Annotated in this window: 55 protein-coding genes and 1 pseudogene (2 of these 56 only partly in view); 33 read left to right on the top strand and 23 right to left on the bottom strand. The window is 58.8% G+C overall.

Translation table 11 applies throughout. The annotated features are described in order from the left end of the window. Positions 1–462: pseudogene (locus tag BM174_RS05995) on the top strand (IS3 family transposase); its annotated part reaches 281 nt to the left of the window's first position; the annotation flags it as partial. A 427-nt stretch (positions 463–889) separates the two neighbouring features. Here the strand turns inward: BM174_RS05995 and BM174_RS05990 are convergent. The 11 genes from BM174_RS05990 to leuC all read right to left on the bottom strand — a co-directional run bounded on the left by BM174_RS05990 (position 890) and on the right by leuC (position 15,245). Next, positions 890–3,181, bottom strand: coding sequence for an arginine/lysine/ornithine decarboxylase (locus tag BM174_RS05990; RefSeq protein ID WP_093922926.1), 2,292 nt, complete (start codon positions 3,179–3,181; stop codon positions 890–892). A 10-nt stretch (positions 3,182–3,191) separates the two neighbouring features. Continuing rightward, positions 3,192–4,457 carry a DUF1513 domain-containing protein gene (locus BM174_RS05985; RefSeq protein ID WP_093922925.1) on the bottom strand — a complete coding sequence of 422 codons (1,266 nt, stop codon included), beginning with the start codon at positions 4,455–4,457 and terminating at the stop codon, positions 3,192–3,194. A 153-nt stretch (positions 4,458–4,610) separates the two neighbouring features. After that, on the bottom strand, positions 4,611–5,450 hold the full coding sequence (locus tag BM174_RS05980; protein ID WP_342742051.1) for an imelysin family protein: 840 nt from the start codon (positions 5,448–5,450) through the stop codon (positions 4,611–4,613). 1 nt (position 5,451) lies between these two features. After that, the gene (locus BM174_RS05975) at positions 5,452–6,999 is read right to left on the bottom strand and encodes a di-heme oxidoreductase family protein (protein WP_093922924.1); all 1,548 of its coding nucleotides are present in this window, start codon (positions 6,997–6,999) and stop codon (positions 5,452–5,454) included. A gap of 81 nt (positions 7,000–7,080) precedes the next feature. Further along, complete coding sequence (locus BM174_RS05970; RefSeq protein WP_093922923.1) at positions 7,081–8,088, bottom strand: hypothetical protein; 1,008 nt, start codon at positions 8,086–8,088, stop codon at positions 7,081–7,083. Between the two features lie 66 nt (positions 8,089–8,154). After that, entirely contained in the window at positions 8,155–9,426 is a 1,272-nt protein-coding gene (locus BM174_RS05965; RefSeq protein WP_093922949.1) for an imelysin family protein, read from the bottom strand. Positions 9,427–9,803: 377 nt separating this feature from the next. Further along, a complete protein-coding gene (leuB, locus tag BM174_RS05960; RefSeq protein ID WP_093922922.1) occupies positions 9,804–10,910 on the bottom strand; it encodes a 3-isopropylmalate dehydrogenase in 1,107 nt (368 codons plus the stop codon). A gap of 66 nt (positions 10,911–10,976) precedes the next feature. Further along, a complete protein-coding gene (locus BM174_RS05955) occupies positions 10,977–11,906 on the bottom strand; it encodes an endonuclease/exonuclease/phosphatase family protein (protein WP_342742052.1) in 930 nt (309 codons plus the stop codon). Between the two features lie 59 nt (positions 11,907–11,965). Then, on the bottom strand, positions 11,966–12,781 hold the full coding sequence (locus tag BM174_RS05950) for a hypothetical protein (protein ID WP_245766274.1): 816 nt from the start codon (positions 12,779–12,781) through the stop codon (positions 11,966–11,968). A gap of 329 nt (positions 12,782–13,110) precedes the next feature. Next, entirely contained in the window at positions 13,111–13,716 is a 606-nt protein-coding gene (gene leuD, locus BM174_RS05945) for a 3-isopropylmalate dehydratase small subunit (protein WP_093922920.1), read from the bottom strand. Positions 13,717–13,838: 122 nt separating this feature from the next. After that, positions 13,839–15,245 (bottom strand): 3-isopropylmalate dehydratase large subunit, encoded by a 1,407-nt coding sequence (leuC, locus tag BM174_RS05940; RefSeq protein ID WP_093922919.1) that lies wholly within the window; start codon positions 15,243–15,245, stop codon positions 13,839–13,841. 273 nt (positions 15,246–15,518) lie between these two features. Here leuC and BM174_RS05935 point away from each other — a divergent pair, with 273 nt between their 5' ends. The 3 genes from BM174_RS05935 (at position 15,519) to rlmH (ending at position 17,993) form a co-directional block, all read left to right on the top strand. Beyond that, entirely contained in the window at positions 15,519–16,937 is a 1,419-nt protein-coding gene (locus BM174_RS05935; protein ID WP_093922947.1) for a mechanosensitive ion channel family protein, read from the top strand. Positions 16,938–17,135: 198 nt separating this feature from the next. After that, positions 17,136–17,504, top strand: a complete 369-nt coding sequence (gene rsfS, locus BM174_RS05930; RefSeq protein ID WP_093922918.1) for a ribosome silencing factor — start codon at positions 17,136–17,138, stop codon at positions 17,502–17,504. 18 nt (positions 17,505–17,522) lie between these two features. After that, the gene (gene rlmH / locus BM174_RS05925; protein ID WP_093922917.1) at positions 17,523–17,993 is read left to right on the top strand and encodes a 23S rRNA (pseudouridine(1915)-N(3))-methyltransferase RlmH; all 471 of its coding nucleotides are present in this window, start codon (positions 17,523–17,525) and stop codon (positions 17,991–17,993) included. Between the two features lie 6 nt (positions 17,994–17,999). Here rlmH and BM174_RS05920 read toward each other — a convergent pair whose 3' ends face one another. Together BM174_RS05920 and BM174_RS05915 are read right to left on the bottom strand one after the other, a co-directional pair. Next, on the bottom strand, positions 18,000–18,353 hold the full coding sequence (locus BM174_RS05920) for a hypothetical protein (protein ID WP_093922916.1): 354 nt from the start codon (positions 18,351–18,353) through the stop codon (positions 18,000–18,002). Positions 18,354–18,392: 39 nt separating this feature from the next. Then, on the bottom strand, positions 18,393–19,091 hold the full coding sequence (locus BM174_RS05915) for a DUF599 domain-containing protein (RefSeq protein ID WP_093922915.1): 699 nt from the start codon (positions 19,089–19,091) through the stop codon (positions 18,393–18,395). Positions 19,092–19,170: 79 nt separating this feature from the next. Here BM174_RS05915 and BM174_RS05910 point away from each other — a divergent pair, with 79 nt between their 5' ends. The 5 genes from BM174_RS05910 to BM174_RS05890 all read left to right on the top strand — a co-directional run bounded on the left by BM174_RS05910 (position 19,171) and on the right by BM174_RS05890 (position 24,782). Next, positions 19,171–20,619 carry an FAD-linked oxidase C-terminal domain-containing protein gene (locus BM174_RS05910; RefSeq protein ID WP_093922914.1) on the top strand — a complete coding sequence of 483 codons (1,449 nt, stop codon included), beginning with the start codon at positions 19,171–19,173 and terminating at the stop codon, positions 20,617–20,619. A 78-nt stretch (positions 20,620–20,697) separates the two neighbouring features. After that, entirely contained in the window at positions 20,698–21,819 is a 1,122-nt protein-coding gene (locus BM174_RS05905; RefSeq protein WP_093922946.1) for an FAD-binding protein, read from the top strand. 69 nt (positions 21,820–21,888) lie between these two features. Further along, positions 21,889–23,277 (top strand): glycolate oxidase subunit GlcF, encoded by a 1,389-nt coding sequence (glcF, locus tag BM174_RS05900; protein WP_093922913.1) that lies wholly within the window; start codon positions 21,889–21,891, stop codon positions 23,275–23,277. A gap of 81 nt (positions 23,278–23,358) precedes the next feature. Beyond that, positions 23,359–24,162, top strand: a complete 804-nt coding sequence (locus BM174_RS05895; RefSeq protein WP_425442328.1) for a trypsin-like serine peptidase — start codon at positions 23,359–23,361, stop codon at positions 24,160–24,162. 149 nt (positions 24,163–24,311) lie between these two features. Continuing rightward, entirely contained in the window at positions 24,312–24,782 is a 471-nt protein-coding gene (locus BM174_RS05890) for an Hsp20 family protein (protein WP_093922912.1), read from the top strand. A 126-nt stretch (positions 24,783–24,908) separates the two neighbouring features. Here the strand turns inward: BM174_RS05890 and BM174_RS05885 are convergent, their stop codons facing one another. Then, positions 24,909–26,384, bottom strand: a complete 1,476-nt coding sequence (locus BM174_RS05885) for an NAD-dependent succinate-semialdehyde dehydrogenase (protein ID WP_093922911.1) — start codon at positions 26,382–26,384, stop codon at positions 24,909–24,911. Between the two features lie 93 nt (positions 26,385–26,477). Between BM174_RS05885 and BM174_RS05880 the strand changes: the two genes are divergently transcribed. Continuing rightward, positions 26,478–27,266, top strand: a complete 789-nt coding sequence (locus BM174_RS05880) for an alpha/beta hydrolase (RefSeq protein ID WP_093922910.1) — start codon at positions 26,478–26,480, stop codon at positions 27,264–27,266. A gap of 75 nt (positions 27,267–27,341) precedes the next feature. Here the strand turns inward: BM174_RS05880 and BM174_RS05875 are convergent, their stop codons facing one another. After that, entirely contained in the window at positions 27,342–27,689 is a 348-nt protein-coding gene (locus tag BM174_RS05875; protein ID WP_093922909.1) for a cupin domain-containing protein, read from the bottom strand. Positions 27,690–27,872: 183 nt separating this feature from the next. Here BM174_RS05875 and BM174_RS05870 point away from each other — a divergent pair, with 183 nt between their 5' ends. From BM174_RS05870 to BM174_RS05850, 5 genes are all read left to right on the top strand, one after another. Then, positions 27,873–28,955, top strand: coding sequence for a sensor histidine kinase (locus tag BM174_RS05870; RefSeq protein WP_093922908.1), 1,083 nt, complete (start codon positions 27,873–27,875; stop codon positions 28,953–28,955). Positions 28,956–29,063: 108 nt separating this feature from the next. Next, complete coding sequence (locus tag BM174_RS05865; RefSeq protein WP_093922907.1) at positions 29,064–29,330, top strand: hypothetical protein; 267 nt, start codon at positions 29,064–29,066, stop codon at positions 29,328–29,330. Positions 29,331–29,342: 12 nt separating this feature from the next. After that, positions 29,343–29,972 carry a DUF1523 family protein gene (locus BM174_RS05860; protein ID WP_093922906.1) on the top strand — a complete coding sequence of 210 codons (630 nt, stop codon included), beginning with the start codon at positions 29,343–29,345 and terminating at the stop codon, positions 29,970–29,972. Between the two features lie 131 nt (positions 29,973–30,103). After that, positions 30,104–30,508 carry a CopG family transcriptional regulator gene (locus BM174_RS05855; RefSeq protein ID WP_093922905.1) on the top strand — a complete coding sequence of 135 codons (405 nt, stop codon included), beginning with the start codon at positions 30,104–30,106 and terminating at the stop codon, positions 30,506–30,508. Positions 30,509–30,539: 31 nt separating this feature from the next. Beyond that, positions 30,540–31,598, top strand: a complete 1,059-nt coding sequence (locus BM174_RS05850) for an extracellular catalytic domain type 1 short-chain-length polyhydroxyalkanoate depolymerase (protein ID WP_093922904.1) — start codon at positions 30,540–30,542, stop codon at positions 31,596–31,598. A gap of 47 nt (positions 31,599–31,645) precedes the next feature. Here BM174_RS05850 and BM174_RS05845 read toward each other — a convergent pair whose 3' ends face one another. Further along, positions 31,646–33,223: a DUF5928 domain-containing protein gene (locus BM174_RS05845; RefSeq protein WP_093922903.1), complete on the bottom strand. Its 1,578-nt coding sequence runs from the start codon at positions 33,221–33,223 to the stop codon at positions 31,646–31,648. Positions 33,224–33,369: 146 nt separating this feature from the next. On the opposite strand from BM174_RS05845, the gene BM174_RS05840 reads away from it, so the two are divergent. Continuing rightward, positions 33,370–34,188, top strand: a complete 819-nt coding sequence (locus BM174_RS05840) for a sulfotransferase family protein (RefSeq protein WP_093922902.1) — start codon at positions 33,370–33,372, stop codon at positions 34,186–34,188. Between the two features lie 14 nt (positions 34,189–34,202). Here the strand turns inward: BM174_RS05840 and BM174_RS05835 are convergent, their stop codons facing one another. Next, on the bottom strand, positions 34,203–34,910 hold the full coding sequence (locus BM174_RS05835) for an SGNH/GDSL hydrolase family protein (protein WP_093922901.1): 708 nt from the start codon (positions 34,908–34,910) through the stop codon (positions 34,203–34,205). Positions 34,911–35,091: 181 nt separating this feature from the next. Here BM174_RS05835 and smpB point away from each other — a divergent pair, with 181 nt between their 5' ends. The 4 genes from smpB (at position 35,092) to BM174_RS05815 (ending at position 38,318) form a co-directional block, all read left to right on the top strand. Then, on the top strand, positions 35,092–35,580 hold the full coding sequence (gene smpB / locus BM174_RS05830; RefSeq protein WP_093922900.1) for an SsrA-binding protein SmpB: 489 nt from the start codon (positions 35,092–35,094) through the stop codon (positions 35,578–35,580). After that, entirely contained in the window at positions 35,573–36,214 is a 642-nt protein-coding gene (locus BM174_RS05825; RefSeq protein ID WP_093922899.1) for a glutathione S-transferase family protein, read from the top strand. Before smpB ends, BM174_RS05825 begins: the two co-directional genes overlap by 8 nt. Before the next feature lie 65 nt (positions 36,215–36,279). Further along, a complete protein-coding gene (gene sseA, locus BM174_RS05820; protein WP_093922898.1) occupies positions 36,280–37,134 on the top strand; it encodes a 3-mercaptopyruvate sulfurtransferase in 855 nt (284 codons plus the stop codon). Beyond that, positions 37,134–38,318 (top strand): amino acid aminotransferase, encoded by a 1,185-nt coding sequence (locus tag BM174_RS05815; RefSeq protein WP_093922897.1) that lies wholly within the window; start codon positions 37,134–37,136, stop codon positions 38,316–38,318. The genes sseA and BM174_RS05815 overlap by 1 nt, the downstream gene beginning before the upstream one ends. Positions 38,319–38,410: 92 nt before the next feature. On the opposite strand, the gene BM174_RS05810 is transcribed toward BM174_RS05815, so the two are convergent. Next, the gene (locus BM174_RS05810; protein ID WP_093922896.1) at positions 38,411–39,718 is read right to left on the bottom strand and encodes an ammonium transporter; all 1,308 of its coding nucleotides are present in this window, start codon (positions 39,716–39,718) and stop codon (positions 38,411–38,413) included. 26 nt (positions 39,719–39,744) lie between these two features. After that, positions 39,745–40,083: a P-II family nitrogen regulator gene (locus BM174_RS05805; protein ID WP_093922895.1), complete on the bottom strand. Its 339-nt coding sequence runs from the start codon at positions 40,081–40,083 to the stop codon at positions 39,745–39,747. Positions 40,084–40,340: 257 nt separating this feature from the next. On the opposite strand from BM174_RS05805, the gene BM174_RS05800 reads away from it, so the two are divergent. From BM174_RS05800 to BM174_RS05765, 8 genes are all read left to right on the top strand, one after another. Then, positions 40,341–42,551 (top strand): transglycosylase domain-containing protein, encoded by a 2,211-nt coding sequence (locus BM174_RS05800; protein WP_093922894.1) that lies wholly within the window; start codon positions 40,341–40,343, stop codon positions 42,549–42,551. 163 nt (positions 42,552–42,714) lie between these two features. After that, entirely contained in the window at positions 42,715–44,451 is a 1,737-nt protein-coding gene (locus tag BM174_RS05795) for a type I secretion system permease/ATPase (RefSeq protein ID WP_093922893.1), read from the top strand. Next, complete coding sequence (locus BM174_RS05790) at positions 44,448–45,758, top strand: HlyD family type I secretion periplasmic adaptor subunit (protein ID WP_093922892.1); 1,311 nt, start codon at positions 44,448–44,450, stop codon at positions 45,756–45,758. Before BM174_RS05795 ends, BM174_RS05790 begins: the two co-directional genes overlap by 4 nt. Positions 45,759–45,830: 72 nt before the next feature. Next, entirely contained in the window at positions 45,831–46,289 is a 459-nt protein-coding gene (locus BM174_RS05785) for a RidA family protein (protein WP_093922891.1), read from the top strand. After that, on the top strand, positions 46,286–47,035 hold the full coding sequence (locus BM174_RS05780; RefSeq protein WP_093922890.1) for a glycerophosphodiester phosphodiesterase family protein: 750 nt from the start codon (positions 46,286–46,288) through the stop codon (positions 47,033–47,035). The genes BM174_RS05785 and BM174_RS05780 overlap by 4 nt, the downstream gene beginning before the upstream one ends. A 46-nt stretch (positions 47,036–47,081) precedes the next feature. After that, a complete protein-coding gene (locus BM174_RS05775; RefSeq protein ID WP_093922889.1) occupies positions 47,082–48,269 on the top strand; it encodes a GNAT family N-acetyltransferase in 1,188 nt (395 codons plus the stop codon). Continuing rightward, the gene (locus BM174_RS05770) at positions 48,266–48,574 is read left to right on the top strand and encodes a 4a-hydroxytetrahydrobiopterin dehydratase (RefSeq protein ID WP_093922888.1); all 309 of its coding nucleotides are present in this window, start codon (positions 48,266–48,268) and stop codon (positions 48,572–48,574) included. The genes BM174_RS05775 and BM174_RS05770 overlap by 4 nt, the downstream gene beginning before the upstream one ends. An 11-nt stretch (positions 48,575–48,585) precedes the next feature. After that, entirely contained in the window at positions 48,586–49,434 is an 849-nt protein-coding gene (locus BM174_RS05765; RefSeq protein ID WP_093922887.1) for a mechanosensitive ion channel family protein, read from the top strand. A 57-nt stretch (positions 49,435–49,491) separates the two neighbouring features. Here the strand turns inward: BM174_RS05765 and BM174_RS05760 are convergent, their stop codons facing one another. Continuing rightward, positions 49,492–49,980: a peroxiredoxin gene (locus tag BM174_RS05760; protein ID WP_093922886.1), complete on the bottom strand. Its 489-nt coding sequence runs from the start codon at positions 49,978–49,980 to the stop codon at positions 49,492–49,494. Positions 49,981–50,066: 86 nt separating this feature from the next. Here BM174_RS05760 and BM174_RS05755 point away from each other — a divergent pair, with 86 nt between their 5' ends. Together BM174_RS05755 and rsmD are read left to right on the top strand one after the other, a co-directional pair. Next, positions 50,067–51,275: an NAD(P)/FAD-dependent oxidoreductase gene (locus BM174_RS05755; protein ID WP_093922885.1), complete on the top strand. Its 1,209-nt coding sequence runs from the start codon at positions 50,067–50,069 to the stop codon at positions 51,273–51,275. Then, positions 51,272–51,826 carry a 16S rRNA (guanine(966)-N(2))-methyltransferase RsmD gene (gene rsmD, locus BM174_RS05750; protein WP_093922884.1) on the top strand — a complete coding sequence of 185 codons (555 nt, stop codon included), beginning with the start codon at positions 51,272–51,274 and terminating at the stop codon, positions 51,824–51,826. Before BM174_RS05755 ends, rsmD begins: the two co-directional genes overlap by 4 nt. A 6-nt stretch (positions 51,827–51,832) precedes the next feature. Here rsmD and BM174_RS05745 read toward each other — a convergent pair whose 3' ends face one another. The 3 genes from BM174_RS05745 to sfsA all read right to left on the bottom strand — a co-directional run bounded on the left by BM174_RS05745 (position 51,833) and on the right by sfsA (position 54,970). Beyond that, on the bottom strand, positions 51,833–53,044 hold the full coding sequence (locus tag BM174_RS05745) for an aminotransferase-like domain-containing protein (protein ID WP_093922883.1): 1,212 nt from the start codon (positions 53,042–53,044) through the stop codon (positions 51,833–51,835). Positions 53,045–53,248: 204 nt separating this feature from the next. Then, on the bottom strand, positions 53,249–54,070 hold the full coding sequence (map, locus tag BM174_RS05740; protein ID WP_093922944.1) for a type I methionyl aminopeptidase: 822 nt from the start codon (positions 54,068–54,070) through the stop codon (positions 53,249–53,251). Positions 54,071–54,259: 189 nt separating this feature from the next. After that, the gene (gene sfsA / locus BM174_RS05735; protein ID WP_093922882.1) at positions 54,260–54,970 is read right to left on the bottom strand and encodes a DNA/RNA nuclease SfsA; all 711 of its coding nucleotides are present in this window, start codon (positions 54,968–54,970) and stop codon (positions 54,260–54,262) included. 47 nt (positions 54,971–55,017) lie between these two features. Between sfsA and BM174_RS05730 the strand changes: the two genes are divergently transcribed. The 3 genes in view from BM174_RS05730 to BM174_RS05720 are tightly spaced (at most 11 nt apart) and all read left to right on the top strand, a layout consistent with a single transcriptional unit that may run on beyond the window. Further along, on the top strand, positions 55,018–55,737 hold the full coding sequence (locus tag BM174_RS05730) for a competence/damage-inducible protein A (RefSeq protein WP_093922881.1): 720 nt from the start codon (positions 55,018–55,020) through the stop codon (positions 55,735–55,737). A gap of 8 nt (positions 55,738–55,745) precedes the next feature. Further along, positions 55,746–56,453 carry a GNAT family N-acetyltransferase gene (locus BM174_RS05725; RefSeq protein ID WP_342742050.1) on the top strand — a complete coding sequence of 236 codons (708 nt, stop codon included), beginning with the start codon at positions 55,746–55,748 and terminating at the stop codon, positions 56,451–56,453. An 11-nt stretch (positions 56,454–56,464) separates the two neighbouring features. After that, on the top strand, positions 56,465–56,600 hold the 5' end (the start) of the coding sequence (locus BM174_RS05720) for a peroxidase-related enzyme (protein WP_093922879.1). It continues 434 nt past the right edge of the window; only the first 136 of its 570 coding nucleotides appear in the window; it begins with the start codon at positions 56,465–56,467; its stop codon lies off the right edge, out of view.

The raw sequence follows: 56,600 nt of genomic DNA, 5'->3' as shown, positions 1-56,600 counted from the left end.
TCAATGGACTTCATGGCAGATCGGCTTGAGGACGGTCGTGCCTTCCGGTTGCTGAATGTGCTGGACGACTTCAACCGGGAAGGCTTGGGCATCGAGGTGGACTTTTCTCTACCGGCAGAGCGGGTCATCCGGAGCCTCAACAACATCATCGAATGGCGGGGCAAGCCCAAAACCATACGTGTGGACAACTGCCCGGAATATGTCAGTCAGGCACTGCTGGATTGGGCTGAAGAGCACGGCATCGCCTTGGCACACATCCAGCCCGGTCAACCTCAGCAGAACGCATACATCGAGCGCTAAAACCGCACCGTCCGGCACGAATGGTTAGACCAATACATTATCAACAGCATCGAGGAGGCTCAGCACTTCGCCACCCAGTGGCTATGGACTTATAACAACGACCGCCCGAACATGGGCATCGGCGGCATCACGCCCGCAATGAAGCTGAAAATGGCTGCGTAAGTTCTACGGCGGCACCCCGTTAAATACGGGAGGATTACCATAGAACTTTCCGTGGCGGGCGGACGTGGACCGATACTCACTGCTGGGCATTCGGCGCGACGCACGAAATCATCGAGGCGAACCACGTCCATTCGATCCCAACCTACTGGAACATGCGCTATCTTAGGTCGCTCGGCTTGGCACGTGGTCGGAACGAAATGGAACGAAACATACCAAAAGTGCGCATTAAGGGACAAAATAGATTCAAATAACTATTTTCAAGTTACTGATACTAAGTGCTATTTACTTTACCACTCCTCGCTCCCAAGGGGCAGGTTACTGGTTCGAATCCAGTCGGGGTCACCAACATTCCAGTTAAATGCAGGTTTCCCTTGTTCCACAGTAGAAACCGCCAGCCTTCCTGAGCGGCTGGCAGTTTCCGGTCCTGCTATTGCGCGACGCAATCGGCGTAGTAGTGCACGGCCCCGTCGGGGTCGACCTCTTGCACCAACCCGTGAATATCAGTCTCGAACCCAGGGCAAAGCTGCGCAAACTCGCGGTTGAACTTGAGGTATTCCACGATCTTGCTGTTGAACTGCTCGCCGGGGATCAGCAGTGGAATGCCGGGTGGGTAGGGGGTCACAAGGCTGGTGGTGATCCGGCCAACAAGATCATCAATCGGCACCCGCTGGGTCGTCCGCTGCGCGATATGGGCGAAGGCGTCAGCAGGCTTCATCGCGGGCGTCAGATCACTCAGGTACATTTCGGTCGACAGGATCGCGACATCATATTTCGCATACAGCGAATGCACATGCTGGCACAGATCGCGCAGGCCCATTTTGTCATACCGCGGTTGCTTGGCAATGAACTCTGGCATTACCCGCCACATCGGCTGGTTTTTGTCATAGTCGTCTTTGAACTGCTGCAAGGCCGACAGCATCGTATTCCAGCGACCTTTGGTGATGCCGATAGTGAACATAATAAACAGGCTATAAAGGCCAGTTTTCTCAACCACCACACCATGTTCGGCAAGGTATTTGGTCAGGATCGAGGCGGGAATGCCAGTTTCCTCAAAACGACCGTCCATATTCAGCCCGGGCGTGACCAGCGTCGCCTTGATCGGGTCAAGCATGTTGAAGCCACGGGTCATATCGCCGAAGCCATGCCACGCTTCCGCGCCGTCCGAGGCTTGCACTGCGTCTTCATCGGTGCGCTTCAGGATCCAGTTCTTCGCCTCGCCGATACCATCTTCACCGATGTCGTCTGGCCCCCAGACCTCGAACCACCAGTCGTCATCGCCGTATTCCGCATCGACCTTGCGCATCGCGCGGCGGAAATCGAGCGCCTCGGTGATGCTTTCCTCAACCAGTGCCGTGCCGCCGGGAGGCTCCATCATCGCTGCCGCCACATCGCAACTTGCGATAATACTGTACTGGGGACTGGTGGAGGAATGCATCAGATAGGCTTCGTTAAACAAATGCCGGTCAAGCTTGGTGCTGGTGGAATCCTGGACCAACACATGGCTGGCTTGGCTGATGCCTGCCAGCAATTTGTGGATCGACTGGGTGGCATAGGTCACCGAATGGGCAGGACGCTCGCGCTTGCGGCCCATCGCGTGATAGCTGCCATAAAACGGGTGGAAGGCCGCGTGCGGCAGCCATGCTTCGTCGAAATGCAGATTCTCGACATAGCCATCGAGCATGTCTTTGATGGTTTCGGTGTTATAAAGCACGCCGTCGTAGGTTGACTGCGTGAGCGTCATTATCCGTGGTTTCACCGTGTCGGCGTCGACGTGCGAGAGCAGCGGGTTGGCGCGGATTTTCTCACGGATCGTTTCAATCTCGAACTCGCTCTGATGGATCGGGCCGATGATGCCATAGTGGTTGCGCGTCGGTTTCAGGAAGACCGGAATCGCCCCCGTCATGATGATGCTGTGCAGAATCGACTTGTGGCAGTTACGATCGACCACCACTACATCTCCGGGCGCGACAGTGTGGTGCCAAACCATTTTGTTGCTGGTCGAGGTGCCGTTGGTGACGAAAAAGCAGTGATCCGCGTTGAAAATCCGCGCGGCGTTCCGCTCGGACGCGCCGATGGCACCGTTGTGGTCGAGCAACTGGCCCAGTTCTTCGACCGAGTTGCAGACATCGGCGCGCAACATGTTTTCACCATAGAACTGGTGGTACATCTGGCCGACAGGGCTTTTTAAAAACGCGACACCACCAGAATGACCGGGGCAGTGCCATGAATAGGAGCCATCCTCGGCGTAATCCAGCAACGCCTTGAAGAACGGCGGCTTGATTCCGTCGAGATAGCTTTTCGCCTCACGGATAATGTGGCGCGCAACAAATTCCGGCGTGTCCTCGAACATGTGAATAAAGCCGTGCAGCTCACGCAGGATATCGTTGGGCAGGTGGCGGCTGGTTTTGGTCTCACCGTAGATGTAAATCGGCACATCAGCGTTCTTCCAGCGCACTTCCTCGATGAAATTCCGCAGGTTCACCACTGCCGGATCAAGATCGGGACCGGGGGTAAATTCCTCGTCGTCGATGGAGAGCACAAAGGCGCTGGCCCGCGATTGCTGCTGCGCAAATTGCGCCAGATCGCCATAGCCGGTGACGCCGAGCACCTCAAAGCCTTCCTTCTCGATCGCCTCGGCCATGGCGCGGATGCCAAGGCCCGAGGTATTTTCGGAACGGAAATCTTCGTCGATGATGATGATGGGAAAACGGAACTTCATCAAATCCTCCTCAGGGGGAATATACAGGTGGATCAGGCGAGGCCTGCAGCGCGTCACCGCTCAACATAGGGGAGCCCGCGCTATTTCCATCCCCCTTAGTTTCGCGTGTGTGCCTGCCCGTCAAGGCTTGGCGATGCTTGGCGGCTGGATCATGCGAAAAAGCGGCGAAAGATGGCAGTGGCGGGGGGCAGCCGCGGCGCGTTAGTGGCACCAGATGGTTGTCCCAGCGTACAGGATGCGGCGTGGCGAGCGATGCGGGGTCGGCACCCTCTGGCGCGACGGTGCCCATACCGTTGGTAAGCAGAAATCCCGTGCCCGAGGCCGCAACACCGCAGACATCCGGCATCTGGCGTTGGCGCAGCATCCGTTTCGTAGCAACGCTGAAAACCTGGCAAGCCCCGCCCTGCGGCGAGGTGATCGCGACTTCGCCCCCGACATCGGAAATCGCAATGCTTCCGGCGTAGCCATGCATCGCCTGCCGCTCTGCCGCGCTGGTCTGCAAAATCTCGATCTCACCTTTGGGGGGCATAAGGCCCAGAACAGCTGGGCGTTCGGTAATGTCACCCTGCCATTGCATTGCGACAGCAACGGTTCCATCCGCTGCCATCGCGAGGTGACGCAGCGAGTTCTTGTGCAGCTCGGGGGTGAGGGTAACGCTACGCACCAAGGAGCCTTCAATCCGCAATACGCTTATGTTGGGGCGCATCGTCGGGATGTTGAGTTTGGTGCGGCCCGAGTCCGGATGTGTCTCTATGCCGCCGTTCGCGACGATAAGACGCTGCCCGTCGGGTGTTAGCTTGAAGTCGTGCGGCCCAGTGCCGCCAGAGGGGAATTCGCCGATCCGCTGGTAACCCGATGGCACGTCCCAAACCCCGATCATCCCGCGCGCTGTCTCGAAATCGTTCTCGGTGGTGAAGAGGATGTCACCCTCGCGCGAGAACACACCATGACCATAGAAATGGCGGCCCTGAGGAGCATCAAGTTCAGCCAGTTTGTCACCTGTCACGCAGTCTACGACGATCGCAAAGGTCCCTGGGCGCCGGGCGAAGGTCACGGCAACGGGTTTGGTTGGATGGCCGGCAGCGGCATGGCCGCGTTCGGGCAGATCGATCTGGAAACTGATCCGCCCCTGCGTGTCCAAGCCGCAGAGAACGTATTTACCATCCTGCCGCAATCCTGCTGACAGAAACGCCGGATTGCCCGCATCTGCCCATGTTGGCTTGGGCCACAACCCAGCAGCCAACATCCCTGCCAAAAACGTCCGCCGGTCTGCCATCAGTCGCCATCCAGTGAATTGAAACCCGCTGCAACGCCAAGGCGCGGGCCAAGGTTCGAAGCCAGGATGCCGCGTATTGCATTTATTTTTTGCTGCAACGCTTCGACCCTAACACGGCCCTGTGGGGTTGAAACACCTGCAAAGGCGGGGTCGTCAGAGGGTCTCTGCTGTCGCCAGGGCAGCAGCATATGTCTCGTCGATGTCAGGATCGTGCTGCGACAACATTGCCGCCAACTCTCGAGTAGCCTCCAGCGACAGCACAACATGCCGCAAGGACCGTTCGGAGCGGTAGGCCTCAGCGCGGGTCGGGCGGGGCCGTTCGAAACTCCCCAGCGGGCGACCCAGGCGGGTATCGGCAGTAAATTCCATCCCTGTTGTGAGCGCTGTGAAAATCTGTTGAGCAGCTTCGGCACTGCTCCGGTAAGTGTCGTTGTTCGCCGATATCATCAGCTCCCCATACCCATCCTGCCACTCTGCGCGAATAGCCTGCGCATTGGCCGCGATGTCCTGTGCGACGGCCTGGACCAGCGCGCAGTGATAGTCAGGTGCGTCTGTTCCGCTGAATTGCGGGTCAAACAAGAGATATTCCATCGCATAGAACCCGCGCGCGGCAATCGAGACAGTTTCAAAGCTTTGAGGTGTCTCTACCACAGGGTCTTGGTTGCTCAGCAACGCGCCTAACGCTTTGGGCATGGCGCTGCGCGTGTCAGGCCAGTAGGCCAGCGCAAAGGCACGGTTGTTTTGTTCCGAAGGGCCGAACCGCAGATGGCTCACCCCGACCCATGCGTCAAATGCAGCATGATAGGCCTGTCGTAATGCGGGGCTGTCGGCGCTCCATTCAGTCTTCGCAGTCTCGGAAAGCTGCGCAGAAGTAGTCTCTAACGCGCGATAGCCATCGATAATATGGTTCTCGACAACTGCTGTCAGGTCGGGCGCTTGTGCGGCAAGCGGAAGGGGCAGGTTCAGGATAAGGGCAAGGATCAAGGGGCGCATATCAAAGACTTTCTAAAAAGCGGATCAGGGCCGTGCGATCTTCGGGAGGCATGTCAATCACGGCATCGCGCTGTGATCGTGCCTCGCCACCGTGCCACAAAACAGCCTCTAACAACGACCGCGCGCGGCCATCATGAAGAAAATAGGTATGACCTGATACCTGTTTCGTCAGCCCGATCCCCCAGAGTGGCGGGGTGCGCCATTCGTTGCCGGTGGCGCGGGCTTCGGGACGGTTGTCGGCCAGCACGGCGCCCATATCGTGCAGCAACATATCCGTATAGGGCCAGATCAGCTGAAAGCTTTGTTCGGGCTGATCGACAAGCCGATGGGTCACATACGAAGGCTGATGGCAAGCGGTGCAACCGGTGGCGTAGAACACTTTCTTGCCGCGCAGAATCTGCGGATCGCCAACATCGCGCCGGACGGGCACGCCAAGATTGCGGCTGTAGAAGGTAACAAGGTCCAGGCCTTCAGCATCAATCTCGAATGCACGCACGTCTTTATCGCCATGAGGCGCGGCCATGCAATCGGCTTGCAGATCGGTGCATTCGCCAGCTCCAGCAGGAAACAGCGGGTTCGAGATGCCAATATCCCCGACAAAGGCAGAGGCGGATTGCTCGCGGATGGTCGGGTTGCCCGCCTTATGGCCAAAGCGCCCGAGCATGGGTTGATCGTATTCCACCGACCAGACGATATTGGCACGCCCCGAAATACCATCGCTATCGGCATCATCAGGATCTGCCAAAGCCAGAATATCCTTTGCGGGGATCGCCTCAAGCAAGCCAAGACCGATCATCTGTGGGGCCACCCGTGGGCTGATCATCGCCTGCGGATGCAGGGGGCCGTAACCCAGTTCGGCAGCGGTATAGTCCGGGACCCGCAAGCTGGCAGTTTCGCCGCCTGAAAGAGTAATAGCAGTCTCTGTATAGTCAATTTGCAGCCGGTACTCGGCCTTGTGGCCTGCCACACTGAAATCCTGCAACTGCGAACCATATGCCGGCTCGGGCAGGCTCGCGAGATAGCCTTCGATCTGCGGGATCGCGTCCTCAGGTTTGCCCGGAATAGAGACGCGCAGGAACATCGAGATCGCATTGTCCTCGTGGTTTTCGGGCGGATGCCCACGCCCGTCTTTCAGGTGGCAACGCTGGCAGGACCGCGCGTTATACAGCGGACCCAGTCCATCGGAGGCAAGCGTCGATGAGGGCGATGAGACCCAAAGCTTGCGGAAAAGACCATTGCCAACCTTGAAGGTCAGCTCGTTTTCAAAGCTGATATTGCCCGAGGGTTGTGAAAAGGCATTAGCATCGGGGGCCGCCCGCACGGTCGCAGCACCGCCAGAATTTTCTTCAAACTTCTGGGCGGCATCGAAATCCGTTGTGGGGGCAGTTGCGGTGGCGATGCGGGCCGTTTCGGCTGCGGTGCGGGGAACCGTGTTCAGATGCAAGTCTTGCAACTCGGTTGTCTGAGCGACGACAGCGCTGCTTAGGCACAGAAAGGCCGCGGCAACTTTCCAAGAGATCGTCAGCTTATGGTGCTCTGCACGGATCATGGTGTGCCTTTTCCCGCTCGGGAGGTTCGGTTTCGATGTAAGCGATCCTCAGGCACAAGCAAATGCCCGAGGACTTTAGTTTCAGCCGAGCGGGATAACCGCTGCGATGCCCACGGCAGTCGACGCATCCCCGCCGACGTCAAAGCGCGCCAGACCGAGGTTCAGTTCGACATCATTCGCAAAGGTGTAATCCGCGCCCAAAGCGATCATCGTATCCGCGCCGCCATCCGATAGATCAATGGCTGTGGACGTGGCAGAGAAGGCCCAGCGGTCTACGGTGTTGGTGCCGCCGACAGTTACATAGGTCGCATTGGCAGAGGTGCCCGCCGCGCCGTTGAAATGCGCGAGTTCGACCAAGCCGTCAAAGCCGTTGCCAAAGTCCTGCGCCAGGCCCGCTACGACCCCGTTTTCATCAGAGACATCGCCGACACCGGCTGACAGATGCCGCACACCGGCCCAATACTCCGTCATGCCCGCAGTGCCTGCCCATTGCAGTGCGAAGTTGTCGTGTTTGCCCGTGTTCGCAATGCCCCCCGCCGCGACCGAGTTGCGGCCGCGTTTGTTGCCGACACTGTCGCTCAGGAAGGTGTCATCGGCGTAGAAACTGGCGAAGGACAAGACGCCGCCCGCCAGAGGCGTCTCAACCATGGCACCGATCATCTCGGACAGTTCATAGTCGCCAGCCAGGGACGAGCCGTAAAAGCCGGGCGCATCGTCCCATGCCACACCAAAGACAGGGCTGATTTTGCCGAAGGACACCGTGGTGTCACCGAAAGCCAGCCGCAGGCCGAGCTCGCTTGTGTAGAAGCCAAGGTCGTCGAAATGGCGGGTTTTCGCTGCATCAGAGACTGATTCAAGCGTGAGTGCCCCGAAGATTGTCGCCCGTGCGCCCAAGGCGACCTCAAATCCAAGGTCGAGCGCGCCGTAGGTGTCCGTCAGCTCGGTGGTGGGGTCATCCGCGTGCAAAGTGCTGTCGATACCAATCTCGAAACTGCCATCCCAAGTGAAGCCGGTCTGTTGCGCGGTGGCACCCGATGCGATCAAGCCGGACAAGCCAAGGCTGCCCGCCAGTAGTACTGTCGTATTCATTGTATTTCCAAGTATTAGAGAGGGAAGAGAGATAAGGCCGATCGCCGAGGCCGACCCTAGGGTGGGCTATTCAAACACAGCGCCGGGATTATCGAGGCTGTCGGATCCTTCAAAAGCGGCTGGGTTCGCTCCCAACGTGCTCACAATCCGCTCGATGGTCCGAGTCTGGTCAATCAAACCGTCGACGCCGCCCATTATCAACATCTCGCCACCTGCGTTGCCGCGCTCCAGCATCATATCATAGCTGAAACCCGCTTCGGCGGCGGATTTGATCCGGCCCAAAGCACGCATGGTGGTGCTGAGCTTGGTCTGCATTTCGACGTCCAGCGCTGCATCGGATGAGGCCACCAGATCCGACAGCGACGGACCGGAAACGAGACTGCCGTCCAGACGGACGTATTCGCCCAGATAGACGTTTTGCACGCCCAGACCATCGTAATAGTGACTGTTGTGAGTGTTGTCTGAAAAGCAGTCATGCTCCTCTTCAGGGTCGTTAAGCATCAGGCCGAGGCGCATTCGTTCGCCTGCCTGTTCGCCATAGGAAAGCGATCCCATGCCAGTGAGCATTGTGCTGATCGCGGCATCCTCATCTGCGGTCAGCGGGGCACGGGCGGCACCGCCCTCGACCCATTGGGCGGCCATCCAATCGAGGTCTGAGACCAACAGATCAACCGCAGCCTTAAGATAGTCGCCGCGGCGGTCGCAGTTGTCGTTGCTGCAGACGTCACCTTTGGCAAAGTCGGTCCATGCTCGATTGCCCGCGCCATAAGCGCTCCCGTTCAGGTCTTGCCCCCAGAGGAGAAATTCAATGGCGTGATATCCGGTCGCCACATTCGCCTCGACTCCATCGGCCTCGTGCAGAGATTCCTCCAGCAAAGCGGGCGTGATCTGGATAGCGTCGATTCTCGTACCTGACAGAGTGAAGCTCGGGTTGGCGATAACATTCAGCACGGCGGCTTCGTTTTCATCCGCCGGACCGCCATAGGCCGCATCGACGTAATCAATCAGACCCTCATCCAGCGGCCAAGAGTTCACCCGCCCCTCCCAATCATCGACGATTGCATTGCCGAACCGGAATACCTCGGTCTGCTGGTAGGGCACACGGGCGGCCAGCCATGCAGACTTTGCGGCCTGCAACGCTTCGGCGGAGGGGTTGTCGATCAATGTGCCCACAGCGGCCTGCAACCGTTGCGCAGCAATCAGGCTGTCACCGTAAGCGGCCTCGGCAATATTCGCGTAGTTGGCGACGAGGGCGGTCTTGGCGACGGGGGCATCAGCCAACGCCGTGGTGGTAAGGCTCAGCGCGAACAGGCTTGTGGCAAGGGTCGAATTGGTCATGGGATCGGTGTCCTTATAGCGGAGTTTAGTAAGTGTCGCGGCATGGCACGGCGGGTATTTGGTCAGGATCAATTTGCCAGCATAAGGGGACGCTGGCATGCAGTTAGTCCCTGTGCGGATATCTGAGTGAATTAATAAGGTATATCAATCCGAGAATTTTTTGGTCAGAATTAGATTCTGATTAATATTCTACATCCCGATGGCCCTATCTGCGCGCTAAGACGTCGAAATAAAGGAATTTGAGGGGATTTTAAGCCTCGGTTTCGTAAACCTCGCTCGGCGTATCCTTCAGATACGCTTCCTGCTGCGCCCAAATTCGTGGCGCAACAGGAGGTTGTTTCACGGATCAAACGCTTTGTCTGATCCGTGCTGCCGTATTACAGGCTGGCGTCAAGCGCTGCCAGAATCGCATCGCCCATTTCAGTTGTGCTGATCGGGGTGCCGTCTTCGGGGCCCATCAGATCAGCGGTGCGGGCACCATCGGCCAGAACCTTTTCAACAGCATTTTCCAGCCGGGTCGCTTCATCGCCCTGATCGAAGGAATAGCGCAGCGCCATGGCAAAGCTGAGGATACAGGCGATCGGGTTGGCCTTGCCCTGACCTGCGATATCGGGGGCAGAGCCGTGGACGGGCTCGTAAAGCGCCTTGGGGCGGCCGTCGGGGTTTGGCGCGCCAAGGCTGGCCGATGGCAACATGCCGAGCGAGCCGGTCAGCATCGCCGCACAGTCAGAGAGGATATCGCCGAAAAGGTTATCGGTGACGATCACGTCAAACTGCTTGGGCGCGCGGACCAACTGCATCGCACCGTTGTCGGCATACATGTGGGTGAGTTCGATGTCGGGGTAATCCGTATCGCGCACTTTCTGCACGACTTCGCGCCACAGGATACCGCTTTCCATTACGTTGGCTTTTTCCATCGAGCATACCTTGCCCGACCGACGCCGCGCCAGTTCAAACGCCGAACGTGCAACGCGGTCGATTTCAGACTCGGTATAGCGCTGGGTGTTGATGCCAACGCGCTCGTTGCCTTCCTCGAAGATGCCGCGCGGTTCGCCGAAATAGACGCCGCTGGTCAATTCGCGCACGATCATGATGTCAAGCCCTGCAACGATGTCCTTCTTAAGCGAGGAGAAATCTGCCAGTGCGTCAAAGCATTGCGCCGGACGCAGGTTCGAGAAAAGGTCCATCTCTTTACGCAGACGCAGCAACCCGCGCTCGGGTTTCACGCTGAAATCCAGATCGTCGTACTTTGGGCCACCGACCGCACCCAGTAGGACCGCATCAGCGGCCAGCGCTTTGGCCATCGTGTCGTCGTGCAAAGGTGTGCCGTGCTTGTCATAAGCCGCACCGCCGACCAGATCATGCTCGACGTCAAAGGCCAGATCGCGGTTCTTGCCGTACCAGTCGATGATGCGCGTGACCTGCCCCATGACTTCGGGCCCGATGCCGTCACCGGCGAGGATTAGCAGCGTAGGGTTGGTCATGGGTTGGCTCCTGAGATGAAATGTCCCAAGCGAGGTATCCTGCCCCTGCGGAAGGGTCAAGAATGGCTAGCGTGTGAGGTCGACCCAAACCAGTTGGTGGCGGCTGGCTATCGGGGTGGGCGGGTGCACGGCAGCCCCCGTGATTCGCCAATCCGCCGAGGGCAGTACATAGTCGACCCGCAGATTGCCGACCTGCGCCCAACTGACGGTAGGGATCTCTGGCAGGGGGTCTTGCAGGCGGGGATCGTCCAAAAGTGCGCGGATCGCTTCGCTGCGGCCATCGCCTTTTGCGGGATCAAGGTTGGCGTCCCCCAGCAGCACAAATCCTTTTGGCGGGGCGCGGTCGAACGCGCCATTCAGATAGTGCCGCCAGAACATCACCTCGTCATGGTTCCGCTTGCCGTTGCGATCTTCGGGACCGTCAAACACCGGCGGCGAGGCGTGGAAAGTCATCACTGTGATCTCCCCGAAAACCGGATGCTTGACCGGTAGCGCCCAATGCCCCTTGGAGGATAGGCGTTGCACATCCAGGGCGGCTTGACTGGGGAAGGGACCTGCGGCCGTTTCGGGCAAAAGCGCATCCCGCACATCCTGCCAGAGCAGGGTCGAATAATCGCGCACCCGCGCCTGATCTACGGGATACCGTGACAGAACCGCCATGCTGCCCTGCCCGTAAAATCGGCCATACCCCTGCGCATCGCCCGCGCCGCCAAGCCGCCCGTCACCGTCCAGATCAAGCGTGGTCATCAACCCCGCATTGGGGGTGCCCGTATAGAAGAACGGATAGACGATGCCCCGCTCATTTAGAGCGGCGACCAGCGCAGTCAGCGCCCGCAGGTTGAGGTCATAATCAATCCCCTGCAAGGCGAGGATATCGGCATTTACGTCAGTGAGAATATCAAGCACCGCCAGCACCTGCGGATCATCGCCCTTGAGGATATCGCGCAGCAGCAATCCTGGCCCGTCGCGGCCCAGTTCGGTGTTAAAAGTGGCGATACGCAGGGTGTCTGCCTGGGCCGGAACTGCGGCGCAAACCAGCGCCAGCAGGCAGGCAATCAGGCCGTTTGCAGCCCGTCTTCCGATTGAGCTTCGGCATAGGCGCGGCGCCGTTTGTCTTGAATCATATCGGCGACCTTGGCCATCGCGATGCCGCGCATAATCATGCTGGCAGGAAGAAAGGCCCATGCGCTTATTGTCCAAATCAGAGATTGCGGCGTGTTCAATATCACCGGGTCTATCAGATCGGAGGTTGCGTTGACTACGGCGGGGATGAGGAAAGGCAACAAGAATCCAATGACGATGTTGACCCGTGCATCACGCTGCAACCGTGGCAAGACATCGGGGCCCGCTGTCGGGTCAAACAACGGCAGGTTTACCCATACATTAAAGGCACCCTGACGAGTCGGCCAACCGAGAATTCGCACCAGCACCAGAAAGACGCCCATAGTGAAGACCGAGATGAAATAGGACAGCCCCGCTAGCGTGCGCACCGAGCGGACAGCATCATTATCCGCAGTCTCGGGCAGCATCAGCACCAGCAGGCGCACCGGAGAGTAGGGAAAGTCGATCGCATTGCCGATGATCGTACCCATCGAGGTCAGCCCGCCTGTCATCAGGGTCGGGTTGGACTGGCCCTTCACAATCGCGCTGAGCAAAAACACTGTCAGAAACAGCGAGACAAAGCGGATGCGGTTGAAAGGCGGAGCATCGCGGAATTCGACAATGCTGGGAAAATTGGAGTTGTATTCGATGAAGGTCAGGAAGGCCGCGAGCAACGCGATCAGCACGGTGATCTGTGTTGAATCGACCGCCAGTCCCGGCAGCATCAATGCGGGCGTTGCAATCAGCAACGCGACAAGGAGGGCGCGCATGATCGCGCCGGATATACGTCCTATCAAAACTCTGCCCTTCCAAACTGGCCAGAAGCGATGCGATGCCGCGTTCTTGTTCCAACTTGTGTTCCCCGACGTGTCGAGGTCTGCCTCAATCTTGCCCAAATTGTGCCTTCTTTCGTCCTGCCGCTCAAGGCTATTGGTTAACTAGGCTTAATTGTTGTGGCTTTTTGATGTTGCTGGTGGTGCGTTCTTGCATCAATTTCGCGGCGAAAAGGCGGATCGCCACCAGATTTAGTGGGCGCCAGCAAAACGCCCACTAAACTGTATTTCCGAACGAAAGTGCACGGAGTGGTTGTGTCAGGCGGTTAGACCCAAGGGCGGCTCTGCGCGGCGGTCGATTCGAAGGTATCAATCGCAGCGACCTTCTCCATTGTCAGGCCAATGTCATCCAGACCGTTCATCAGGCAATGCTTTTTGAAAGCATCGACTTCGAATGAGAAGACCTCGCCCTCGGAATTAGTGATTGTTTGCGCCTCAAGGTCGATGGAGATCCGCGCATTGGCGCCTTTCTCGGCATCTTTCATCAGCACGTCGACCTGCTCTTGCGGCAGCACGATGGGCAGAATGCCGTTCTTGAAGCAGTTGTTATAGAAGATGTCGGCGTAGGACGGCGCGATCACGCAGGATATGCCGAAGTCCTTGATCGCCCAAGGCGCATGTTCACGCGAGGACCCGCAGCCGAAGTTTTCGCCGGTGACAAGGATGTTGGCGTCACGGTACTGCGGCTTGTTCAGAACGAAGGTTGGAATTTCGTTGCGGTCGTCATCATAGCGCATTTCGTCAAACAGGTTCACCCCAAGGCCGGTGCGCTTGATGGTTTTCAGAAACTGTTTGGGGATGATCATATCTGTGTCGATATTGATCAGCGGCAACGGGGCGGCAATGCCGGTGAGGGTGTTGAAAGGGTCCATGTCGGTCGTCCTTGCTAAAAGCTTTACGGTTGGGTCCGGCCCATCCTATGGGGCCGGCGTCGCCCGCCCCGCAGCACCTTGCCCGGACGGGCGGCGCAGCTTGGGGACGGGCAGGCCGTGCATCACATCAGTTCGCGCACATCCGTCAGCCTGCCGGTAATCGCGGCGGCGGCGGCCATGGCGGGGCTCATCAAATGGGTGCGTCCACCGCGGCCCTGACGGCCTTCGAAGTTACGGTTGGAGGTCGCGGCACAGCGTTCACCGGGGCTAAGCTGATCGGGGTTCATCGCAAGGCACATCGAACAGCCCGCCAGACGCCATTCAAATCCGGCCTCTTTAAAGATGTCGGCAAGGCCTTCTTCTTCGGCCTGTGCTCGCACTAGGCCCGAGCCTGGTACGATCATCGCGCGCAGCCCGTCTTTGACCTTTTTGCCCTTCAGGATTGCCGCAGCAGCGCGCAGGTCTTCAATGCGGCCATTGGTGCAGGAGCCGATGAACACAGTGTCGATCTCGACTTCGCTCAGCGGTGTGCCCGGTGTCAGGCCCATATACTCAAGCGAGCGTTGCGCCGCATCGACCTTGCCACCCGTGAAATCGCTGGCGGCAGGAACATTGGCGGTGATCGGCAGCACGTCTTCGGGCGAGGTGCCCCAAGTCACGACCGGTGCGATGTCTTCGCCCTTGATGGTGATGACCTTGTCCCAATGGGCGTCATCGTCGGAATAGAGGGTCTTCCACCAGTTCAATGCCGCTTCCCACTGCGCGCCTTTCGGGGCGTGCGGGCGGCCTTTGACATAGTCGAATGTCTTTTCATCCGGTGCGATCAAGCCAGCGCGGGCGCCACCCTCGATCGCCATGTTGCAGACGGTCATCCGACCTTCCATCGACAGGTCGCGGATCGCTTCGCCGCAATATTCGATGACATAGCCGGTGCCACCAGCAGTGCCGGTTTTACCGATGACGGTCAGGGTGATGTCTTTGGCCGTGACTCCCGGTGCAAGCTTGCCGGTAATCTCGACCTTCATGTTTTTACCCTTGCGCTGGATCAGCGTCTGGGTTGCCAGAACATGCTCCACCTCAGAGGTGCCGATGCCATGGGCGAGCGAGCCGAAAGCGCCATGGGTCGCGGTGTGGCTGTCGCCGCAGACCACGGTCATGCCGGGCAGGGTCCAGCCCTGCTCGGGGCCAACGATATGCACGATGCCCTGACGGACATCCGAGACCGGATAGTAGTGGATACCGAAGTCCTTGGCGTTCTTGTCGAGCGCTTCAACCTGGATGCGGCTGTCTTCGGTCATGGTGGTGGCATCTGCACGGTCCAGCGTGGTCGGCACGTTGTGATCCGGCACGGCGATGGTCTTGTCCGGCGCGCGCACGGTGCGGCCCGTCATCCGCAGTCCTTCAAAAGCCTGCGGCGACGTCACCTCATGAACGAGATGGCGGTCGATGTAGAGCAGGCAAGTGCCGTCATCGGCCTCATGGGCCACATGGGCATCCCAGATTTTGTCATAAAGCGTTTTGGGGGACATAGGTCCTCTCCCGATATTTAGGTGAATGAAGTGTCGGTCAGGGTCGTGCATCGACAGCGCTTATAGAGAAGCGCGTACCGTATGGGTCGCCCCGAAGAAGCGTTCGCGCAGGCGCGCGCGGTCGGTCTGATCGAAAACCTGTGTCATAAGGCATGGGATAGCGCGAAGCGGCGCGGCTCGCAAGATGGCAGTGTTCAGCATCGCAGGTGTGCCGCACATTGCGGCAAGCGGGGTGATATGCAAACATCGCTTCATCAAATGGCGAGGACGTTGATGAACCCTGAAGAGCATCTGAGCGCGTTTCTGACCTCTTTTCAGGCGATGTTTTCCGGCGCGATCACATTTCTCCAAAGCATTCTCAGCCCGGGCTGGCGTCAGAATCAAATATTAATCTTGCTTGGTGTGACGGTGTTGGCGTGGCTTTTGCACCGTGTGTCTGGCACGTTGTTGGAACGCTGGGTGCGCTCGCGCGAAGGATGGAAGAAGTGGCAACTGCGCGGTGTGGTCCAGATCAAGCGCCGCTTGGGACTGATGTGGTTCGCCGTGATCGCGGGTGGCATTTATCTGGTGATGCAAAACATCACGTGGCCGTCGCGGTCTTATCTTATCGGGCTTTTTGCAACGCTAGCGGCGGTTTGGGTTGGCATCGCCTTTGCGGCGCGTCTGGTGCGCAATCGCCCACTGCGGCGCATGGTGACATGGGCGCTATGGATCTACGCCACTCTATATTTTCTGCGGGTTTCCGATGAAGTCGGCGTGTTTATGGATGGTCTGGCGCTCAGCATCGGAGACTTCCGGCTGTCGCTGCTCGACCTGATCATCGCCTGTGTGGTGATCGGCGTGTTGATCACGATGGCGCGGTTGATCAGTACCACCACCGCCGCCAGCATCCGCAAGAACGAAGATATCAGTCCGTCGATGCAGGTTCTGGCTGTTAAAGGCGTGCAAATCTTCCTCTACGGCTTTGCGTTCTTTATGGGAGTGAAGGCGGTCGGGATCGACCTCACTGGTCTGGCGGTCCTGTCCGGTGCGATTGGTGTGGGTCTTGGTTTCGGTCTGCAAAAGGTAGTCTCGAACCTTGTATCGGGCGTAATCATCCTGATTGATAAATCCATCAAACCCGGTGATGTTATCAGTCTTGGCGATACCTTTGGCTGGATTGCGACGCTTGGCGCGCGCTATGCCTCGGTGGTGACGCGGGACGGCAAGGAATACCTGATCCCGAACGAAGATCTGATCACCAATCAGGTGGTCAACTGGTCGCATTCCAACGATTTCGTGCGCTTGGATATCTATTTCGGCACGGCCTACGGCGATGATCCGCATGTGGTGCGCAAGCTTGCGATCGAGGCCGCGCAGGGCGTTGACCGCGTGCTGAGCTTTAAGGCGCCGGTTTGCCATATCGTCGGCTTCGGTGACAGTTCGGTTGATTATATCCTGCGGTTCTGGATCAAGGACCCGACCGGCGGTCTGACCAACATTCGCGGCAATGTGTTTCTGGCGCTTTGGGATACATTTAAAAAGCACGACATCTCGATCCCCTTCCCGCAGCGCGAGGTGTTAATGCTGGAGGACAGCAAGCTGTCGCTCGGCCGCCAAAAGGCAGCGAAATATGAGGCCGACATCGCGAAGGCAGATGGCGTATTTCCGACAGACAAGGGCGCACCCGCGGGCCCGCCCGCTCCGGAATAGCGCGCCTGCAAAAGACAATATCATCACAGATCGGCGCTGCTGGCTGATCCTTGCCGCCGTGTCATTGAAATTTCCTGCGCGGCTTGCTATTTTACCCTCATCCCCAGCGCCGGGGGTCTGTCGGCGCGCCTAAAGGAGGACAATGTCCTGTCAATCCAAGCTGACGCAGCCCAAGCTGCGGAGAACGGTGCAACGCTGATGGCTGTTGCTGATAATATGGCCAAAAGTGAACAGCTTTTGGCGACCATTCTGAAATCCCTTGCAGACGACAAAGCCGAAGACATCGTGCAAATTGATTTGCGCGGCAAAACGGCTATTGGCGATTACATGGTGATCTGTTCCGGGCGTTCCACCCGGCAGGTGACTTCGATCGCTGAAAAGCTGGCGCAGACCGTCAAAGACGAGTTCGGTCGCACAGCAAAGACCGAAGGCAAGGATGTCGGCGACTGGGTGCTGATCGACACGGGCGATGTTATCGTTCATGTGTTCCGTCCCGAGGTTCGTGATTTCTACCAACTGGAAAAAATGTGGTTGTCCGGCGAGCAAGCCGCTGCACCCACACACTAATTTTGCGCTAGTCGCAGAATGCGTGTTCATATCTGTGCGGTCGGGCGTTTGCGCGCCGGACCGGAAAAGACCCTGATCGACGACTACTTAACCCGCTTCGACCGGACCGGCCGCAACCTTGGTCTTGGTCCGGCGCGGGTGATCGAGGTCGATGATAGAAAAGGTGGCGGCATGGCGGGCGAAGCCGTTTTGCTGCGCCGCGCTATCCCCGAAAACGCTTTGATCTGTGTGCTTGATGAACGTGGCAAGGTTGAAACCTCGCCGCAGTTTGCCGCGCGTTTGGGCGGCTGGCGCGATGCCGGTCGCGGTGACTTGGCGCTGGTTATCGGCGGTGCCGACGGGATCGATCCCGAGCTGCGCGCGCAGGCCAGTCACGCGCTATCTTTTGGCAAAATGGTCTGGCCGCACATGATGGTGCGGGTCATGCTTGCAGAGCAACTGTACCGCGCTGCATCGATTCTCTCGGGCGGCCCGTATCACCGGACCTGAGCGATATCAGCGCAATTTTATCTTTTTACCGTCCGACGCCCATCCGTTAATCGTATCACGGGGCTGAATGGTCACTTCGGTCACGCTGGCGGGGATTACCACGCCGGACAGCGAGCGCGTGAATGGTTGCTCGTCCGTGTGGGGATGGGCAAGATCGCGCAGGCCAAGCTCTTTGCCGTCGCCATCAAGAATTCGCCAAGCATCGGCGTAATCATCCCAGCCCTTATCGGTATGGGAAATCGTGACATCAAAGCGCCAGAGGTCGCCGGACTTTGTGACGTTCACATTTTCCACGACAGGCGTGTCGGCGAAAGCGGGCGCGCCGAGAATCGCAAGTGCGAGAAGACTGGTTTTAAACATGAGATCACCCAAAGGACTAAGATAGCCTTTATATAGGTGTCACACGTCGTCCTCCAACAAAATTTCACGTGATGCGGAGGCGAATTCACGTCGCCAGATCACGATTAGTGTCAATATTGCACCAGCCACCAATGGTAGGGCCCCCGCCAGCCACGCGACACTGGCCAGCGCAAAGTAGATCGCCCGCAACCCGCGATTGAAACTGCGGGCGGCGGCGATGTTCAGTTCCGCCGCTTTTTGCGCCACCGAAGGGGCTTTGGGGTCGTTCGGGTCGTTGGGCACAGCCGCCATCACGACCGAGCTATAGCCGAACAGTCGGTTGGCCCAGACGAACTTGAGGAATGCATTGGCCAGAAAAAACGCGACCAGCAACAGTTTGATTTCCCAAACAATCTCGGGGGTTTGGTCGAGGGTCAGGTCTTCGGCAACGCCCGCCAGCCGTTCGGCATTGCCGATCAGCGCCAGTACCCCGCCGATGGCGATCATGCTGGTGGAGGCGAAAAACGAGGTGGCCTGCCGCAGCGTGCTGGCGATCTGCGCGTCAAATATCCGTGGCGCGCGGGTGATGAGCTGGCGCATCCACTCGCGACGATACTCGGCCATGATCCTTGACATGGAAGGCTTTGACTCAGAAGATTTTTCTATCCGCCAGCCAACAAACAACCACAGCGCAAAGACCAACCCGACAGCGGCGAGGTCATAGGGGGTAAAAAGGGTCAGGCGGTCGGTCCATGTCATCGCCTCTGTGATACGCAGGCTCGTTGGCGCTTGCCAATGGGGTTAATTGGTAATATTTTTTTACCAAACGGAGGCCGCCATGGAAATGCCGATCCCAGACGCCGGAATTATCGCCCGCAAGGCGCGCATCGTAGCGCGGCTGCTGTCGGTCCTGCCCGAAACCGCCGTGATCCATGACCCCGCCGAGACGCGGGCCTATGAATGTGACGCGCTGACCGCGTACCGCTGCCCGCCGATGATCGCCGTCTTGCCGCAGACCACCGCCGAGGTTTCGGATGTGCTGCGGATTTGCCATGAGGAAGGCGTACCGGTTGTGCCGCGTGGATCGGGCACCTCGCTGGCGGGGGGCGCGTTGCCGACTGCCGATAGCGTGATTTTGGGCGTGGCCCGCATGAATGCAGTGTTGGAAACGGATTATGACAACCGTTTGATTCGCGTCCAGACGGGGCGCACCAATCTGAGTGTCACCGGTGCCGTCGAAGAAGACGGATTTTTCTATGCGCCCGATCCTTCCAGCCAGTTGGCCTGTGCGATCGCGGGCAATATCGCGATGAATTCCGGCGGGGCCCATTGCCTGAAATACGGGGTGACCACCAATAACCTGATGGGTGTCACGATCGTGCTGATGGACGGCGAGATAATCACCATCGGCGGCGGCTATCTTGATGCCGGCACGCTGGACCTGCTGGGGGTGATCTGCGGCTCGGAAGGACAGTTGGGCGTGGTGACCGAGGCCACCTTGCGGATTTTGCCCAAGCCCGAGGGCGCGCGACCTGTGTTGATCGGGTTTGACGACAACGAGGTCGCCGGTGCCTGTGTCTCCGACATCATTCGCGCGGGCGTTTTGCCGGTTGCGATTGAGTTCATGGACCGTCCCTGCATTGAGGCGACCGAGGCCTTTGCCCATGCCGGATATCCGATGTGTGAAGCCTTGCTCATCATCGAGGTCGAAGGTTCGGACGCTGAGATTGATTACCAGCTGGGTCTGATCGTCGAGATCGCCCGCCGGCATAATCCGGTCGAAGTGCGCGAGAGCAAGAGCGCAGATGAAAGTGCGCGGATCTGGCTAGGGCGCAAGTCGGCCTTTGGCGCAATGGGCCAGATCAACGACTATATGTGCCTCGACGGCACCATTCCCGTGTCGTCATTGCCGCATGTGCTGCGCCGGATAGGCGAGATGAGTGCGGAATACGGCCTGAAGGTCGGCAACGTCTTTCATGCGGGCGACGGAAATATGCACCCGCTGATCCTGTTTGATGCCAACAAAGAGGGCGATCTGGAGCTCTGTGAAGCTTTCGGCGCCGACATCCTGCGGCTTTGTGTCGAAGTCGGGGGCTGCCTGACCGGTGAACACGGGGTGGGCATTGAGAAGCGGGATTTGATGGAGGTCCAGTATGGGCCGGATGATCTGGCGGCGCAGATGGCGATCAAGGATGTGTTTGACCCTGCGTGGCTGTTGAACGCCGCCAAGGTTTTCCCGTTGAGGGTGTCCGAGCAATGGCGCGGGGCGGCTGTCGCGGCGGAATGATTTCACCGCGCAGGGGCGCGGCGACCGATCGGGGGCTTTGCCCCCAAACCCCCAAGATATTTAGGGTCAAAAAGAATGATGATGGTGCGTGACGAAGCTGAGCTGGTGGACTGTGTACGGGGTGCGCAGGGCCGCTTGTCGCTCTGCGGGGGCGCGACGCGCGGGCTGGTCGAGGGTGCTGATGCGCTGAGCTTGGGCGGATTGTCAGGCATCACGCTTTATGAGCCGGGGTCTCTGACGATGGTTGCGGGGGCGGGGACGCCGGTTGCAGAGGTTGAAGCGGCCTTGGCAGAACAGAACCAGCGGCTTGCGTTCGAACCGATGGATCACCGAGGGCTGCTGAGGACCAACGGGGAGCCAACCATTGGCGGGGTATTTGCCGCAAATGTAAGCGGGCCGCGCCGCATGGTCGTGGGGGCGGCGCGGGATTTCCTGCTGGGGGTTCGTTTTGTGGACGGGCGCGGTAAGGTTGTCAGTAACGGTGGGCGGGTGATGAAGAACGTCACCGGTTATGATCTGGTGAAACTGATGGCGGGGTCATTCGGGGCGTTGGGCGCGTTGAGCGAGGTTTCGTTCAAGGTGCTGCCCAAGCCCGAGACCGAGGCGACGCTGGTGTTGCATGGGCTTTCAGACCGTGAGGCGATTGCCGCCTTGGCGCTGGCAATGCGTAGCCCTTTCGAGGTTTCGGGGGCCGCGCATGTGCCGCAGGAGGGCATCACGCTTTTGCGGCTTGAAGGTTTTGAAGCCTCGGTTGGTTACCGGTTGTCGAGGCTAAAGGAATTGTTGGCGGCTCAGGCTGGCGAGGTCGAGGTGTTGGGCGCTGCTGGGTCTGCTGCAAGGTGGCAGGCAGTCCGGGATGTAGACGCGTTTCATCGTGCCGGGGGTGATGTGTGGCGGATTGCATGCAAACCGTCGCAAGCGCCAGATCTGGCCGAGGCCGCCAAGGCAGACGCGCATTTGTTTGACTGGGCGGGCGGTTTGCTTTGGTGTCGCGTGGGTGCGGGTGTTGATCTGCGGGCGAGGTTGGGCACTTTTGATGGTCACGCCACAATAACCCGTGCGGCGGCGAAGACACTGAAGCAGCTTGGCAGGTTTCATCCACAGCAGACAGGCGTGGCGCGGCTGACTGCGGGATTGCGCGATCGGTTTGATCCGCGCGGTATATTCCATTCAGAGATCGGTGGCTTGCATGCGGGATAAGGGCGCGCAGCAAATCTTATTCGGACTTGCTTTTCAATCACGACGCGGCAAAGAGGATTAAGGGTAGCCATGCAGACGACATTCACGCCAGAGCAGCTTGAAGATCCGGAAATTGCGCGCAGTAACGCCATTCTGCGGGCCTGTGTGCATTGCGGGTTTTGCACGGCGACCTGCCCGACATATCAGGTTTTGGGTGACGAGTTGGATAGCCCGCGCGGGCGGATTTATCTGATCAAGGATATGCTGGAGAACAACCGCGATCCCGATGCCAAGACAGTAAAGCATATCGATCGTTGCCTATCGTGCCTTGCCTGCATGACGACTTGCCCCTCGGGCGTGCACTATATGCATCTGGTTGATCACGCGCGGTCCTATATCGAGGAGCGCTATAAGCGGCCTTTCAGTGACCGTGCCTTGCGCTGGGTTTTGGCGCAAATCCTACCCTATCCGATGCGGTTCCGGCTGGCTCTGGCCGGGGCCAAATTGGGGCGGCCCTTTGCGCGGTTGATGCCCGACGCACGGCTGCGCGCGATGCTGGAAATGGCGCCCAAGAAGGTCCCGCCGGTAAGCAGGAATGATGACCCGCAGACCTTTCGTGCCCTTCAGCCACGGCGCAAGCGTGTGGTACTGATGACAGGATGTGCGCAGAAGGCGTTGAACACCGATATCAATGACGCGACGATCAGGGTTCTCACACGGCTGGGCTGTGACGTGGTTATCGCCAAGGGGGCGGGGTGTTGCGGTGCCTTAACCCACCATATGGGCAAGACCGACGAGAGCCATGCCGCAGCGGCGCGCAATATCCGCGCTTGGATGGCTGAGATTGAAAGCGAGGGGTTGGATGCCATTGTCATCAATACCTCCGGATGTGGCACCACGATCAAGGATTACGGCCATATGTTCCGCAATGACCCGCTGGCCGCTGATGCGGCGCAGGTATCGGCATTGGCGCGGGATGTGAGCGAGATTCTGGTGGAGTTGCAAAGCGCTGACGATGCCCCGCCCGTACGGCAAGATGCTGCCACGATTATGGGTGTGGGCCCCGAAGGTGAGCCTCAGAGAGCCCATCACGGCATGATCGTTGCCTACCACGCCGCGTGTTCATTGCAGCATGGCCAGCAGATCAAGACGCACCCCAAAGATCTGCTGAAAAAGGCTGGTTTCACCGTGGTCGAGCCTGCAGATTCGCACCTGTGTTGCGGCTCTGCAGGGACCTATAACCTGATGCAGCCGGAAATATCGGGCCAGCTTAAAGAACGTAAAATCAAGACATTGGAAGCCAAGCGGCCAGATGTGATTGCGGCGGGCAACATCGGCTGCATGATGCAGATCGGCTCGGGCTCAGCCGTGCCTGTCGTTCACACTGTTGAACTGCTCGATTGGGCGTGGGGCGGACCAAAACCGCCCGCGCTTGAGGGACGGAAACCTACTGTTTCCGGTCCGCCACGGCTTCGTTAACCAAGACGCCCTATTTTCGCCGCAACTCACCGATATGCGCAAAGGTGTAGCAATATTCGGGAGTAAATCGTGCGGCGTTTGATGGCTCTTTTCTTGATGGCTGTGGCCATCTCCTCGCCTGTGCTGGCGCAGGATGGCGCGTTGAAGCGGTTGGATTCCGGCGTTGATGCCGCTGCTTGGGAGGCTGTCGGACGGTTGGACATTGGCGGCACCGGATTTTGCACCGGCACGCTAATTGCGCCACGCCTCGTCCTGACGGCGGCGCATTGTCTGTTTGACAGCAGCACCCGCGAACGCATTGACCACGGCGAGGTCACTTTCCTTGCCGGATGGCGCAACGGGCGTGCTGGTGCATATCGGAAAATCCGCCGCGCGGTCGTGCATCCCGACTATGTCTTTGACGGCCAAGTCTCCTCGGAGCGGGTGCGCAATGATCTTGCCCTGCTGGAGCTTGAGCGCCCGATCCAGAACACCACCATTCAACCGTTCGGCACAACGGCACGCCCGCGTGCAGGCGACAGCGTTGGCGTTGTCAGCTATGCCCGTGACCGGTCCGAAGCCCCTTCGCTACAGGAAGTCTGCACGGTTCTGGCGCAACAGGAGGGGGTGTTGGTGACCTCCTGTTCAGTTGATTTCGGCTCCAGCGGCGCGCCGATTTTCTCGATCGAGAACGGTGTGGCGCAGATTGTTTCGGTGGTTTCAGCCAAGGCCGAGGTGAACGGCGACGCTGTTTCGCTGGGTACCGCGCTGGGCGCACCGCTTGCGCTGTTGCAGGCCGAACTGGTCGCGGGTAAGGGCGTTTTTCTAGAAGCCAGCCCGACCAGCAGGCGGATCATTGTCGGCCAGACAACAAACCAGACCGGCGCGAAATTCGTCAGACCCTGACCAAGCGGGGGTCTTGAAACCCGCACGTTACATTCCCACATCAAGCGCGTCGAGGTGCCTCAAGCAGGGCCTCGGCACCTAACCAGAGGGCCTGTCCGATGTCGGAAGGTCCGCTTACGTTAAATCGCTCAAAGATGAGGATGACACCTATGCGTACTTTTGATTTAGCACCGCTTTACCGCTCCAGCGTTGGTTTCGACCAGATCGCCAATATGATGGACCGTGTACTAAGCAACGATGGTGCAACCCCCAGCTATCCGCCCTACAATATCGAAAAGCTGGAAGACGATGCTTACCGCATTTCGATTGCCGTTGCAGGTTTTGCTGATTCCGATCTCAGCGTTGAGGTGCGTGAAAAAGCGTTGATCGTTTCGGCCCGCAAGGCGGATGAGGATGAAGCCAAGAAATACCTGCATCGCGGCATTGCTACCCGTGCGTTCGAGCGCCGTTTCCACCTTGCCGACCACGTGCAGGTTACCGGTGCGGTCCATGCCAACGGCATGTTGCACATTGAACTACAGCGGCAGGTTCCCGAAGCGCTGAAACCGCGCCAGATTGAAATCGGGTCCGACCTGAAAGCGATCCAGAAGGATGTGGTTGACGCGAAATCCGTCAACTAATCCAAGCGGCTGTGGATGTGAAAGGTCCGGTGCATTGCGCCGGACCTTTTTTTGTCGGGTGATCCTCGGATGCAGAAAAGGGCGCCCCTTTCGGATCGCCCTTTTCGTAATTCTTATGCAGGCGGATCAGACGCTCATGCAGATGTACTTCATCTCCAGATAATCTTCGATCCCGTGGTGCGACCCTTCGCGGCCCAGACCGGACTGTTTGACGCCGCCGAACGGTGCCACCTCGGTCGAGATGATGCCGGTGTTCACACCAACAATCCCGTACTCCAACGCTTCGGCCACTTTATAAACACGGCTGAGGTCTTTGGCGTAGAAGTAGGATGCAAGGCCAAAGATCGTGTCATTGGCCATGGCAATCACATCGTCTTCGGTGTCGAACTTAAAGAGAGGGGCGAGTGGGCCGAAGGTCTCTTCGGTGGCGACCTTCATGTCCTGCGTGACACCGGTGACGATGGTTGGCGCAAGGAAGTTGCCCTTCATGTTGTCTTTGGCGTTGCCCAGAATGATCTCGGCGCCTTTGCTGAGCGCGTCGGTGATGTGTTCCTGCACCTTGTCGCCGGCGGCCGGATTGATCAGCGGGCCGAGGTCGACACCGTCTTCGAAACCGTCGCCGACTTTCATCTGCTCGACACGGGCCTTCAGCTTTTTGGCGAAGGCGTCGTAAACGCCGGACTGCACGTAAATCCGGTTGGCGCAAACACAGGTCTGGCCGTTGTTGCGGAATTTGCACAGGATCGCGCCTTCGACAGCGGCATCCAGATCGGCGTCATCAAACACGATGAAAGGCGCGTTGCCACCCAGCTCCATCGAGCATTTCATCACCTGATCGGCGGCTTGCTTGAGCAGGATGCGGCCCACCTCGGTCGAGCCGGTGAAGGTCAACTTGCGCACGGCTGGGTTCTCGCAGAATTCCTTGCCGACGGCGGAAGAGGACGACGATGGCACCACGTTAAACACGCCAGCAGGGATGCCCGCACGTTCGGCCAGCACACCCATAACAATCGCGCTGAGCGGCGTTTCGGCGGCAGGGCGCGCGACAAAGGCACAGCCAGCAGCGAGGGCAGGCGCGGCCTTGCGCGTGATCATCGCGTTGGGGAAGTTCCACGGTGTGATTGAGGCGGCAACGCCAATCGGCTGCTTGATCACGGTAATGCGTTTGTCACGCTGGTGGCCGGGAATGGTTTCGCCGTAAATCCGCTTGGCTTCCTCACCGAAGAATTCGATGAAAGATGCACCGTAAGCGATCTCGCCCTTGGCTTCGTTCAGCGGCTTGCCTTGTTCGGCGGTCAGGATCTTGCCCAAGTCTTCTTGGTTTTCCATCATCAGGTCGAACCACTTGCGCATCACGCCCGCGCGTTCCTTGCCGGTCCATGTCGCCCATTCTTTCTGGGCCTTCTCGGCAGCAGCGATGGCTTTGGCGACCTGGGCGCGGCTGAGGTTGGCGACCTTTGCGATCACATCGCCCCGGGCAGGGTTCAATACGTCAAATGTGCCATCATCACCATCGACCCATTTGCCATCGATATAGGCGCGGGTTTCCAGCAGGCTCGGATCTTTGAGCATGGCTTTGAGGTCGGTTTTCACGTCAGTCATTTTCAGTCTCCGCATTTGTTTGTAGAACCCAAAGCAACATTAGTTATGATTGTCCAGTTCCCCTTCCCAAGTACACAGTTTCAGGAGACCCCCATGACCCTTGACGATGCCTATGCCAATGCTGCCTACATCGACGGCGCGGACGCTTTTCCGCCCCGCTGGCAGGAGCAGGCGGCTGCCTTTCGCGACGGTTTGGGCGCGCGGGCGCAAGTGGGGGTCCGCTATGGCCCAAGCGACCGGCAAAAGTTTGATCTGTTCCAGCCCGAGGGTGTGTCACGCGGCACAGTGGTATTTGTGCATGGCGGATACTGGAAAGCCTTTGACAAAAGCTATTGGTCACATTTGGCAGCGGGACCGTTGGCACGTGGATGGGCTGTGGCTATGCCAAGCTATGATCTGTGCCCCGATGTCCGGATTGCAGACATCAGCAAGCAGGTCGCAGCAGCACTGATGGAAATCGCAAACCGGACCCAAGGGACTTTGGCGCTGGCAGGGCATTCGGCGGGCGGGCATCTTGTCTCGCGCATGGCCGACCCATTGCTTCTGGGGGCCGAGGTGCGCGACCGGATCAACGCGATCATGCCGATCTCGCCCGTCGCTGACCTTGCGCCTCTGATGCAGACAGCAATGAACGAAACCTTGCAGATCGACGAGGCCGAGGCCGAAGCTGAAAGCCCCGTAAACATGAGCCCACCGCACGGCGTGAATGTCACGGTCTGGGTCGGTGCCGATGAGCGGCCCGCGTTCCTTGAGCAAGGCGAAGCCTTCGCGCGGGGGTGGGGTGCGAAATACATCGTGGTGCCTGACATGCACCATTTCAACGTGATCGACCCGCTAATGGACCCTGAAAGCGACATGATCAAAGCGCTGTTGGGTAGTTAAGGGCGTGACCTATGGAGCGACGTGGGGCCGTTAAAGGCTTGGCGTCGCCCTTTTTCGCAGGGTTGTCTCGGCAGGTTAAAGGCGGATCACGTAATCCTTGGTGGTGGTTTCAGTAACCTCCCATGTGCCTTCGAAACCGGGGCGGATGATCATGCTGTCACCTGCTTTGACGGTCACGGCTTCGCCTGCGTTTTCGGTGATGACGGAAATGCCCGAGGTGACCCGAAAATACTCCCACTCGGAATAGCTGATCCGCCACTTGCCCGGTGTCGATTGCCAGACGCCGCAGTAAAGCCCGTCACGCTCTTCGATGTTCCATGTGGTGAATTGTGGATCGCCCGACAGCAGTTTCTCCGGCGCAGGCCGTTCTTGCTCGCCGGGCCCTGATACGCCGACCCGCACCAATTTCGTGTTATGTGTCATACTGAACTCCCTGATTGCACCACGCCTAGCTCAATGGATCATATTTGCAACGGGTTGACCTCGGATTTTGCACGTTTATGGTTTCGCGATGCTGAGACCGCCCGAAACGGGCTCGGTGCGCCTTTTGGGGTGACGCCCTGTTCTGTTTCCGTGTGGCTGCACGGCACCAAAGCGAGTACCTGAATGAAAGCTGCACTGATAGACCAAGAAGAAGTGCGTCTGGCACTTTTGCGCGGCTATAATATCCTCGACACGGCCCCCGAAGAAGACTTCGACGAAATTGTCCGCCTCGCGGCCGAAATCTGCGAAGTGCCTGTCGCATTGATCTCGCTGGTGGACGATAATCGTCAGTGGTTCAAGGCGCGCACCGGTCTGGGGATCGAAGAGACCCCGATCGAGATGAGCATGTGTGCCCATGCGATGGTGGCTGACGACTATCTTGAGATCAACGATACCACAGCTGATCCGCGCACCGTTGATAACCCGCTGGTGACAGGCGACGAGAGCTTTCGCTTTTACGCAGGCGCTTTGCTGCGCGGGGATAACGGCTTGCCTGCGGGCACGCTTTGCGTGCTGGACCGCAAACCGCGTGTTTTGACCGACTTCCAGCAGCGCGCGCTGAAGGTTCTGGCCAATCAGGTCATCCGGCAGATCGAACTGCGGCAGGCCGTGGCCGCCGCCGATGTGATGCGCAAGGAGGTTGACCACCGCGTCAAGAACTCCCTGCAATCGTTGGAGGCACTGATCCGAATTCAGGTGCGTACCGAGGCGTCCGAAGCGGCGCGCACAGCACTTGAGGCTGTGCAGGGCCGACTTTCGATGGTTAGCCGCCTTCACGAAGCGCTTTACCTGAATGACGCGGGGGCCTTTGTGGGTCTAAAGCCGTTTTTGCAAAAGGTCGTGCATTCTGCGGCGGCACTGATGCCCTCGGGCGTGCGGGTCGAGCTTGCGATTGATGATCTGGATCTTGAATCGCGATCCGCCTCCTCCGTGGGGATGATCGTGAACGAAGCGATCAAAAATGCCGCCAAATACGCTTATGAGGGCCGCAGCAAAGGCCTCTTTCGGGTCACCGGCACTCTGTCGGGCGAAACGTACGAACTTGCCTGCTCTGACGATGGCGCGGGCGCGGTCTCGGGTGAGGCCAGCGGTACAGGGCTGGGTATGCGTATCATGGAGGCAGCAGCACAGCAGCTGGGCGGCGAGCTTGAGAAGAACGACGGCCCTGACGGGTTCACACTGTCTTTGACATGGCCCGTGGGCTGAGCGCACTCTCGTTCAAAGAGGCGTCGGTATGTGAGGCGGCCAAACCCCGTCTGGTCTAAACGGCGCAGCCGCCACGCCATGAAATGCACAACACGAAGGAGCCCGCCGATGTTCGCACTCGTCCGTTTGCTGGGCTTTGGCTTTGTGGTGCTGACAGTCATCTACATCAGCCTGTCGCTTTATTCTCGCGCGGTGCGCAAAGAGAAGTTGGAGGAAAAGTGGCTAACGGGCCCGCAGGTCGTGGACCGCGACACCTTTATAAAACGCGGGCTAGCGAAATATGATGGTTCGGTCCGTCGCAAACTGATCTTGGGTGTCTATGTTGTGCCTGTGGTGGTGGTTGGCGTAATCATCTATCTGACGAATTTTTCCTGAAAGGGTCCGCACGTGGCGATTATCAAATGGGTTTTCTGGATCACCATCTGGGTGCTGTTCGGGGCGTTTCTGCACTATACTTTGCCACAGACCGACATTGTGCGGATCACTGACACATTCGAGAAGCGGCAGGATTTCGGTGAGAATTCGATCTTCTGGGCGCAGGCCGATGTGGGCACCGATGGCACCATTGCCAACCGCGATGTGTTTTTCATTCAGACCCGCCGCGCCAAGGGCGACGTGATGGTGTACCGCAACGAAGACACCGGTTGGGGCTGGCCGCCCTACTTTAAATTCGACACGTCGAACCTTCAGGCCGAAGCGGCGGACTTCAAGTCGACTGAAGGGGATGCGCGTTGGTATGCGCTCAAGCACTATGGCTGGCGCAACGAATTCATGACGATCTTCCCGAATGCGATATCGCTGCGTCCGGTGGCGGGGCCGGATGCGCCGGAGGGTATTCCTATCTTGAATATCATCTTTCTGACGGTTCTCGCGGCCCTGTTTTATGCCGTCTGGGTCCGGTGGCGGCGGTTTCGCAGGGCGTGGATTGACCCGAGAATGGAGCGGATCGAAGACGATCTGGCCGAACGGCGCGGGCGCATTGGCGTCTGGTGGGCGATCAAGCGCAAAAAGCCCTAAGTTACGGATATTTAGACAAAGCTTAACCCCGCCTCATTAACTGAAGCGGGGTTTTTCCTATTATGGACCTCGCTCTTGTATTGCGGCAGCGGAATGCCATATAACATCCAAGTGGATGGTAAGGAGCCGTTATGCCCAAGCAAGTCAAAGCGGTTGAGACCGAGAAGATCACCGTGAACCTCGGCTATGTGGACCTTGGTCGAATTGATTTGCTGGTCGGGGAGGGGTTTTACACCAATCGTACCGATTTTATCAGGGCCGCCATTCGCGCCCAACTTGGCACCCACACCGCCGATGTGGGCACGCTGATCGAGCGGCGCACGCTCGATATCGGTCTGCGCGACTTCAATCGCGACGATCTGGAAAAAGTGCGTACAGCAGGGGAACTGCTGCACATCAAAGTTGTTGGTCTGGCGCGCCTTGCGCCCGACATCAGTGTCGATCTGGCCTTGGCCACCATTGGCTCCATCACCGTTCTGGGCGCTTTGCAGGCCTCACCCGAAGTAAAGATCGCGCTCAAAGACCGTATCAGCTGAAGGCCGCAGGGCTTTCAATAAAGGAAACAAGATGAAGAATGATTTCGCGACGGCGATGCGCCGCTCGCTTGCCCTGACGCGCGCCGGTAACCTGACCGCGGCAACGCAACAGATACAGGAGGCGCTTGGCGGTGCTGCCGCCGCACCCGCACCGCACCCCGCTGCAGCCAAACGTAAAGGGCTGGCCGAAACCCTGCGCGATCTGCAAAAGCAGTGTGGGTCGAAGGCGGCGACAGCGCACAACGCGGCTAGAGCTGCGCCTGTGCCAGAAGGCGCCCGTTTCGAGACGCGGCAATTTGACGGGCCACAGGGCGCTCGGATGTATCGGCTCTATGTGCCAAGCTGCGGGCAGAGTGAGTTGCGCGGCATGGTGATGATGCTGCACGGCTGCACTCAATCCGCCGCGGATTTCGCCACCGGCACCGCGATGAACGCGCAGGCCGAGGCGCATAACTTTCTCGTCGCCTACCCCGAGCAGACATCGGCGCATAATCCAAATCTATGCTGGAACTGGTTCGAGCCACAGCATCAGACCGCGACGGGGGGTGAACCTGCGATCCTCGCCGAACTCGCGCAGACTCTGGGGGCTGAATTTGCCCTGCCCGAACAAGCGACTTTTGCTGCTGGCCTTTCCGCAGGTGGCGCGATGGCCGCCCTGTTGGGGAGCCTGCGCAGTGATGTGTTCGCAGCCGTTGGAGTTCACTCCGGCCTCGCGCCGCTGGCTGCGCGCGATATGATGTCGGCATTCGCCGCAATGCAGGGGCGGGGCGCGGGGGGTGGCCGCGCGCTGACCTGTCCGGCGATTATCCTGCACGGGCTGGCCGATAATACCGTCGCCCCCGTGAATGCCAGCAGGCTGGCGGGAACGATTACTCTGGCCGAACGATCTAGCTTTTCTAAAGAAGGGCGCAAAGTCCAACTGACCAAAGGCGAAACCGCTGATGGCAACGCCATTGAGCTTTGGTTGCTGGAAGGCGCGGGCCACACTTGGTCGGGTGGATCGCCTGCGGGCAGCCATACGGATGCCGCCGGTCCCGATGCCTCGGCTGAGATGATCCGGTTTTTCAATGAACAGATTGGGCGCGGTTAACGTTTGTGCCGCAATCAACACGTGCGGGCCGCGACGCCGCACGGCGGTTAGTCGGCGAAAAGGTGATCTGTTGTTGCGATCTCGCGGGACTTATCGTCGGGGATGGCTAGGAACTGGCCGAGGGCGGCAATATTGTCGGCCTCGCTGCTGGTTTCACGCAGGCGATTGTGGTTTTCGAACTGGGCGTCGCGGATAAGGTCACTTTCATGGACCATATCGTTGCGAATCGTCGGCAACAGACGCGTCAGCGTCTCGTTGGAGGTGTGCTCTCCCGCAAGGCCGACGCGCATGGCATGGCCGATCAGATAGTCATCCGAGAATTGGCATTCGATCTCCAGTATGCGGGTGACAGAACGGTCAGAGGCAAAATCGTTGAGCAGGTCGAGATTGCTGGGGTCCATACACACGATCAAGCGGTCGGTCTCGAAATAGTCAAACAACATCCGCATCAGGGCGCGGCGGTGGCGGGTGCGCTTTCCAAGTGACTTCTGGATGCCGCCCAAATCGGGCAAAGGCGCGTCTTCCTCGTTAAAAATATACTCGATTGCAGGCACGTTGGTGACTTGGCGGATCCGCTCAAGCACCCGCTTGGCGACATGCCACTTTTTACACACCACAATCAGCAACTCGCGTTCGCGGCCAAGCGTGCTTTCAGTCTCCCAGAACCGCGTTGCAAAACGCCGCCCGACGCGGCCACGGCCACTGAGGAACTTGAAAAGACTTGGGCCTTCGTTGCTGATTTGAAACTGCGCCCCCTGGGCCGAATAAAGCAACCCCAGCCTGCGTCTGAGATCCTTAGCCTCGGCGCTGATCTTGCGGGCGAAAAGATAGTCCTGACTGAGCAGCAAATCGTAGTGGTCGTTGTAGAATGTCACCGGCATGCCGTAGTCTGTGAACATCAAGAACGTCAACGTCCGCCCGCGAATTTCACTCTCCGGCACAAGGTGGCGCACCAAGGTTTGGAAAAACGTCTCGTCGGGAATCCATGTGGTGCGGAAAAATCGCACGATGTCGCGGCGTTTTTTTATGAAGGCCAGCAGCCACTCGATTGTGCGGCGACGCAGGCACCACCACTGGCTACCGATCATCACTTGCAGGTCGGCAGGGATGTCCCGTGTCAGGCCAAGCCGTTCTTGCGCTTTGAACAGGGCATAGAACAACTTCTTGTGGGTGCGTTCGTTCACAAAATGTCGATAGACCAGCCGCTCTTCTTTCCAGCCGGTCTTGATCCAGTCGCTTTCGAAATAATCAAAGCTCTCGATAAAGTCGGCATCATTGTCGTCAAGAAACTGGTGGATATATTCCGCCGACTTGATGGCCATGCAATCGCCTGAAAGCATGTAGAAATGTGTCGCACGGGGGAAGGCTTCGACGGCGGTCTCTACCGCGTTCAAGGTCGCCTGAACCAGCGACCATTCCCCCCATCCGCAGCGTACGCGTTTGCGCGCAAAGGCCACATTCGGGTTGTCTTTCAGCGCCTTTGCAATCTCGGCGAAGGCGTCGGCGCTGGCGGAGGCATCGAAATGGATCGCCATATAATCACCGGCCGCCGTCAACCGCTCAGCCTGACGAATAATGGCGGCGGGGTCTTTGTGGCAAAGCAGGATATATGCGATTTTTGCCATACGCGAACCGATCTGCCCCTTTACCTTGGATTGTTTACCTAGATAATGATGAAGGTCGATTGAATAAACCGCCTTTATCTGCTTTTTTGCAGGAAGGCTGAACTGTTGCCATAAAACAGTCGGTTCGAGCAGGAGTAGCGCAGAACATGGGTTTCCCCGGAACGTGGATGACGGAAAGCGAAAGCGTGGTGTACCGCGTTGTGCCCAAATGTGCCTGTTCGACCATTGGCCAGATCATGTTTTACTCCGATCACGGTGAGTTTTTCGACGGCGATATCCATGACGCCAAGGCGGGTCTGCACAAATGGGCGCTTGATGCATCGCAGGCGCCGATCACTGAAAACGTGATCAACCACGGCTCCTACGCCTTCACTTGTGTGCGCAATCCTTACACCCGCATTCTGTCATCCTTCTTTGACAAAATCTGCGGCATCCAGCGCAACGGCAAACGTTATCGTGGCAACCTCGTGCCGCTGCTGGTCCAGAAATACGGAATCGACGTCGGCGGGCCGGATGGCAAGGACGAGTTCGACCAGATCGCCTCGTTCCGGCGGTTCCTGCTTTTTGCGCGCGATACCATCCGGTGGCGCAGGCCGATGGATCCTGACATTCACTGGTCTGCGATGTCCGGCCACGTCAGCACCTTCATCGTGAACGGTGGCACCTACGACAAGATCATCTGGACCGAAAGCTTCAACGACGGCATGCAAGATGTGCTGGATGCGATCGAAACTCCGCATCGCGTTGATCTGGCGGAAATCCCGCGCTTCAACGAAAGCGAAGGTCATGGCCCCAAGCGGGCGCATCCGGTGGGTGACTATTTCGATGATCTGTCAATGCACCTGGTTCGCGAGATCTTCAAACGCGATTTCGAGCTGTTTAAATACGACTTTGAAGACCCGTCAAACAAGATGCCCATCGGCGAGATCGACCTCGCCGAGGTGCATGCAAAGTTAGGCGATTAAAACAGCCTTACCGCTCAGTTCAGCCCTGAATAACGGTCCTGCTGCAGGTGCATAATAGCGTCTTGCACGCGCTTTGCCGCAGCGGCGCTGCCCTTGGGTGAGGGGTGGATCATATCAAACGCATGGAACGATCCGTCGCCATAGGGCACCATGTCGGCTAGTGAAACAAAGGTGAAACCCCTGTCCAGCTCGGCCAGCTTGGCGATACGGGCCTCCATCTTGTCGCCAAATGGTCTACACGCTTCGATCGGAGAGCCGCGACCGGGACTGCGCAGATATCCGACATAGATCACATGGGCACCGGCGTTGCGGGCGCGGGCAATCGTGCTGGGAATTGCACCGCGCAGCCCGTCCGGCGAGATCAGCTTTTCCATTTTGCGTTCACAGCGGTAGCAGCCACAGCCCATCCATAGATCATTGCCGCCACCGTTCATCACCACAATATCCCATTGCCCCTGCCGGTATTGTTTGGAAATGTTCATGCCCAGACTGCCAGTGATCGGTAGCGCATAAAGCATCCGTGCACCTGACATGGCGGTGCTTTTCACGCGGGTGTCCAAAAGCTCGGAGAGGACATGCGAGAAGGACTGGTCAGCCGAACCATTTGTGGTCATGAACGAATCCCCCATGACCAGCACCTGCATGTCATTCGGCGCAGCCTGAGCGATACTTGTAAAAGACAATGAAAAAACCAGCCCCATAAAGGCGATAAAAGAGCGCATCACATCCCCCGTGAATCAGTTGCGGCCTTATTAATGACACGAAATTCTGACCAAAATATGGTGAATTTCCCGATAATTTACGAACAATCTATCCCGAAATCCCGACATTGTCCTACCCGTATTGCGGCACAGATGCGCGGGCGGCTTGCACAGGCGGGAAGCGCGCACTACATCCGTTGGCATGTCGCAAGTTAAGTCATCCACCAAATCGGATCCCAACTATAAGGTGATCTCTGAAAACCGCCGCGCGCGGTTTGATTACGCGATCGAGGATGATGTCGAATGCGGCATTATTCTGGAAGGGTCCGAGGTTAAGTCGCTGCGCAACGGCGGTGCCAACATTGCCGAGAGCTATGCCGCCGTTGAAGATGGCGAGCTGTGGTTGGTGAACAGCTATATCGCCCCCTATGCCCAAGCCAAAACGTTCCAGCATGACGAGCGTCGCCGCCGCAAGCTGTTGGTCAGCCGCAAGGAACTGGCCCGTTTCTGGAATGAAACCCAGCGCAAGGGCATGACGCTGGTGCCGCTGGTGATGTACTTCAATCATCGCGGGATGGCCAAGCTCAAGATCGGGATCGCCAAGGGTAAAAAGCTGCACGACAAGCGTGAGACCTCGGCAAAGCGTGATTGGGCGCGGCAAAAGCAGCGCTTGATGAAAGACAATGGCTGACGCGCTGACGTTGATTGGCTTTCGCTACAGCGTTTATACGCGCATCCTGCGCATGGCCTTGATCGAGATGGGCCTGACTGCCCGTTACGTTGAGACCGACCCCTTCGCAGAAATCCCTGATCCGGTGCTTGCCGCGCATAGCCCGTTTGGCCGTGTGCCGGTGTTGCAGCATGATGAATTTACCCTGACTGAAACCGCCACGATCCTGCGATACCTAGATACGCTAGCTCCACACAGTCTCATCCCCGCTAATCCCAAAGTCGCCGCGCGGATGGGGCAAGTGATGGGGATCATTGATGCTTATGGCTACGTGCCGCTGGTCCGGAAGGTGTTCTCGCACGGCGCATATCGCCCCCGCATGGGCCAACCCTTTGATCCTGCGCAGGTTGGTGAAGGGATGCAGGCCGCCATTCCTGTCCTCGCAGCGCTTGAGAGTATTGCCGCAGAGGGTTTCGTGCTCGCCCCCCAAGCCCTAACGCTGGCTGATCTGCACCTCGCGCCGATGATCGCCTATTTTGTGGAAGTGCCCCAAGGGGCGGCAGCGCTTGCGACCTATCCGGCGCTTTCGGCGTGGTGGCGCAAGATCGCGCTGCGGCCTTCGCTGATCGCTACCGATCCCTTCGCCGCGCACTGACGCCCTTGCCAGTATGGGCGCACGGCGATAGGCAAGGGAGAAATCTGTCTGCAAGAGGGCTGCACATGGCCGATGATCCCAAAACGCTGGTGTCGACCGACTGGTTGGCCAAACATCTCAAAGACCCCGATCTGCGCATTCTGGATGCCTCGTGGTATCTGCCGGACGCGGGGCGCGACCCCAAAGCCGAGTATAGCGAGACCCATATTCCCGGTGCGCGGTTCTTTGATATCGAAGAGATTTCCGACAACCGCTCGGACCTGCCACATATGGCGCCGCCGGTCGAAAAATTTATGTCGCGGATGCGCGCACTTGGCGTCGGCGATGGCCATCAGGTGGTAGTCTATGACGGTGCCGGATTGCTGTCGGCAGCCCGCGTCTGGTGGCTGTTCCGACTGATGGGACAGGAAAATGTTGCCGTGCTGGACGGCGGTTTGCCCAAATGGGTTGCCGAAGGCCGCGCCACTGAAGACATGCCGCCGATCCCGCGTGACCGTCACATGACCGTCCGTTTTCAAAACCAGTTAGTGCGCGATGTCACGCAAGTGGCCCATGCCTCCAAGCTTGGTGATCCGCAGATCGTCGATGCCCGCGCCGCCGCCCGCTTTCGTGGTGAAGCGCCCGAGCCGCGCGAAGGTCTGCGCGCCGGGCACATTCCGGGCGCACGCAACGTGCCTTATACCGATCTGCTGAACGACGACAAAACCATGAAATCGCCAGACCAGACCAGCAGCGTGTTCGAGGCGGCCGGTATCGATTTGGCCAAGCCGGTGATCACTTCATGCGGGTCGGGTGTGACCGCCGCGATCCTCGCCCTTGCGCTGGAACGTCAAGGCCACCGCGCATGGTCCCTTTACGACGGCTCTTGGGCGGAATGGGGGATGTTCCCCACCGTCCCCGTCGCCACCGGAGAAGCTTGATGTTTGAAACGCTCAAGGCGCAGCCCGCCGATAAAATTCTCGCGCTGATGCAGCTGTACCGCGATGATCCACGTGAAACGAAGGTCGACCTCGGTGTGGGCGTCTATAAGGACGCGACCGGCCTCACGCCTGTGATGCGCGCCGTGAAAGCCGCCGAGCACAAGCTCTGGGAGACCCAAGATAGCAAGGTTTACACCGGCCTTGCGGGTGATCCAGCCTTTGCCGATGCAATGTTTACCATGCTGCTAGGCGATGCGGTGCCGCGTAACACGACCGCCGCTGCGGCCACGCCGGGGGGGACAGGTGCCTGCCGCCAAGCCTTCGAGATGATCCAGATGGCGCGCCCCGACGCGCGGGTTTTCGTCTCCGATCCGACGTGGCCGAACCACCTGTCGATCCTCAAGTATCTCAACATCGAAGTGGTGCCTTACCGCTATTTCGATGAAGAAACCCGCGGCGTTGATTTTGACGGCATGATTGCAGATCTGAAAACTGCCAAGAAGGGCGATGTCGTGCTGCTGCATGGCTGCTGCCACAATCCGACAGGTGCCAATCTGAACGCGGCGGAATGGGACGCGGTGATCGAGGTTTTGCTGCAAACTGGCGCGACCCCGATGATCGACATCGCCTATCAGGGCTTTGGTGACGGGCTGGAGGCCGACGCTGCCGCGACTCGCAAGGTTGCTGCCGCTGTGCCGGAATGTCTGATTGCGGCAAGCTGCTCGAAAAACTTCGGCATCTACCGCGAGCGCACCGGCCTGTTGATGGTGGTTGCGGCTGATACCTCGGCGTTGACGTTGAACCAAGGCACGCTGGCGTTTCTGAACCGTCAGAACTACAGCTTCCCGCCCGATCACGGTGCGCGGCTGGTGACGATGATTTTGAACGATGACGCTCTGCGCGCCGACTGGATGGCCGAGCTGGAAGAGGTCCGCAACACGATGCTGGGCCTGCGCACCGCACTTGCCTCTGAATTGCAAAAGCTGTCAGGCTCGGATCGCTTTGGCTTTCTGGCACAGCATCGCGGCATGTTTTCGCGGCTCGGCACCACCCCGGATAAGGTCGAGGCGCTGCGCGACAAGCACGGCATCTATATGGTGGGCGACAGCCGGATGAACATCGCGGGTCTGAACGCTGAATCAGTCCCGATCCTTGCCCGCGCGATTATCGATGTCGGCATTTAGAACGCCTCGTGGCGACCCCGCCACGACGTTCCCAAACGAAAAAGCCCGCGCTGTGGATCACAGCGCGGGCTTCGCTTTTTGGCGGAAGGAAATTAGCCCTTGGTGAAGTCCGGATAGGCTTCCATGCCCAACTCGGACATATCAAGGCCCCTGATCTCTTCTTCTTCGGTCACGCGGATGCCGCTTGTCGCCTTCAGGATGCCCCAGACGATGAAGCTGAGGATAAAGACAAAGGCGCCGATGGTGAAAAAGCCGATCAGCTGCGTCACAAAGGAAGTGTCAGCGGTGTAGACCGGCACCACCAGCGTGCCCCAGAACCCTGCCAGCAGGTGAACAGGGATCGCACCGACCACATCGTCGATCTTGAGCTTGTCGAGAAAGGGGATCGCAAAGACCACGATCACACCACCCACAGCACCGATCCACAGCGCCCCGAACAACGTCGGATCAAGCGGTCCGGCAGTGATGGAGACCAGACCCGCCAGCGCGCCGTTCAGCACCATTGTGAGGTCAACCTTGCGGTAGAGCAGTTGCGTCAGGACCAGCGCAGCAACCGCACCGGCAGCAGCAGCCATGTTGGTATTGGCGAAAATCTGCGCCACGGCGTCAGCATCGGCAATTGTGCCCATCGCAAGCTGCGACGCGCCGTTGAAGCCGAACCAGCCGAGCCACAGGATGAACGTCCCCAGTGTCGCCAGCGGCAGGTTGGAGCCCGGCATCGGGATAACGCGGCCGTCCTTGGCGTATTTGCCCAAACGTGGCCCGAGGATGATTGCACCGGCGAGGGCTGCAAAGCCGCCTGCTGCGTGCACCAGTGTCGAGCCTGCAAAGTCGCTGAAACCCATCGCGGAGAGGAACCCGCCGCCCCACTGCCAGCTTGCTTCCATCGGATAGATCACGCCGGTCAGAACCACGGTGAAGATCAGGAAGGGCCAGAGTTTGACACGCTCGGCCAAGGTGCCCGATACGATGGAGGCGGTCGTGGCGCAGAACATCAACTGGAAGAAGAAGTCGGAGGCGTTGGAGTAGCCGCCCGCGTCGATTTCGGTCTTGATGTCCTTGGGGCTGATGGTGCCAAAGACACCCTCGATGATCCAGTTGCCTTCGCCGGGATACATGATGTTATAGCCGATCAGCCAATACATGATCGCCGCAATGGCAAAGAGGCCCATGTTCTTGGTCAGCTGCGTGGTGACGTTCTTGGAGCGCACCAGCCCTGCTTCGAGCATGGCAAAACCGGCAGCCATCCAGAACACGAGGAAACCGCCGATCAGGAACAGCAGGGTGTTGAAAATAAAGGTGGTATCCGCCAGCGGGGCGAACTCCGTTTCCTGCGCCGCACCCAGTGTCGGCACAAGCGCCAGCGCTGTCGCGAGAGGGATGAATTTCGTGAAGGTCATGGTGTCGAATTCCTTAAAGCAGGGGGTCAGATGGCGTCGTCGCCGGTTTCGCCAGTACGCACGCGCACGGCCTGTTCGACGTCGAGGACAAAGATCTTGCCGTCCCCGATCTTGCCGGTGTGGGCGGTTTTGGTAATCACCTCGATGATCTGGTCAGCGATGGCGTCCGCGACCACCAACTCGAGCTTCACCTTGGGCACAAAGTTCACCACGTATTCGGCGCCGCGGTAGATCTCTGTATGGCCGGATTGCGCGCCAAACCCCTTGATCTCGGTCACCATCAGCCCGCGCACACCCGCCTCGGTCAGCGCCTCGCGCACTTCTTCGAGCTTGAACGGCTTGATTGTTGCTATGATCAGTTTCACCTTTGGATGTCCTCTTCCGGTTCGCAGGCACGTCCTGCATTATGCAGATGCAGAAAACCGGGATTTGCCCTTGGCGTGAAAGGCCGGAGGGCTATTTTTGCAAGGATACCCGGCACCATTCGCCCAATAATTGTGCGGATACGGATTTCCGCACAGATTATAGGCAAACATTTGATGGCAATTGTGCATAGCAGCGCTAAACAATCTGCGGCGGTGCGGATAAGGTGCTGTCAAAATCAAGCCGGGCAGGCAATCTCATGAGCGATTCATCAAAACGGAAACGCCCTTTAGTGGCGGACAAGCGCACCTCGGCGAAGCCGAAGGCAAAGGCGCCGAGTAAAGCGGCGCCGGCTAAGCGCCGCAGGGCGCGGCAGAAGCCGCCACGTCGCGGTGGGATTCTGGGCTTTTTCAGTGCCATCGCGCGGTGGATCCTGCGTCTGATCTGGACCATCACTTGGCGCATCACTGCTGTCGTGGCCTTGGTCCTGGCTTTGGCGGTCGGATATATCTACACCACGCTGCCGCCGCTTGAGGCGCTGTTGGACGGCCGCGCGCGCGGCTCGGTCACCATGCTGGACCGTGAGGGCGATGTGTTCGCGTGGCGAGGGGATCAATTTGGCGGGGTAATCTCGGCTGAAAGCGTGTCGCCGCATCTGAAAAACGCGGTTATCGCAACCGAGGACAAGCGCTTTTACAAACACTTCGGCGTCAGCCCGCGGGGTATCGCTTCTGCGGTGCGGATTAACCTGTCCGAAGGGCGCGGACCGTTGCAGGGTCACGGCGGTTCCACCATTACACAGCAGGTTGCGAAACTGCTCTGCCTCGGCGAGCCTTTTGACCCGTCGGCCGGCCAGACCGAGAAAGAATACGAGTCGAGCTGCCGGCGCTCCTCGCTCAGCCGTAAGGCGAAAGAGGCGCTATTCTCGATGGCGATGGAAGCCAAGTACAGCAAGAACGACATTCTCTCGATCTATCTCAACCGCGCCTATATGGGCGGCGGTGCCTTTGGGGCAGAAGCTGCTGCACAGCGGTTCTTTGGCAAATCAGCAGCAACCGTAAGTGCCGCCGAAGGCGCGATGCTAGCCGGTCTGTTGACCGCGCCTACGACTTTGTCCCCTACCAACAACCTAGACCGTTCGCAGGACCGCGCTGCGACCGTGATCCGCCTGATGGAAGATCAAGGTTTCCTCAGCAAAGCCGAAGCGGCCGAAGCCCAAGCCAACCCTGCCGTGCTTTCCGAAGCGGCGGAGGCCGAGGCCGGTGGCTATTTCGCGGATTGGGTGATGTCGTCGGGGCCGGAGTTCTTTACCCGCAATACTACCGAAGACGTGATTATTAAAACCACCCTTGATCAGCGCATCCAGCGTGCCGCCGAAGACGGGCTGAAATGGGTGTTCGACAACAAGGTCAAAGATACGTCGAAAGCTCAGGCGGCGATTGTGGTGATGTCAGCCGACGGGGCTGTGCGCGCCATGGTTGGCGGGCGAAAAACCAAGGTCGCGGGCGCGTTCAACCGTGCTACGCAAGCGATGCGCCAGACCGGTTCGGCGTTCAAGCCCTTCGTCTATGCGGCAGCGCTCGATCTGGGCTATTCGCCTAACGACACCATCGATGACAGCCCCTACTGCCTGAATATCCCCGGCTCGGGGCAGTGGTGCCCCAAAAACTACACCAAGAACTTTAAAGGCACGGTGTCGCTCACCAATGCGCTTAAGGATTCCTTGAACATTCCTGCGGTAAAAATATCCGAAAGCGTCGGACGCGAGATTGTGAGCAAGGTTGCGACCCAGTTCGGGATCAAAAGCGATCTCGCGGCAGGACCGGCATTAGCTCTCGGCGCGTCCGAAAGCACGCTGCTGGAAATGACAGGCGCCTATGCGGGCATTCTGAACGGTGGTTCTTCGGTCATGCCGTACGGTTTGATTGATCTGCGGCTGATGGGCGATAATGAGGCGTTGATGGGCACCGGCGGCGGCATTGGTGAGCGCGTCATTCAAGAAGATGCCGCGCGGCAGCTTGTGTATATGATGGAAAAGGTGATCTCCGAAGGTACCGGACAGCGGGCTCAGTTTGAAGGGCGTCAACTGGCAGGCAAGACCGGCACCACCTCTGCCAACAAAGATGCTTGGTTTGTTGGATTTTCTGCCGACTATGTCACTGGCGTCTGGATGGGTTACGATGACAACACGCCGCTCACCGGAGTGACCGGGGGCGGCCTGCCAACCGAAATCTGGCGTGAAACCATGAGCCGTGTGCACGCGGGCTTACCGCTCACCGATTTGCCGATGTCGCAGCCCGCACCTTCGACAATAGTGTCGGAGCCTCAACCGCAACCGCAGCCGACAGGCAGGGCCCCCGCCGCTTCCGGCAATAGCGGCGGCACAATCATCGATCAGGTCCTGCGCGATATCTTTGGCAACAGTTCCGGCGGTAGCGCCACACCTTCGCCTGGTGCCGGTGACCGCTAAGCGAAAAATGCAGCATCAATGTTGAGAAATCTCGCTTTCGGGGTTAATTTCTTGAAGTTCTTAGTGCTTTGTTGGGAAAACGTTCTCTGCGAAGCTCGCGCTTCGTCAGAATTATCTGGTTCGCGCTGCAGAACTGCTGCCGCAGACATATGAAAGGGGTCCCATGCGGGATGACATAATCAGCCGCGGTCGTGAGGAATTGCGCGCGGCGCGGCGGCGCTCTCGGATGTTGTATTGGGCTGTAGCGCTGTTCAGCCTGTTTGCAAACCTGCTGATGCTGACTGGTCCGATGTATATGTTGCAGGTCTATGACCGGGTTCTGGGGTCGGGCTCGGAAGAGACCTTGATTGCCCTCTCGATGCTTGTGGTTTTCCTGTTTGCGATGATGGGCATTTTGGAATTCACCCGCACGCGGATCATGGCGCGGGTCGGTGCGCGGTTTCAGGATGATCTGGACCGCCGTGTTTTTGATGCCATGGTGCGCAAATCTGCCGTCGCCCCTGACGTGAAAACAAGCGGCGGGTTGGCCGATCTGGAAGCAGTACAGCGGCTCATCACCTCTCCGGTATTGATGGCAGGCTTTGATCTGCCGTGGTCGCCGATTTTCTTCGCCGCGATTTTCTTGTTTCACCCGTTTCTGGGCTGGTTGGCGCTTTCGGGGGCCTTTGTCCTGATTGTGATAGCCGGTGCCAACCAGCTCCTGTCGCGCGGCAGTCAGGCCAAGGCGGGGATGGCTGGGCAGGCCGCGACCGCGATTTCGGACCAGATCAGGACCGAAGCCGAGGTGGTTCAGGCCATGGGCATGCGCGACGCTGCCTTCAACCGATGGCAGCGTGCCCGCAGTGAGGCGTTGACGCAACAGGTTGCCGCCACCGACGTGGGTAGTACCTTCAGCTCGATGACCAAAACGCTGCGGCTGTTTTTGCAGTCCGCCATGCTGGGGTTAGGCGCTTGGCTTGTCTTGCAAAACCAGATGACAGCCGGTGCAATGATTGCGGGTTCGGTCCTGTTGGGGCGGGCTCTTGCGCCGATTGAACTGGCGTTGAACCAATGGCCCCTTGTGCAGCGCGGCATGTCGGGGTGGAGCAATCTTGCTGTGCTCTTGGGCGCGGTCGCACCGGAGCCGACGCGCACAGTACTGCCGCAACCCGAGGCCAAGCTGGTCGCAAAAGGCTTGACCGTTGTCCCACCGGGAGAGCGGCAGGCGGCTTTGAAATCCATCAGCTTTGAGGTCAAACCAGGGCAGGCAGTGGGGGTGATTGGGCCGTCTGGGGCTGGCAAGTCGACGCTGGCGCGCGCGCTCACGGGGGTTTGGCCCCCTGCGGGTGGCTATATCCGGCTGGATGGCGCTGCGCTGGATCAATACGGGCCCGAAACGCTGGGTCGCCACATCGGTTATCTGCCTCAGCGAATTCAGCTTTTTGATGGCACGATTGCCGAGAACATCGCACGGCTTTCTGACACCCCTGATGATGCCAAAGTGGTCGCTGCCGCCAAAATGGCCGCGGCGCATGAGATGATCCTCGAGTTGCCAATGGGGTATGACACACCGATCCGCGCAAGTCAGGTGCGGCTTTCTGGCGGGGAGATGCAGCGCATTGGCCTTGCTCGCGCACTTTATGATGACCCGGTGATTGTTGTCTTGGACGAGCCGAACTCGAACCTTGATAATACCGGCTCGCAGGCTGTGAACTTTGCAATCCGGCAGATGAAGGCGCGGGGCCGGTCTGTGTTGATTATGGCGCACCGCCCTGCGGCGATACAGGAATGCGATACCCTGTTGGTGCTTGAGGGCGGCATCCGCAAAGCCTTTGGCCCTAAGGACGAGGTGCTGGCCGAAATGGTTCAAAATGCCAAGCAAATTCAGGCGTCACCCGTCAGCGCGGGAGGCGTTACATGACTCAGAGCAGCAAAAATAAATGGTCGGCCACGGGGGGCTTAATTTTCGGTTTCTTCGGGCTCGCGCTGCTTTTTGGCGGCTTTGGCACTTGGGCCATGACAACGCAGATCGCAGGCGCAGTGGTGGCCAGCGGGCGCGTAGAGGTCGAGCGAAACCGACAGGTTGTGCAGCATGAAAACGGCGGCGTGGTTGCCAAAATTTCTGTTGATGAAGGCGATACGGTCGCCGCTGGTGATATTCTGATCAGCTTGGACCCGCAGCAACAGCTGTCGCAACTGGCGATCATCGAAGGGCAGTTGTTTGAGCTTATGGCGCGGCGCGGGCGGCTGGAGGCCGAGCGCGATGAAACCGAGAGCGTGACATTTGATGCTGAGCTGATCGCGGCGGGGCAGGCCAACCCGAACCTGCAAGAGTTGATGGACGGGCAGGTCAATCTCTTTACCGCGCGCAACGAATCCACCGACCGCGAAGTCGAACAATTGGGCAAACGCCGCGCCCAGATCGGTGCCCAGATCGAAGGGGTCGCGGCACAGGAGGTCGCGCTGAGCCGCCAGCTTGAGTTGATCGAAGAGGAACTGGGCAACCAGCAATCCTTGCTGGATCGCGGGCTGGCGCAGGCGTCGGGCGTGTTGAATCTCCAACGTGAGCAAGCCAGGCTCCTCGGGCAGATTGGCGAACTCAAAGCCTCCAAGGCACAGGCCGAGGAACGCGGCACCGAGATCGACATCGAAATTCTCAAGCTCGGGACATCGGGGCGCGAGGAGGCCATCACCAGCCTGCGTGACCTACGCTATCGCGAGCTGGAACTGGCTGAACAACGCCGCGCGATCCGTTCGGAAATTGACCGGCTGGATGTACGTGCACCGGTTTCGGGGATCATCTATGGCCTGCAAATCCAGACGCCACGTTCGGTGGTGCGGGCGGCCGAACCGCTGATGTATCTGGTGCCGCAAGACCGGCCCTTGGTAATTGCGGCGCGGGTGATGCCGACCAACGTCGACCAGATCATCGTCGGCCAACCGGTCAACTTGCGGTTCTCGGCGCTTGACCAGCGCACCACGCCCGAACTGGTGGGTCGGGTGATGCAGATCTCCGCAGACTCGATCGAAGATCAGGCCACCGCCCAATCCTATTTCCGCGCCGAGATCACGCTCAATCCCGGCGAGTTGGAGAAACTACCCGAAGGAACAATCCTGCTGCCGGGCATGCCGGTTGAGGCGTTTATCCGCACTGGCGATCGCACCCCGATGGCCTATCTGGTCAAGCCGATGGCCGATTACTTCGCCCGGGCTTTCAGGGAAAATTAAAAGCTGCCCTTTTCGTTTGCGCGCAACCTAGATAGCGTCCGGCCAAATCAACCAAGCCCGAGGAATATTCGCATGAGCATCGCAGAACGTCTTAATAATCTGGGAATTACACTGCCGGACGCACCTGCGCCTGCGGCCAACTATGTACCCTTCGTGGTGTCGGGCAATCTGGTCTATGTGTCCGGCCAAGTCTCGAACGGGCCTGACGGTCTGATCACCGGCAGGCTGGGGGACACGATGGATGTCGCCGCAGGGGCCGCCGCTGCAAAAGCCTGTGCGCTAAGCCTTTTGGCGCAGTTGAAGGCCGCTTGTGATGGCGACATCGACCGGCTGGTACGGGTGGTCAAGCTTACCGGGTTTGTGAACTCAACGGCCGATTTTACCGATCAGCCCAAAGTGATCAACGGAGCCTCCGATTTTCTTGTCGAAGCGCTCGGGGATGCGGGCCGGCATGCACGCTCTGCCGTTTCTGCAGCGTCTCTACCGCTTGGCGTCGCGGTCGAAATCGAAGGCATCTTTGAAATCAAATGACCCTGGCTAAAGCATTTTATGATGTGCCGCTGGCGCATCGCGCTTTGCATGACGTCACCGATGGCCGCCCGGAAAATAGCCGCGCGGCCATTCGTGCGGCCATTGCGGCGGGCTATGGCATCGAGATCGATGTCCAGCTTAGCGCTGATGGCGTGGCGATGGTGTTTCACGACTATGCGCTCGATCGACTGACTTCGGCTAAGGGGCCGGTGCGCTTGCGCCGTGCCAAGGACTTGTCGGGCATTTTGCTTACCGGTGCCGCCGAAGGCATTCCGAGCCTGGACGAAGTCCTCGCGCTGGTAGACGGGCAGGTGCCGCTGCTGATCGAGATCAAGGATCAGGATGGCGGCATGGGGCCGGACGTAGGCCCGCTTGAGGAAGCAACCGCGCAGGCATTGGCGAACTACAAGGGCCATGTGGCGGTGATGTCCTTCAATCCCCATTCTGTCGCTCTTATGGCGCAGTTATTGCCACAGGTGCCGCGCGGGCTGGTCACCAGTGCCTATCGCTATGAGGAATGGCCCCTGCCGAAAGAAACCTGCGACAGGCTGCGCGAAATCCCTGATTTCGAGCGCGTCGAGGCGGCATTCATCAGCCATGAAGTTAACGACCTGTCGCGTGACCGGGTGGCCGCGCTCAAGGCGCAGGGCGTGATGATCTGCTGCTGGACCGTACGCAGCGCCGCAGTTGAGGCCGAAGCCCGGCAGGTGGCCGATAACATCACATTCGAAGGCTATAGCGCTTGAACCTCACGGCCCAAGGGCCAGATAGGGTTGCAAGGCAGGGCATGAGATGAGCGCGCAGGAAATCGAAATCCGGATCATTCCGACGCTGTCCGACATTGGTCAGGCCGAATGGGATGCCTGCGCCTGCCCTGAAGCTGCCGATGGCGGGCGCCCAGACGACCCTTTCACAACGTATCGGTTTCTTTCCGCGCTGGAGCAGAGCGGTAGCGTCGGGCGCGGCACCGGTTGGCAGCCGCAATACCTCGCCGCTTACGCGGGTGGACAGTTGATCGCGGTTGCCCCGATGTATGCCAAATCGCACAGTCAGGGCGAGTATATTTTCGATCATAACTGGGCGCATGCCTATGAGCAGGCGGGCGGCAGGTATTATCCAAAGCTGCAAATCGCGGTGCCCCATACCCCCGCCACGGGCCGCCGGTTTCTGACCCGCCCCGAGTTTCATGAAACTGGCTTGGCCGCTTTGGTGCAGGGCGCCCTGCAACTGACCGAGAATAACGCGTTATCCTCGCTACATGTGACATTCTGTACCGAAGCCGAGGCGCAGATCGGCCGTGATTTGGGGTTGATGATCCGCAAAAACCAGCAGTTCCACTGGCGCAATGAAAACTACAACGATTTTGACGGATTTCTGGGCGACCTCAGCTCGCGAAAACGCAAGAATATCCGCAAAGAGAGGGCGCAGGCCCAAGGCTTTGGCGGCACCATCCACCGTCTTACCGGCGACCAGCTTTTGCCGGAACACTGGGACGCATTTTGGCGGTTTTACCAAGATACCGGCATGCGCAAATGGGGCTCTCCCTATTTGACGCGGGAATTTTTTAACATCGCCCAAGATACATTGCGCGACGATATTGTACTGGTGCTGGCCGAGCGGGACGGGAATTGGGTGGCGGGCGCGCTGAATTTTATCGGCGCGGATACTCTTTATGGCCGCTACTGGGGCTGCTCCGAACACCACCCCTTTTTGCATTTCGAACTGTGCTACTATCAGGCCATCGACATCGCAATCGACCAGGGACTGGCCACCGTCGAGGCTGGCGCACAGGGCGAACACAAACTCGCGCGGGGCTATCTGCCCACACCAACGTGGTCCTTGCACTGGCTGCGGGATGAGGGGTTTAGCCGCGCTGTTGCCGAATACCTCAACGCCGAAAGTGCTGCGGTAGACCATGAGATCGAAGTGCTGACAGAATACGGGCCGTTCAAACGGGCTCAGATAGAGGAACAGGAATGACCGAAAGATTAAGCACAGAAACCCGCAAGACGGTGTTGCAGCCATTGTTCAACTCCGGCTGGGAGATGGACAAGAACCGCGATGCCATTCACAAGACCTTCAAGTTTGCGGATTTTGCCGATGCCTTCGGGTGGATGACCCGTGTGGCCATCTGGGCGGAAAAGTGGGACCATCACCCCGAGTGGAGCAATGTCTATAATAAGGTGACGGTAACCTTGATCACGCATGATGTAGACGGGCTCAGCACGTTAGACGCAAAACTGGCACGCAAGATGGACGGGTTGTTTCAGCCGAAGAAGGATTAAACGAAGTATATATGGAAGATCTGATGCAAACCGAGCTTTGGCAGGACAAAACTCTTGCCGATTTGCTCACCCTCGAATTTCTGGCCAGCGCGTTCGGATCTGTTGTTGGTGCTATCGTCATTCTGCTCATCGGCTGGGTCATCTCAAGCTGGCTGCAGAACCGCATTCAAAATCTGGGCAAGCGCCACAAGCATCTTGATGAGATGCTGTTCGAATTTCTGGCCTCGATCGTGCGCTATGTGATTATCGGCTTCACGATCCTGTTTGTGCTCAATACCTTTGGCGTGCGCACGACCTCGGTTGTGGCGGTTATCGGTGCGGCGGGTCTGGCCATCGGGCTGGCCTTGCAGGGCACCCTGTCCAACGTCGCTGCAGGCGTGATGCTGATCTTTTTCCGCCCGATCAAGATTGGTGATTTCGTTGAAATTGCTGGGAAAATGGGCACGGTCAAGCAAATCAACCTGAACTTTACAGAACTGGCCGATCTTAGCAACGTGCAGGTGATTGTTCCGAACTCCGAAGTCTGGGGCAATGTGATTACCAATTATTCGGTCAATCCGACACGGCGGGCGGAGTGGACATTTGGCGTGGGCTACGGGGCAAACCTCAAACAGGCCGAGGAGATCATTCGCGCAACAATTATGGCCGACGAACGCTCGCACAGCGAACCGGCACCCTTCATTCAGGTAACAAACTTGGGCGATAGCTCGGTGGATTTTCTCGTACGGGTTTGGTGCTCGGCCGGCGATTATTTTGCCTTCAAGGCCGATATGACCCGCCGCGTGAAAGAGGCGTTCGACGACGGCGAGATCAATATCCCCTTCCCGACACGCACGATCTATCACGCCAAAGAAGACTAAGACCGCGCGTAAAATTGCAGAGGCAGGCGGCTCATATGGCTGCCTGCCCTTTCACTTTTACATATTGGCGAGCAGCGCTTCGCCGCCGGAAGTCTCACAAACACCGGTGCCTTCTTCGGGCTGCCACAGGGTGACTTTGCCGTCATCCACCAGCATCGCGTAGCGCTTGGAGCGTGACATCAATCCCGCACCCGCGGCGTCAAATTCCATGCCAATCGCCTTGGTGAATTCCGACGAGGCATCGGCCAGCATAGTGATGCCCGCCTCGGTTGCGCCTGTCGCCTCGCCCCATGCCTTCATCACAAACGGATCGTTGCAGGACACGCAGATCACCTCATCCACGCCCTTGGCATCGAACTGGTCTTTGGTGCGTACAAAGCTGGGCACATGGGCCGAATGGCACGTTGGCGTAAAGGCCCCCGGCACCGCGAAAACCACAACCTTGCGGCCTTTGAGTTTGGCGGACATCTGTACGGGTGTCGGCCCCTCGGCGCCGAATTCAACCAGTGTCGCATCGGGCAGGGTGGCCCCTTGGGAGATTGTCATCTGTTAGACCTTTCATGTGATTGCGTCCTGACGCCCCAACCATATAGGTTCTGCGCAAAGGTACGACCAGATAGTGGAGGGCGACAATGCGTCATGTAGTTGTGATCGGAGCAGGGCAGGCAGGGTCGTCTTGCGTGGCCAAGCTGCGCAATGGCGGGTTTGACGGGCGGATCACACTTGTCGGCGCGGAGCCGGTACCCCCCTATCAACGCCCGCCGCTCTCCAAGGCCTATCTGATGGGCGATATGGCGCTGGAGCGGCTGTTTCTGCGCCCCGAATCCTTTTATGCCGAACACAATATCGACCTGCTCATGGGCCGCCCTGTCAGTGGCATCAACCCTGTCGATCGGGTGGTGACAGTCGGCGCGACAGAGCTGCACTACGATGAACTGGTGCTGACCACAGGCTCGGTACCCCGCCGGTTGCCGCCCAGCATCGGCGGCGATCTGGCAGGCGTTTATGTGGTGCGCAATCTGGCAGATGTCGATGCGATGTCGCCGCGTTTCACCAAAGGTGCAAAGCTGGTGATCGTCGGCGGCGGCTATATCGGTTTGGAGGCTGCAGCCGTGGCCGCCAAGCTCGGCCTGCAAGTCACCTTGGTGGAAATGGCTGATCGTATCTTGCAGCGCGTCGCCGCCCCCGAAACCAGTGATTTCTTTCGCAAATTGCACAGCGATCATGGCGTCGATATCCGCGAGGGTGTCGGGCTGGACCGCTTGCTGGGCGACGGCGCTGTCAGCGGTGCACGCCTGACGGATGGTACTGTGCTCGACGCGGATTTCGTGATCGCGGGGGTCGGCATTGCGCCTGATACCGCCCTTGCCGAAGCGGCGGGGCTGACGCTCGAAAACGGCATTCGCGTTGATGCACATGGGCGTACATCCGACCCTTTTATCTGGGCGGCGGGCGATTGCACCTCCTTCCCTTATCGCGATGGTCGCATCCGGCTGGAAAGTGTCCCTAACGCCATCGATCAGGCCGAACTCGTCGCTGAAAACATCATGGGGGCAGGTAAGGCGTATCACGCAAAACCGTGGTTCTGGTCCGATCAATACGATGTGAAACTACAGATCGCCGGGCTGAATACTGGATATGACAGGGTCTACACCCGCCATACGGACGTCGACAGCGTCTCCTTCTGGTACTATCGGGGGCCAGAATTACTGGCCGTGGATGCGATGAATGATCCGCGCGCCTTTATGGTCGGAAAACGCCTGATCGAAAGCGGTAAATCCCCCGCTCCGGCCCTGATCGAAGACCCCATAACCGATCTTAAAGCGCTGTTAAAACTGTGAGAATTATCGCCGGAAAGTTTCGCGGCACAAAGCTGGCCGATGTCGGTGCAGGTGATACCGCCGCGCATTTACGCCCCACCTCCGACAGGGTGCGCGAAAGCCTGTTTTCGATGCTGACCCATCTAAAGGTGATCCAAGGCGCGCGGGTTCTTGACCTTTTTGCCGGAACTGGCGCTTTAGGGCTGGAGGCGCTTTCACGCGGCGCGAAGTCTGCCGTATTTGTTGAAAATGGCCGCGTCGCGCAAAAGCTGATCACCGAAAACCTCGCCAAGCTCGACACAAAAGACGATGCGGTGCTGATGCGCAACGATGCCACGGCGCTCGGCCCTTGGATCGCCGAGCCTTTCACTTTGGTGTTTCTCGATCCGCCCTACGGTGAAAAACTCGGCCAGCAGGCTTTGGCCAAGGCGCAGGCGGGCGACTGGCTCGCCCCGCAAGCTACGATCATCTGGGAGGAAAACGCCTTGATGAACGCGCCAAAAGGGTTCGAACGGATCGATAAGCGCAGCTACGGCGACACCCACATCACCGTTTTGCGATACACCGGATAGCGCCAGTCAGACCGCCGCGCGAATGGCCACGCCCAGCCTGCGCATCCCCTCATCAATCTGTGCATCGCCCGCGAGCGAAAAGCTTAACCGCAGTGAATTGGCTCCGCTGCCATCCGCAAAAAACGCCCGCCCCGGCACAAAGGCGACGCGCTGGGTTTCCAGCGACAGGCGCAGCAAGTCGGCGGCGTCCAAATGCTTGGGCAAGGTGAGCCAGACGAACATCCCGCCTTCCGGCTTATTCCATGTCACACCCTCAGGCATATGGGTCGCCAATGCGGCCAGCATGGCATCACGCCTGCCCGCATAGACCCGCCGCAGCATCGCTGTATGGCTTTCAAAATGTGCCGCAGCGACCGTGGCAATTGCCATCTGGTTCAGGGTTGGCGAATGCAGGTCAGCGGCCTGTTTCATCAACACAAGTTGCGAGATAACCTGCGACGCGCCGCAGACCCATCCGACCCGCAAGCCCGGCGCCAAGGTCTTGGAAAAACTGCCGCAATATAACGTACGGCAATCTTCAATCGACCCCTTACGCTCAATCTCCAGCGACAGCATCGACGGGACCGGATCGCCATCATAGCGCAGCGCCTGATAGGCGGCATCCTCGATCACGGCAATGTCCAGATCTTCCGCGAGGTCGAGAATGCTGCTGCGTGCCGCCAGATCAAGCGTCTCTCCGGTCGGGTTCGCAAAATCAACCGAGGCATAGGCAAATTTTACCCTGCCGCCCTTGGCCTGCGCCGTTTCCGCATAGTCCGCCGCACTGCGGTTTCCGCCCGCGCCCAGCCGGTCGTACTGTGGCTCATAGGCATTAAACGCGCCCAAAGCCCCCAAATAGGTCGGCCAACTGACCAAGGCCGTATCGGCAGGAGACAGCAAAAGCTTGCCAAGATAATCAAGCGCCTGCTGTGATCCGGACGTGATTAGAATGTTGTCGCGGCTACAGGCAACGCCCAGACCCTGCATATGCGTCGCGAGCCAATCGCGCAGCGGCCCATACCCTTCGGAGACCGAATATTGCAGTGCAGTGCCTTGGTTCGCCGGTGACAACGCATCCGCCAAGGCCGCCTGAAATGCCTCCGCCGGAAACAGCGCCGGATCGGGAATGCCCCCCGCAAAAGAGATAATATCCGGCTGGTCCAGCAATTTCAGCAATTCGCGAATTTCGCTCGCCTTCATGCGCTCCATGCGCGAGGCAAAAACATCCGTCCAGTTCATAATTCTCTCCTGCTCCGGAGAAAACAGAACCACGATTCCTCAATTAGGGCAATCGTCCTTACCTAAACCTTCAATCAAAAAATGCCTTCTCTTTTTGATTAGAAAAATCCGGGTGGCGCCGGAGGAGGAACTCCCCCGGTACCGGATTAACATCCTAAGATCTGCGTAAAATTGGCGCAGAACACCCGCGCCAAGCGCTAAAGATTACTCCGCCGCACCCGCCGTTGTGTGAAAGACATCCCCGGGCGACAGCGTGAAAATTTCGACCCCGTTCTCGGTTACACCGACCGAATGCTCGAATTGCGCAGAAAGGCTCTTGTCGCGGGTCACAGCCGTCCAGTCGTCCGCAAGGGTTTTCGTCTCGGCGCGGCCCAGATTGACCATCGGCTCGATGGTGAAAAACATTCCCGGTTCAAGCACGGCTCCGGTGCCCGGGCGGCCATAATGCAGCACATTCGGTGGCGCGTGAAAAACCTGCCCCAACCCGTGACCGCAAAAATCGGTCACAACGCTCATGCGGTGCCCTTCGACGAAGGTCTGGATGGCATGGCCGATATCGCCGAAGGTATTGCCCGGTTTTACCGCGGCAATCCCGCGCATCAACGCGTCGTGGGTCACGTCGATCAGCCGTTCGGCCTTGCGCGGCAGCTTACCCGCGACATACATCCGCGAGGTATCGCCAAACCAGCCATCCACAATGACGGTCACGTCGATATTCAAAATATCCCCGTCTTTGAGCTTTTTCTCACCGGGAATGCCGTGACACACTACATGGTTCACCGAGATACAGCTGGCATGCTGGTAGCCCTTGTAGCCGATCGTCGCGGATTTCGCGCCAGCATCGTTCACCTGCTGCTCGATCCGCCGGTCAAGCTCCTGCGTGGTTTGCCCGACAAAAACATGCGTGCCGATATCGTCAAGGATTTGGGCTGCCAACCGGCCAGCGGCGTGCATGCCGGCAAAATCGCCGGTCTCATAGATGCGGATTCCGTCTTTGGTCACCCGACCGTGTAAATTCTTTTTCAACAAATCGCCCCGTCTGTTTCGCCAGCTTGCCGCATAATCTAAGGTGTGCGGACCCTAAAACCAATGTTTTCACCCGGTTTTCCCCGCGCCTTTAGCATGCAAACCCTGCCTGCGATACCGCCGGAGGGGCCTTTGAAGGCAGTTTCGCGCATTTGCACCGCTATCTGCGATCAAACCAAGGCCTAAAACTCAGCCCTGCAAAACCTCAAGCGGCGCGGCGCAAGTGATCCCCTTCGGGCCGATTTGCGTTGACATAGCAAGGATCTCCACCCCTGCGGCACGGGCTTCGCTTAACGCGCGGGCATAGGCAGGGTCGATATCGGCGGCCACCGTGACTTGCGCACAATCGGTGCGCTGCACGAGATAGAGCAAAACCGCGCGGTGGCCTTGTGCCACCATGCGGGTCAACTCCCCAAGATGTTTGGCACCCCGTGCCGTGACAGAATCAGGAAATTCCGCCAGACTGGCCTGCCGCGACAGGGTGACCGATTTCACCTCGACATAGGCATCGGGCTGCCCCGTTTCTGAGAGCAGAAAATCGACCCGCGAATTTTCACCGTACTTCACCTCGGCGCGACAGGTGCCATACTGGGCGAGTGGCGCGATCAGGCCCGCCTCCAGCGCTTCGCGCACGATCCGGTTAGCTGCCGAGGTATCAACGCCGGTGTAATGGCCGTTCTCGTGATCCACCAACCGCCAGCCAAACTTCAGCTTTTTTTTCGGATCGTCGTTGGGCTCCAGCCAGATGCGGCTACCGACTTCGGCCAGTCCTGCCATCGATCCCGGATTGGCGCAATGCGCGGTCACTGCCTCGCCGCTCGCTTCCAGCGTACAGTCGGCCAGAAACCGTTTATAGCGGCGGATAAGGCGTGCGGGGACAAGTTCGGTTTGAAAGCGCATGGGCCACGGCCTATACCGGAGCAGAGCCACTCTCAAGGACATAGCCCATGCCAAACCCCACTGCCGCGATGCTGGTCATCGGCGATGAAATCCTGTCGGGGCGCACGCGCGATTCCAATATGCACTACCTTGCAGGCCGCTTGGGCGAGGTCGGGGTGGACCTCATGGAGGTGCGGGTGGTCTCCGACCAGCATGGCGCGATCATCGGCGCAGTGCAGGCGCTGTCGCGAGCCTATAAGTACGTTTTTACCAGCGGCGGCATCGGCCCGACCCATGATGATATCACCGCCGACTGCATCGCCGCCGCCTTCGACCGCACGATTGACGTGCGCGACGACGCCCGTGCGATTCTCGCCGAGCATTACGAGAGATCCAAGACCGAGCTGAACACCGCCCGCCTGCGCATGGCGCGTATTCCGCAAGGTGCCACATTGATCGAGAATCCGGTCTCAGCCGCGCCGGGGTTCAAGGTGGAAAACGTGCATGTCATGGCGGGCGTGCCGTCGGTGTTTCAAGCCATGGTCGAAAGTGTCCTGCCGAGCCTGACAGGGGGCAAGGCGCTGATCAGCAAGACCTTGCGGATCGAGCGCGGTGAGGGTGATATCGCCGGACCCTTGGGGGCGCTGGCCGAGGAATATGCGATGCTGTCGATGGGCTCCTACCCGTTCCAGAAAGACGGGCGCTATGGTGCGCATATCGTGATCCGCGGCAATAACGAGGCCCAGATTGACGCCGCCTTGGCCAAGCTGAAAGCGACTTTCGAATGACCGGAACGATGGCGCGATATTTTGAAGCTTCGGAGCAGACATGGCCCGCAGCACGGCGCTGGGATCACGGCCCCTTTACCCTGCGCGATGGCAAGGGCGGCGGGCAGCGGGTATCGGCGGCCACGGCAAGCGGTGCGCCAAGTGACGCCGAGATTACTGCCGCCGAGACTGCGATGCAGCAGGCAGGCCAACGCCCGCTTTTCATGATGCGGGGTGATACCCCCGAACTGGACGCGGCGCTTGAGCGGCGCGGCTATACGGTCAAGGACCCGACCGTGGTCTATACCCTGCCGATCGCGCAGCTCACCGATGTGCCGATCCCGCGCGTCACCGCCTTTGACATCTGGGAACCGCTGGCGATCATGGATGAAATCTGGGCCACCGATGGCATCGGCCCCGAGCGGCGCGCGGTGATGGCGCGGACTGAATGCAAAACCGGTATCCTGTCGCGCTGGAATGAAAAACCGGCTGGCGCTGCCTTTGCGGCGGTGCACGCTGATATCTGCATGGTGCACGGCGTGGTCGTGCTGCCGCACCAGCGCCGTCAGGGCGTAGCTGAATGGATGATGCGCCGCGCCGCTTTTTGGGGGCAGGCGCAGGGTGCCGCCAAAATTTCGGTGCTTTGTGTCAGGGCCAATACCGGCGCAAACGCGCTCTATCAGTCTATGGGCTTTGCCGAAGTGGGGGGCTATCATTACCGTCAATCCCCTGATTGAAGGAGGCCCGAATGGCCACTGATATGCCCACCGCTTTGAACCTGCCGATGGTTGATCCGCTGCCCGAAGCAACGCAAAAATATTTCGACGTCTGCATGGACAAGCTCGGCATCGTGCCGAATGTGCTGCGCGCCTATGCCTTTGATG

The sequence above is a fragment of the Sulfitobacter brevis genome (genome assembly GCF_900112755.1).
Taxonomy (GTDB): Bacteria; Pseudomonadota; Alphaproteobacteria; order Rhodobacterales; family Rhodobacteraceae; genus Sulfitobacter; species Sulfitobacter brevis.
This window is presented reverse-complemented; position numbering and strand designations above follow the sequence as displayed.

Excerpts from the sequence above, each read along its gene's own strand:
- BM174_RS05990 (WP_093922926.1), bottom strand. The coding sequence starts at position 3,181 with ATGAAGTTCCGTTTTCCCATCATCATCATCGACGAAGATTTCCGTTCC.
- BM174_RS05985 (WP_093922925.1), bottom strand. The coding sequence starts at position 4,457 with ATGGCAGACCGGCGGACGTTTTTGGCAGGGATGTTGGCTGCTGGGTTG.
- BM174_RS05980 (WP_342742051.1), bottom strand. The coding sequence starts at position 5,450 with ATGCGCCCCTTGATCCTTGCCCTTATCCTGAACCTGCCCCTTCCGCTT.
- BM174_RS05975 (WP_093922924.1), bottom strand. The coding sequence starts at position 6,999 with ATGATCCGTGCAGAGCACCATAAGCTGACGATCTCTTGGAAAGTTGCC.
- BM174_RS05970 (WP_093922923.1), bottom strand. The coding sequence starts at position 8,088 with ATGAATACGACAGTACTACTGGCGGGCAGCCTTGGCTTGTCCGGCTTG.
- BM174_RS05965 (WP_093922949.1), bottom strand. The coding sequence starts at position 9,426 with ATGACCAATTCGACCCTTGCCACAAGCCTGTTCGCGCTGAGCCTTACC.
- leuB (WP_093922922.1), bottom strand. The coding sequence starts at position 10,910 with ATGACCAACCCTACGCTGCTAATCCTCGCCGGTGACGGCATCGGGCCC.
- BM174_RS05950 (WP_245766274.1), bottom strand. The coding sequence starts at position 12,781 with ATGCGCGCCCTCCTTGTCGCGTTGCTGATTGCAACGCCCGCATTGATG.
- leuD (WP_093922920.1), bottom strand. The coding sequence starts at position 13,716 with ATGGACCCTTTCAACACCCTCACCGGCATTGCCGCCCCGTTGCCGCTG.
- leuC (WP_093922919.1), bottom strand. The coding sequence starts at position 15,245 with ATGTCCCCCAAAACGCTTTATGACAAAATCTGGGATGCCCATGTGGCC.
- BM174_RS05935 (WP_093922947.1), top strand. The coding sequence starts at position 15,519 with ATGAACCCTGAAGAGCATCTGAGCGCGTTTCTGACCTCTTTTCAGGCG.
- rsfS (WP_093922918.1), top strand. The coding sequence starts at position 17,136 with ATGGCTGTTGCTGATAATATGGCCAAAAGTGAACAGCTTTTGGCGACC.
- rlmH (WP_093922917.1), top strand. The coding sequence starts at position 17,523 with ATGCGTGTTCATATCTGTGCGGTCGGGCGTTTGCGCGCCGGACCGGAA.
- BM174_RS05920 (WP_093922916.1), bottom strand. The coding sequence starts at position 18,353 with ATGTTTAAAACCAGTCTTCTCGCACTTGCGATTCTCGGCGCGCCCGCT.
- BM174_RS05915 (WP_093922915.1), bottom strand. The coding sequence starts at position 19,091 with ATGACATGGACCGACCGCCTGACCCTTTTTACCCCCTATGACCTCGCC.
- BM174_RS05910 (WP_093922914.1), top strand. The coding sequence starts at position 19,171 with ATGGAAATGCCGATCCCAGACGCCGGAATTATCGCCCGCAAGGCGCGC.
- BM174_RS05905 (WP_093922946.1), top strand. The coding sequence starts at position 20,698 with ATGATGGTGCGTGACGAAGCTGAGCTGGTGGACTGTGTACGGGGTGCG.
- glcF (WP_093922913.1), top strand. The coding sequence starts at position 21,889 with ATGCAGACGACATTCACGCCAGAGCAGCTTGAAGATCCGGAAATTGCG.
- BM174_RS05895 (WP_425442328.1), top strand. The coding sequence starts at position 23,359 with ATGGCTCTTTTCTTGATGGCTGTGGCCATCTCCTCGCCTGTGCTGGCG.
- BM174_RS05890 (WP_093922912.1), top strand. The coding sequence starts at position 24,312 with ATGCGTACTTTTGATTTAGCACCGCTTTACCGCTCCAGCGTTGGTTTC.
- BM174_RS05885 (WP_093922911.1), bottom strand. The coding sequence starts at position 26,384 with ATGACTGACGTGAAAACCGACCTCAAAGCCATGCTCAAAGATCCGAGC.
- BM174_RS05880 (WP_093922910.1), top strand. The coding sequence starts at position 26,478 with ATGACCCTTGACGATGCCTATGCCAATGCTGCCTACATCGACGGCGCG.
- BM174_RS05875 (WP_093922909.1), bottom strand. The coding sequence starts at position 27,689 with ATGACACATAACACGAAATTGGTGCGGGTCGGCGTATCAGGGCCCGGC.
- BM174_RS05870 (WP_093922908.1), top strand. The coding sequence starts at position 27,873 with ATGAAAGCTGCACTGATAGACCAAGAAGAAGTGCGTCTGGCACTTTTG.
- BM174_RS05865 (WP_093922907.1), top strand. The coding sequence starts at position 29,064 with ATGTTCGCACTCGTCCGTTTGCTGGGCTTTGGCTTTGTGGTGCTGACA.
- BM174_RS05855 (WP_093922905.1), top strand. The coding sequence starts at position 30,104 with ATGCCCAAGCAAGTCAAAGCGGTTGAGACCGAGAAGATCACCGTGAAC.
- BM174_RS05850 (WP_093922904.1), top strand. The coding sequence starts at position 30,540 with ATGAAGAATGATTTCGCGACGGCGATGCGCCGCTCGCTTGCCCTGACG.
- BM174_RS05845 (WP_093922903.1), bottom strand. The coding sequence starts at position 33,223 with ATGGCAAAAATCGCATATATCCTGCTTTGCCACAAAGACCCCGCCGCC.
- BM174_RS05840 (WP_093922902.1), top strand. The coding sequence starts at position 33,370 with ATGGGTTTCCCCGGAACGTGGATGACGGAAAGCGAAAGCGTGGTGTAC.
- BM174_RS05835 (WP_093922901.1), bottom strand. The coding sequence starts at position 34,910 with ATGCGCTCTTTTATCGCCTTTATGGGGCTGGTTTTTTCATTGTCTTTT.
- smpB (WP_093922900.1), top strand. The coding sequence starts at position 35,092 with ATGTCGCAAGTTAAGTCATCCACCAAATCGGATCCCAACTATAAGGTG.
- BM174_RS05825 (WP_093922899.1), top strand. The coding sequence starts at position 35,573 with ATGGCTGACGCGCTGACGTTGATTGGCTTTCGCTACAGCGTTTATACG.
- sseA (WP_093922898.1), top strand. The coding sequence starts at position 36,280 with ATGGCCGATGATCCCAAAACGCTGGTGTCGACCGACTGGTTGGCCAAA.
- BM174_RS05815 (WP_093922897.1), top strand. The coding sequence starts at position 37,134 with ATGTTTGAAACGCTCAAGGCGCAGCCCGCCGATAAAATTCTCGCGCTG.
- BM174_RS05810 (WP_093922896.1), bottom strand. The coding sequence starts at position 39,718 with ATGACCTTCACGAAATTCATCCCTCTCGCGACAGCGCTGGCGCTTGTG.
- BM174_RS05800 (WP_093922894.1), top strand. The coding sequence starts at position 40,341 with ATGAGCGATTCATCAAAACGGAAACGCCCTTTAGTGGCGGACAAGCGC.
- BM174_RS05795 (WP_093922893.1), top strand. The coding sequence starts at position 42,715 with ATGCGGGATGACATAATCAGCCGCGGTCGTGAGGAATTGCGCGCGGCG.
- BM174_RS05790 (WP_093922892.1), top strand. The coding sequence starts at position 44,448 with ATGACTCAGAGCAGCAAAAATAAATGGTCGGCCACGGGGGGCTTAATT.
- BM174_RS05785 (WP_093922891.1), top strand. The coding sequence starts at position 45,831 with ATGAGCATCGCAGAACGTCTTAATAATCTGGGAATTACACTGCCGGAC.
- BM174_RS05780 (WP_093922890.1), top strand. The coding sequence starts at position 46,286 with ATGACCCTGGCTAAAGCATTTTATGATGTGCCGCTGGCGCATCGCGCT.
- BM174_RS05775 (WP_093922889.1), top strand. The coding sequence starts at position 47,082 with ATGAGCGCGCAGGAAATCGAAATCCGGATCATTCCGACGCTGTCCGAC.
- BM174_RS05770 (WP_093922888.1), top strand. The coding sequence starts at position 48,266 with ATGACCGAAAGATTAAGCACAGAAACCCGCAAGACGGTGTTGCAGCCA.
- BM174_RS05765 (WP_093922887.1), top strand. The coding sequence starts at position 48,586 with ATGGAAGATCTGATGCAAACCGAGCTTTGGCAGGACAAAACTCTTGCC.
- BM174_RS05760 (WP_093922886.1), bottom strand. The coding sequence starts at position 49,980 with ATGACAATCTCCCAAGGGGCCACCCTGCCCGATGCGACACTGGTTGAA.
- BM174_RS05755 (WP_093922885.1), top strand. The coding sequence starts at position 50,067 with ATGCGTCATGTAGTTGTGATCGGAGCAGGGCAGGCAGGGTCGTCTTGC.
- BM174_RS05745 (WP_093922883.1), bottom strand. The coding sequence starts at position 53,044 with ATGAACTGGACGGATGTTTTTGCCTCGCGCATGGAGCGCATGAAGGCG.
- sfsA (WP_093922882.1), bottom strand. The coding sequence starts at position 54,970 with ATGCGCTTTCAAACCGAACTTGTCCCCGCACGCCTTATCCGCCGCTAT.
- BM174_RS05730 (WP_093922881.1), top strand. The coding sequence starts at position 55,018 with ATGCCAAACCCCACTGCCGCGATGCTGGTCATCGGCGATGAAATCCTG.
- BM174_RS05725 (WP_342742050.1), top strand. The coding sequence starts at position 55,746 with ATGGCGCGATATTTTGAAGCTTCGGAGCAGACATGGCCCGCAGCACGG.